Raw genomic sequence first — 41,111 nt, forward strand, 5'->3', positions numbered from 1 at the left:
CCAATTTAGGCAAACTCAAATGGCGTTTGAAATACGCCAAGATCACGAGAGCGAAAGGTATCGCTACCAAAAAGTATAAAAAAGTAGGGATCGGCAAGGGATCGCCTGCGGCATAGCTGTGCAAGCCAGAAAGGTAGTAATTTACGCCAAAATAAGTCATTAAAACCGAATAAAACCCTAAAACGCTGCTACTCGCTAAAATAAAGGGCCAATTTTGAGAGCCTAAAAAACGCAAATGCAAGATCAAGGCATAGACGCAAATAGAAATCAATGCCCAAGTTTCTTTAGGGTCCCACCCCCAATAGCGCCCCCAAGATTCATTCGCCCACACCCCACCTAAGAAATTCCCAGCCGTGAGCATGAACAGGCCTAAAATCATGCTCATTTCATTGATAGCGCTAATGGAGAGAATGGTTTTATCCAAATTGAAACGCCCTTGTTTGCGCAAAATAAATAAAACCAAGCTTAAAATCCCTAGCACAAAACACAAGCCCAAAAAGCCATAACTAGCGGTGATGACAGAGACATGGATATTGAGCCAATAGGATTTTAACACCGGCACTAAATGGCCGATTTGAGGGTCCATAAAGCCTAAATGAGCCACAAAGAGCGCGATACCGGCTAAAAAGCTAGAAGCCGATAGCGCGAGTTTGGAGCGTAAAACAAACCCTGCGATAACAGAAGCCCATGCGATATAAAGCATGGACTCATAAGCGTTGCTCCAAGGCGAATGCCCACTCACATACCAGCGCAAGATTAGCCCCATAGAATGAGCGATCGCGCAAAGCAAGATAGCGGTATAAAGGATTCTAGTGAGCCAAATATTAGGGGGGGTGTTTTTAACCAGAGAGCTGATCACAACGATAAAAAGCAATAACCCTAGAAGGATATAAGGCAAGGTCAGGCGGTTAAAAAAATTGGTGTGGTTTAAAAAAATTTCAGAATCCACTTTTGAAGAAGATAGATAGAGGTTTTTGGCATGCTCTTGTTGGTAAATGCTTAAATCTTTTAGGGTTTTTTCCACTTTATCCCATTGATTGGTTTTTAAAGCGTCATCAAACCCGCTAAAAATATTTTTTAAAAACGCCGTTGCCACGCTTGAAATTTCTTTATTGGGGCTATTGATCGCTTCAATGGGCGAGAGCCAAGCGGTGGTTTTATCGCTAGGGAAAATGCGTAAAAATTGAGCGCTAAAAAGCGTATAGACTAAGTTGATTCGTTCATCTACTTTTAAGACATCTTTATCCAACTCGTTGCGCGCGTTAGGGGATTTTTGATTAACTTCTTCAACAAGATTTTTTAATTTATACCCACGGCTATCAAACGCATCTCTAAAAGCGATACGGCTTTCGTCTAAAGGCGTGCCGATAAGCTTTCTTAAGGCTTTACTAGAAGTGTAAATCATCTTAATACTGCGCCAATCATTGGGGAAAAACATGATCCCTAAAAGCGTTTGCATGGCGTTTAACCCTTGAAAATCATCTTTTTTTAAAATCTTATGGATATATTCAATGCTGATGGTATCAAGGGGTTTGATACGCCCATCAAAATCCTGGACTTGAAGCCTTTGAAAGGCTTTTAAGTGGTCTTTGGAATACTCTCTTAAATGCTTCAAACGCTCCAAAATCGCGCTTTTAGAATCCTCTTTATTAGCGGAATTTTCTACGCTTTGTCGCTCAATTTTAGCGCTTTTGCCCCCATGCATGTCAATTTGGCCTTCATTGGCGAACGAGGAAGTAAAGGGGCTGATTAGAATTAAAGCGAGTAAGAAACTAGCAACTTGTTGGGATTTTAAAAAGCGTGAAAGCTTTAAAAAACGCCCGTTTTTATCCAAAAGCAACCACAAAGCCCCCAAAATAAGCATCGCATACCCTAAATAAGTGGGGATTTTACCTGGGTCTTTATTGACAGAAAGGATCGTGCCTTTTTCATCCGTATCATAGGAAGATTGGAAAAAGCGATAGCCTTCATAATCTAAAACATGGTTCATAAAAATCCTATAAGGTTTGATTAAAGTGTTATCCAATTTCAAAACTTCCACTTCTGAAGCGTAAGATGAAGGGCTCATAGAACCAGCGTAGCGTTCTAATTCAAAACGCTTCAGTTTGATTTGAAAGGGCAATCCAATGTAAGCCGATCCAAAACTTAAAGAGAGCTTGTCGTCTTTAAACATTTCGCTTTCTTCTATGCCTTCATTCCTGTTGTTTTTAATGAGGTTGAATTTGTGGCTCACGCCGTTATAGGTCGCTTTTAACACTAAAATGGTAGCGTCATCTTTTTTAATGGCGTTTTGCTTGTAGATCTCTAAGGGTTCTAAAATTAAAGGCTTGTGATCTAAAGTGGCATGAATGGGTTTTAATCGTTTGGAATGATAAAAGGTTAAAGGCGTTTTTAAAGAAAGTTTTTTTTCGTCGTTTAGGGTGATATTAAGGTAAGTGTCCGCGCTTTCAAAAGAGCTTTGCACGCTATTTTCTCGCACATGCATAAGCCCTTCTACGCCAAAAAAGCGCGTGATGGCTGCCCCCAAAATGATTAAAATCAAGGAGCTGTGGAAAAAAAGGCTCGCATACCTTTTGCGCTCCAAAGCTTTAGATTTAATGAATGTGCCTATTAAAACCACCAACAAATACGCATGCAAGAAATTAAACCAAGGGGTGTTATACACAATAGCCTTACTCGCGCTCGTGCCGTAATCGTTTTCTATAAAAGTGGCTATCGCGCACGCACAAGCATAGAGCGCGATTAAAGGGATAGCGACCCAAAAAGAAGCAAACAAAAAAGAGAGCAAGCTCTTAAGGTTTTTCATTCTCATTCCCTAGTTGGACTTGCTCTTAGAAAGGTTGGTTTTATACTTGATGTAAGCCTTTAATTTTTTAGTGAGATCCTCATCGTTTTTCGTGTCTTGATACTTCCCATCGCCGATAAATTCTAACACGGCTAAAAATTGCGTAGAAGGCATATAGCCGGGCAATTCATAGATGGTTTTGCCGGTTTTATCGGATAAAACAATCGTAGGGGTGGATTGGACGGCATAAATTTGTTCTAATTCTTCTGTAGACATTTTGATTTCTTTTTCATTATTTTTATCGCCGACTTTAAAATTATGCTCTTTGGAGTAGCTGATATTGACATAGTAAGCACTAAAATGCTCTTTAATGTAGTCGCGCAATTCTTTGACATTTTTGAGATCTTTTTTAAACCTTTCGCAATAGGAGCAACCATTACGACCAAAAACTAAAAGCATGTATTTATCATTAGGGCTAATGGACTTATTGTCTAAAAAAACATCTTCTAAACCGGCGTAACTCTTTTTGTCTATGTTGTCTCGCTCATCGTTCAATTCTTTGGAGCTTTGAGAGCCGGAACTTAAAAGATTTTCATCTAATTTGTCCTTATTGTTGGACTTGCAAGCGCTTAAAAATAGCGAAATCAATAATAAAACGCTTAAAAATTTCTTGGAAACATAAGAGAGTGAAAACATGTAATAACCTTTATCTTTTAATGGGTTTGAAAACTAGGTATCTTACTACAATAATCGCTTTTTGATGCATATTTTATCCGTCTTTGAGGTTTTTAACCCGTTCAATGATAAATTTTGCGAACTCTATGGAATCGTTTAAGCATGGGCAAACTAAATATTCCTTAATTGCCAAGCGCTCTGCCATCAAGCGGTATTGCATGTCTAATTCATAGATCGTTTCAGAATTGTCAATCGTGAAAGCCAAAGGATAGATGATAATATGAGACTTGCGGTGCTTTTCTATTAATTCTTCAGTGCTTGGCTCTAGCCATTTCATAGGCCCTAGCTTGGATTGGTAGGAGAGTAAAACTTCTTTAAAAGGGATATTTTTTTGTTGCATCAACTCTTTTAACAAACTCACATGGTGTTCGCATTCTTGCTGGTAAGTATCGCCGGCATCAATAACGCTTTTAGGTAAGCCATGTACGGAAAAGATTAGGACAAAATCCTGGCTTTTGCGGTTGTTTAGGGCGCTTAAAATCGTGTTCAAAATGATTTCATTAAGCTTTTTGTCAGCATAAAAGCGTTCTATCACTCGCACCTTAGGGCGGAAAGTTTCTAGGGATTTTAGGGCGTTAAAAGCGTCATTGAAACTAGAAAGGGTGGTGGTGCTAGAATATTGCGGATACATGGAAAAAAACACCAAGCTTTCTACCTCTTTTAAGGCTAAATCTTGCAAGACCATAGACGCATAAGGGGGGGTATAACGCATCGCATAAGTGTAAAAGCGAGAAGGATCCAATTCATTCAAACGCTCCGTAAGGGCGAATGTGATAGGCGTTAAAGGGGATTTGCCTCCTAATTTTTCATAGATTTTTTTGGATTTTTCTATGCGGTTATTGACAATCATTTTACCCACCATTTTACGCATAAAATTATTTTTAATGGTAAGGATAAAGGGGTCATCAAACATGTTTTTTAAAAACACCCCCACTTCATAAAGGCTGTTAGGCCCTCCCATATTCAAAAGAACAACCGCTTCTTTGGGGGATTTTGTGGCGTTATTTTCTAAATTATTAAGCTTTTCATTGATTAAATTCATTAGCACATGCTAAAATAAAACGATTAATAAAAAATAAATCGTTAGAAAGAAGTTAATGTTAGAGATGAGTTTGCAAGCATTAAATACACAAGATTCTTCTGTGATGGCTCAATCCTTGCTTGTCCATGCCTTTTTTGCCGCTTTGCTCGCCCTAGCCTTTATGATCAATCTTTACACCCTTTTTAAAGAAAAGAATTTTATCCAATTGAACAAAAAAATCTATCTTGTCATGCCAGCGATTTACATTCTTTTAAGCATCGCTCTTTTGAGCGGGATTTTTATTTGGGCGATGCAACAATTTGAATTTTCTTTTAGCGTTGTTGTCATGCTTTTAGGGCTGTTGTTGATGTTTATAGCAGAAATCAAACGCCATAAAAGCGTGAAATTCGCTATCACTAAAAAAGAAAGGATGGAAGCGTATATTAAAAAGGCTAAAATCCTGTATTTTTTAGAAACGATTCTTATTGTTGTGTTAATGGGCCTTTGAATGCGTTTTGTCTATCACCCTTTAGCCAAAGAGCCTGTTTTAAAAATAGAAGGCGAGAGTTACACGCATTTATACCGATCAAGGCGTATCAAAAGCGCGAGTCGTTTGGATTTAAGGAATTTAAAAGACGGCTTTTTATACACCTATGAGCATGCAGAAATCACTAAAAAACACGCCCTTTTAAGGCTAGTGGGCGCACAACCATTAGAGGTTATAGCTAGTAAAAAAACGCATTTGATTTTAAGCGTGATTGAAATCAAAAGTATTGAAAAAATCCTACCCTTTTTAAATCAATTAGGCGTGAGCAAGTTGAGTTTGTTCTATGCGGATTTTAGCCAGCGTAATGAAAAAATAGACAGCGCCAAATTAGAGCGCTTTCAAAAAATTTTGATTCATTCTTGCGAGCAGTGCGGTAGGAGCGCTTTAATGGAGTTGGAAGCGTTTCCAAACACTAAAGAGGTATTAAAAGCCTACCCAAAAGCGAGCGTTTTGGATTTTAACGGCAAAACATTACAAACCAATTTTAATGCTGAAAAGGGCGTTATCATAGGGCCTGAAGGGGGCTTTAGCGAACCAGAAAGAGAGTGTTTTAAAGAGCGTGAAATTTATCGCATCCCATTAGATATGGTGCTAAAGTCTGAGAGTGCATGCGTGTTTGTAGCGAGTATCGCACAAGTTTAGGGGATTATTGGGGATTTTAGATCCTAGAAAATCCACCCGTAATTAAAAAACACTTTAAAATGACTGCCCCCCTCATTCAAAACAACAGAGTTCGCATAGATGCCATTATTAGAAGCGATTTTAATACCGCTTTGGATTAAAGGAACGCTAATGCCTATGGAATATTTAGAATGCTTGTAGCGGTAATTAAACCCGGTAACTATATCTAAATTACCGCTTCCTTTGACTTGATTGAAAACATAGTAGCTATTGTATAAGCCCCTTAACCCCCCAAACACCCCAAAAGAGGAAGCAAAAACTTTTTTAGTTGGATTGCCTTGCTTTTTATTAGCGTAAGTGGTGATGAAATCAAACAACACATCCATTCCCCCACCATAGCTTAATTGCTGGATTTTTTCATCGTTAGCTTGAGCGTAGTTGTATTTAATGATGCCGTAATAGGCTAACCCTATGTAGTCATTGAAATAATGTTGGTAGCCTATTTTAACATTGGCCCCTAAAATAGGGCTTCTAAAAGATTGTTGGGCGCTAGAAGTTAAAAAACTTTGATTGAATGCGTTAAACACAGAGCTAGCGAAAGCTCTTGCGTTCAAACTGGCGTCTAAATAGTTGGCTTGGCTGCTCAAATTAGCGAAATTAATGGGCAGAGCGTTTTGATTGATGAGCTGTTGCCAGACAGCGGTAGTAACCCCTATAAGCCCAGCGGGGACTTGAGCGCAATTCGTATAAATAGAATTGGGGTAATTGCTAGGGAAAGCGGGCTGATTTTTGCCGCCAAAACGAGAGCAAACATCATAGTCGTAACCATCATGGTCTCGCACTTCATGCCCATTGCTAAATTCTAGCTCTTCTTTCCCGTTTTTCTCCACTTCATGCCCGCCTTCACACCGCACTTCTGGCCCGTTTGCTTCTTGGCACAAACGCACCCTTTGATAAGTCATGTTCCCATCATGCGTATAGCCTTTAGTGTGGCTAAATTCATGGATAATGTCTCTTAATTCCACAATATCAACTTTGTTCAAAGTTTTACCAAACAATTTTTCAGGATTTAAGGCAGAAGCTTCTATCCCCAGATTACCATCATTATCATCAAGTTCATACCCTAGCCCTACAAACCCTGATTTTAGGATATTCACTTCAAGATTGATCGTTCTTCTAAACGCATCTATAACGGATTGTGGGGTTAGCACGTATTTTTCATAGATGGGAGCGACACGCCCGTTATTGAAAGGATTCACGCACTTAGGAAAGTCAGAGCCGCACTCTGATGGGCTGTTAGAAAATTGGAAAGGAGCGTTTAAAACGGCTTCTTCCCACGATTTAGAGTCAAACACCGCAATCATATCCAACATTAAATTGGTCAATTCTTCTGCGGTTTGTGGGGTGAAATCTGACACACAATCATGGCAATTACCTTTAAAATTGTTAGTATCGGCGTTTTCATAACTCATCGTTACATTGGTCGTGATTTGGCTGAGCTTTTTAAACAAACTTTGCGTGTTAGCATCAGAAAATTGTGTGGCAGTGGCTTGAAGTTGTTGGTAATTAAAGCTATCAGCTTGTTCAAATTCTGAATCATTAAACAAGCTTGCAGGCAGAATGATTTGAGAATCTTTAGGGATAGTCTCTATCACGCCTAAATTGATTACCTTGCCTTGAGCGTCTTTAAAACTCAGTTCAACATTGTTTAAATTGTAAGGCAGAAAGTTTTGTATGGTTACGCTCCCATTAACCATATTCGCATACACAGGGCTTTGAGAATAAAAAGTTAAGCCATTTTCTATATTGTTCGTGGTGAATAGTTCGGTTGCGTTTTTTAAAATGGTGCTTTGGGGTATGTAGTATTTTCCGTAAGTGCTTTGGGGGGTGGCTGTATCGCTTTTGCTTTGTTCTTTGGGTTGCTCTTTAGTTTGGGGGTGGGTTAGGGGGTTTTCATAGATTTTTTGGGTGTTTTGGGTGTTTTGGGTTATTGTTTGTTCTTTAGTTTGTGTGCCTTCTAATAACCCGGTTTCAAACCCGGCTTCTACAAAAAAGCCGTCTTTTTGGTGTTTTTGAAAGGCTTCTAAAGGGTTGAACAAGCCGATTAAAGACAAACAAATCGTTCTGCTAACGAGTTTTAGCATGGTAATTTCCTAAATGGTTTAGCGTTTTGTTCTCAAAGAGTTTGTAACTCAATAAAACTGAATTTTCGTATTATAATACATTTTTGAGAAATTGCGGTATTGTTTGTATTAAAAAACGAATAATATTTGATAAAGAAAGGCTTTAATTGTTATGGGAATGGATAAAAAGATTAAAAAGCTTGATGGAGTTAGATTATTCCAGCTTTAATTTTTTGTCATTTCAAAATTTTAGGCAAAGTGATACCCACTTGCCCTTGATACTTACCGCCTCTGTCTTTATAGCTTTGCTCGCACATTTCATCGCCTTGCAAAAACACCACTTGCGCGATCCCCTCATTGGCATAGACTTTAGCCGGTAAATTAGTGGTGTTAGAAATTTCAATCGTGATATAGCCTTCAAATTCCGGCTCAAAAGGCGTAACATTCACAATGATCCCACACCTAGCGTAAGTGCTTTTGCCTAAACAAATCGCTAAAGTGTCTTTAGGCATTTTAAAATACTCTATCGTATGGGCTAGGGCGAACGCGTTAGCGGGTAAGATAAAAAAACCCTCTTTACTCGCATCAATTTTAGTCGCGTTGTTAGGGTCAAAGTTTTTAGGGTCAATTAAAGCGTTTTTGTTATCAAAGAGCATGAACTCACTCCCCACTCTAATATCATACCCATAACTGCTCAAACCATAACTGATCACATTCTTACCGACTTGCTTTTCGCAAAAAGGGCTAATCATGCCATGCTCTAAACTCATTTTTTTAATCCAAGAATCCGCTTTTAATCCCATACGCACAAAGCCTTTAAAGTTTGTTAATAATTATGTTATTATAACAATAATTTTTTGCTAAAAACGCTTATAGCTAGTGAGATTATGTGTTTGTGGCATATTTTAAAATAATATAAGGAATAGATCGTTATGAACCTTTCTGAAATTGAAGAGTTGATCAAAGAATTTAAAGCTTCTGATTTAGGGCATTTGAAATTAAAGCATGAGCATTTTGAGTTGGTTTTGGATAAAGAATCCGCTTATGCGAAAAAAAATGCGTTAAGTCCCGCTCATTCTCAAGCCCCCATCCAAGCCCCCATTATGGTAGAAGCGAGCATACCAAGTGTCCAAACCCCTGTGCCGATGGTATGCACCCCTATTGTGGATAAAAAAGAAGATTTCGTGCTTTCGCCCATGGTAGGCACTTTTTATCATGCGCCCTCCCCTGGGGCTGAGCCTTATGTCAAAGTGGGCGATACGCTTAAAAAAGGGCAAATCGTGGGCATTGTGGAAGCGATGAAAATCATGAATGAAATTGAAGTGGAATACCCTTGCAAGGTGGTTTCTGTTGAAGTGGGAGACGCTCAGCCGGTAGAATACGGCACAAAACTCATCAAAGTGGAAAAGCTTTAAAACCCATGAATAAAGAAAACAAAAAGGTGGAAAAAAAAGAGCTTTTGCGCATTTTGATCGCTAATAGAGGCGAGATCGCTTTAAGAGCGATCCAAACCATTCAAGAAATGGGTAAAGAATCCATAGCCATTTATTCTATCGCTGATAAGGACGCCCACTACCTCAATACGGCTAACGCAAAAGTGTGTATAGGGGGGGCAAAATCCAGCGAGAGTTACTTGAATATCCCTGCGATCATCAGCGCGGCGGAATTGTTTGAAGCCGATGCGATTTTCCCTGGGTATGGGTTTTTGAGTGAAAATCAAAACTTTGTAGAGATTTGCTCGCACCATTCTTTGGAATTTATTGGCCCGAGCGCGAAAGTCATGGCTTTAATGAGCGATAAATCCAAAGCCAAAAGCGTGATGAAAGAAGCCGGCATGCCTGTGATTGAGGGCAGTGAAGGGTTGCTTAAAAGCTATCAAGAAGCTGAAGAAATCGCTGATAAAATCGGCTATCCTGTCATCATTAAAGCGGCCGCTGGTGGGGGCGGAAGGGGGATGCGCGTCGTAGAAGATAAATCCAGGCTTAAAAACCTTTATTTAGCCGCAGAAACGGAAGCTTTGAGCGCGTTTGGCGATGGGAGCGTGTATTTAGAAAAATTCATCAACAAGCCCAAGCACATTGAAGTCCAAATTCTAGCCGATAAGCATGGCAATGTCATTCATGTGGGCGAAAGGGATTGCTCGGTGCAAAGACGCCAACAAAAGCTCATTGAAGAAACCCCGGCGGTGGTTTTAGAAGAAGGCGTGCGTAAGCGTTTGCTAGAAACAGCGATTAAAGCCGCTAAATACATCGGCTATGTGGGGGCGGGGACTTTTGAATTTTTGCTTGATTCTAACATGAAAGATTTTTATTTCATGGAGATGAACACTCGTTTGCAAGTGGAACACACCATTAGCGAAATGGTGAGCGGGTTAAACCTCATTGAGTGGATGATTAAAATCGCTCAAGGCGAAAAATTGCCCAAGCAAGAAAGCTTTTCTCTCAAAGGGCATGCGATAGAATGCCGAATCACGGCAGAAGATCCTAAAAAATTCTACCCAAGCCCGGGTAAAATCACTGAATGGATCGCCCCTGGCGGGGTGAATGTGCGCCTTGATTCGCATGCACATGCCAATTATGTCGTGCCTACGAACTATGATTCCATGATAGGCAAGCTCATTGTGTGGGGTGAAAACAGAGAAAGAGCGATCGCTAAGATGAAAAGGGCTTTAAAGGAATTTAAAGTAGAGGGCATTAAAACGACCATTCCTTTCCATATTGAAATGCTTGAAAATGCGGATTTCAGGCAAGCAAAAATCCACACGAAGTATTTAGAAGAAAATTTTTAAGTTTTAAGGATTTTCTTAAGCATAGTTTAAGGGTTTTAAGCGGTCAGAAGGAATTGGCATTAAATTTTATAATTTTGTAGTAAAATTTTTTCATGCAAACCTTGTTTAAAGAAATTACCCCTAAACGCTATGTCAATGGCAATGAGATGAAAGAAAATTCTAGCAATGTTCTAGATCAGTATTTCACTAAACCTAGTGTGGCTTTAAAATGCTTTCAAAAAGCTTGTGAAGTTATTAAAAAATACGAAAATCCAGATGACTTTATTTTTTTAGAGCCAAGCGCAGGCGATGGGGTGTTTTATGACTTATTCCCTAAAAATAGACGCATCGGTATAGATATTGAACCTAAAAGAGATGGTTTCATTCAATGCGATTTTTTAAATTATAAATTGCCCACGCATCAAAAAGTGATTTGCTTGGGCAACCCTCCTTTTGGGCATCGTGGGGTTATGGCGTTAGAATTTATCAACCATGCTAGAAATTGTGATTTTGTGTGTTTTATCCTACCCATGTTCTTTGAAAGTCAAGGAAAAGGCTCTATTAAGTATCGCGTGAAAGGTTTAAATCTGCTTTATAGCGAACGCTTAGAAAAAAATGCGTTTATAGATTTTAAAAATAAAGAAGTGGATGTGCATTGCGTGTTTCAAATTTGGAGCAAAAAGTATCAAAATAAAAAAAATGAATTTTCTTGGTATAAGAATCGCCATAAAGAACCCTTTGGCGAATATATCAAGGTTTTCACGGTTTCATTAGCTAAAAACAGAGAATGCGGTAAAGAGTGGATTTTTAATCAAAAAGCGTCTTTTTACATTTCATCAACTTTTTATAAAAGCACACAAATTGTAGAGAACTTTGAGGAAGTTAAGTATCAATCTGGTATTGCTGTGGTATTTACCAGCGCTGACAAGGTTTTAAACGCTAAATTAAAAAAACTATTCAAAGAGATTGATTGGACAAAATACGCAAGTTTAGCGACTAATTCTTGCTATCATTTAGGAAAAAGCCATATTTTTCAAGCCCTACATGATCATTTGGATAGTTTAAAGGATAATTGATGGATTTGGAACAAACTTTTTTAAAAATTATTGAAAAAAAACATAAAGAATTGAATTTAGGGCAAGATTACAACGCTATTTTTTCAAAAATTAGAGATTTTGAAGCCAACGCTATAGGGCAGATTGGTGAAGAGTTTTTAAAAAGTGTGCTTAACGCTATAGATGGAGTGATCAATGATGGCATTATTCATGATGAATACGATATTATGACAAAAAGCGGTGTGTCTTTTGAAGTCAAAACAGCGCGAAAAGGCAGAACCAACAACACTTTTCAGTTCAATGGTATAAACCCACGATACAACTATGATTTTTTGATTTGCTTAGGAGTGTGCGAAGACCAATTACTTTATAGAATTTTTAAAAAAGATGAAATCCATTACATTCATAAAGAAAGAAAATACTTTATGAAACAAAATGAATTTAAAAAGCAATTGGTGCCAATGAATCCTGATAATCAAGTCAATTATAAGCTCACTCTCAATATTAAAGAATTGGAAGAAATTACAAACCTCATCAAAGAGTTAGAAAGGGTTTTAGGGTTAGATTAATATTTTTAGATAGAATTGGGTGGATTAAAATGTTTTTAGGAATAGAGTTTGCTTATCTTGTCTTTAAGAAAATCCAATGAAATGGAGAATAAGATGTCTAAGATTTCAAATCATTATAACCCGTCTTTGATGGTAAGGGATTACCACAGGGTTGGTTCGCGCACAAGAAAAGAAGAAAATAAGGAAATTCAAAATCTTTCAGAGAATGATGAAAAAATCAAATTAGCCAAACAAGCTAAGCAGGATAACCTAGCCATAGGGGATTTAGAAAGCCGTCTCAAAAGCTTAAAAGGCATGGATAAAGACGCTAAGGAATTGGTAGGGATTTCTAAAGCTTACGCTCATAATAATGAAAAAGATCGAAGCGATTTTGAGCATTTCAAAAGCCGTTTAGATAAAGCGATTGATTCTTTCAATCAAAAATCAGGCAACGATAGTTTGAAACTCCCTGGTAATATTGACATTGACGACACGAAGGCTTTGGAAAAATTTTCAAAATCATTAGAAAGTGAGAAAGAAAACATTCAAAATTCTTTGCACCAGTGGAAAAAACAGCTCACTGAAACGAATCATTTAAACAAGGAATACAACACCTTAGATAAAACAAGACTGAACGCTCAAAAATTCCAAGATGTCCATGATACAAGCAAAATCACCCCATCTCGCTTACAAGACTTGCTCGCTTGAAAGAGTTTGCTTATAGCGAGCCTTGTTTAGACGAAGAAGATAAAAAGGCTGTTTTAGAGGTTTTAAATTCCAAACAGCTCACGCAAGGCAAACGCTCTCTTTTGTTTGAAGAAGCTTTGTGCGAGTTTTTGGGCGTTAAGCATGCGTTAGTGTTTAACAGCGCGACTTCAGCCCTTTTAACGCTTTATAGGAATTTTAGCGGATTTAACGCTGATTGTAATGAAATAATCACCACCCCCATAAGCTTTGTAGCGACGGCTAACATGCTCTTAGAGAGTGGTTATAGACCCGTGTTTGCTGAAGTCAAAAACGATGGCAATATAGATGAATTGGCCCTAGAAAAGCTCATTACTAAAAAAACCAAAGCCATAGTGAGCGTGGATTATGCCGGTAAAAGCGTGGAAATAGAAAGCATTCAAAAGCTTTGCAAAAAGCATTCTTTGAGTTTTCTTTCTGACAGCTCGCATGCTTTAGGGAGCGAGTATCAAAACAAAAAAGTAGGAGACTTTGCGTTAGCGAGCGTGTTTAGTTTCCATGCCATTAAGCCTATCACTACGGCTGAGGGGGGAGCGGTCGTTACTAACGATAGCGAATTGTATGAAAAAATGAAATTGTTTCGCTCTCATGGCATGCTCAAAAAAGATTTTTTTGAAGGCGAAGTCAAAAGCGTAGGGCATAACTTCCGTTTGAATGAAATCCAAAGCGCTTTGGGTTTGAGCCAACTTAAAAAAGCCTCCCTTTTCATGCAAAAAAGAGAAGAAGTCGCTCTAGTTTATGATAGGATTTTTAAAGATAACCCTTATTTCACCCCTTTACACCCCTTGTTAAAAAATAAAAGCTCTAACCACCTTTATCCTATTTTAATGCACCAAAAATTTTTTACATGCAAAAAACTCATTTTAGAAAATTTGCACAAGCTTGGCATTTTAGCCCAAGTGCATTACAAACCTATTTATCAATACCAATTGTACCAACAGCTCTTTAACACAGCCCCATTAAAAAGCGCAGAAGATTTTTATAACGCTGAAATTTCCTTGCCTTGTCATGCGAATTTAAATTTAGAAAGCGTTCAAAACATCGCTCATGGCGTTTTAAAAACTTTTGAAGGTTTTAATAGAATAAGTTCCATTTAGGGCTTCAAGTCTTAATCATTAAGAATGGTGCGGAAGAAAGGAATCGAACCTTCATGCCTTGCGGCGCTAGATCCTAAGTCTAGTGCGTCTACCAATTTCGCCACTTCCGCGCACCGCACGCCATCGCATGCTATATTAAGAAGTAGAAAATAAAGAAGCAGTATTTTAGCTGTTTAATCCTTTAAAAATACTGAAAAATTGAAGTTTTTTATAAATTTGGAGTTTTTTCTGGCTTTTAGGGGGTTTTAAATTCTTTTAAGGTATTCTAACGAGACTATATCATTGAGATAGTTTTAAGGAAATTAAGGAACAAAATGGAAGTTTCACGCAAGAAAATTTACAACCCCAATTCTACAGAAAGTGTGAATGAAAGAAAGATTTTTGGGGGCAATCCTACAAGCATGTTTGATTTGAATAAGATCAAGTATCAATGGGCGGATCATTTGTGGAAAACGATGCTCGCTAACACCTGGTTTGCTGAAGAAGTGAGCATGAATGATGACAAAAGGGATTATTTGAAATTGAGTGCAGAAGAAAAGATCGGTTATGACAGAGCTTTAGCGCAACTCATTTTTATGGATAGCTTGCAAGCGAATAATTTAATTGACAATATCAATCCCTTTATTACCAGTCCCGAAATCAATTTGTGTTTGGTGCGTCAAGCTTATGAAGAAGCCTTACACAGCCATGCGTATGCGGTGATGGTAGAAAGCATTAGCGCGAATACTGAAGAAATTTATGACATGTGGCGTAACGACATGCAATTAAAAAGCAAGAACGACTATATCGCGCAAGTGTATATGGAATTAGCCAAAAACCCTACAGAAGAAAACATCCTCAAAGCGCTTTTTGCGAACCAGATTTTAGAGGGGATTTATTTTTATAGCGGGTTTAGCTATTTTTACACTTTGGCTAGGAGCGGTAAGATGCTAGGATCAGCGCAAATGATTCGTTTTATCCAAAGAGATGAGGTAACGCATTTGATTTTATTCCAAAACATGATCAACGCTTTAAGGAATGAAAGAGCGGATCTATTCACGCCAAAATTGATTAATGAAGTCATAGAAATGTTTAAAAAAGCGGTAGAAATTGAAGCCTCATGGGGGGATTATATCACGCAAGGCAAGATTTTAGGGCTCACTTCAAGCTTGATTGAGCAATACATCCAGTTTTTAGCAGATAGCCGTTTGAGTAAGGTGGGTATCGCTAAAGTTTATGGCGTCCAACACCCCATTAAATGGGTAGAAAGCTTTTCAAGTTTCAATGAGCAACGCTCCAATTTCTTTGAAGCTAGGGTGAGCAATTACGCTAAAGGGAGCGTGAGTTTTGATGATTTTTAAGGGGTTTGTTTGAATAGTATCAAAAACCATTTGATGTGTGAAGAAATCCACAAGCGTTTCAATTTGCACCCCAAAGTGAGGAAGGCTATGGAGAACATTGAAAGGGAAGTTTTTGTGCCAGCCCCTTTTAAACATTTTGCCTACACTTTAAACGCGCTTTCTATGCAAGCGCAGCAATACATTTCTTCGCCCCTAACCGTGGCCAAAATGACGCAATATTTAGAAATCGATCATGTGGATAGCGTGCTAGAAATTGGCTGCGGGAGCGGCTATCAAGCGGCGGTGCTGTCTCAAATTTTCAGGCGCGTTTTTAGCGTTGAAAGGATTGAAAGCCTGTATTTAGAAGCGCGTTTGCGCCTTAAAACTCTCGGTTTAGACAACGTTCATGTTAAATTCGCTGATGGGAACAAGGGCTGGGATCAATACGCCCCCTATGATAGGATTTTGTTCTCTGCTTGCGCTAAAAATATCCCCCAAGCGCTTATTGATCAGCTTGAAGAAGGCGGGATTTTAGTTGCACCCATTCAAGAAAACAACGAGCAAGTCATCAAACGCTTTGTGAAGCAAAATAACGCTTTGCGTGTCCAAAAAGTGTTAGAAAAATGCTCGTTTGTGCCTGTTGTAGATGGGGTGCAATAAAGATTAAGGCATGATTAAACACTATCTTTTTATGGCGGTTTCGCAAGTCTTTTTCTCTTTCTTTTTAGTGCTGTTTTTTATCTCTTCTATCGTGCTATTAATCAGTATCGCAAGCGTAACGCTCGTGATTAAAGTGAGCTTTTTGGATCTAGTGCAACTCTTTTTGTATTCCTTGCCAGGAACCATCTTTTTTATTTTACCAATCACTTTTTTTGCGGCTTGCGCTTTAGGGCTTTCAAGGCTTAGCTATGACCATGAATTGTTAGTGTTTTTCTCTTTAGGGGTTTCGCCTAAAACAATGACTAAAGCGTTTGTGCCTTTAAGTCTGTTAGTGAGCGCGATTTTATTAGTGTTTTCGCTCATTTTAATCCCCACTTCTAAGAGCGCTTATTACGGGTTTTTGCGTCAAAAAAAAGACAAGATTGATATTAACATCAGAGCGGGCGAATTCGGGCAAAAATTAGGCGATTGGCTCGTGTATGTGGATAAGGCTGAGAACAATTCCTATGATAATTTAGTGCTTTTTTCTAATAAAAGCCTTTCTCAAGAAAGCTTCATTCTAGCCCAAAAAGGCAATATCAACAATCAAAACGGCGTGTTTGAATTGAATTTATACAAAGGGCATGCGTATTTCACTCAAGGCGATAAAATGCGTAAAGTTGATTTTGAAGAATTGCATTTGCGCAACAAGCTCAAGTCTTTCAATTCTAATGATGCGGCTTATTTGCAAGGCACGGATTATTTAGGCTATTGGAAAAAAGCCTTTGGTAAAAACGCTAATAAAAATCAAAAACGCCGTTTTTCTCAAGCGATCTTAGTTTCCTTATTCCCTTTAGCGAGCGTGTTTTTGATCCCTTTATTTGGCATCGCCAACCCACGATTCAAAACGAATTGGAGTTATTTCTATGTCCTTGGAGCGGTTGGGATTTATTTCTTAATGGTGCATGTGATTTCTACGGATTTGTTTTTGATGACCTTTTTCTTCCCCTTTATTTGGGCGTTTGTCTCTTATTTGTTGTTTAGAAAATTCATTTTAAAGCGTTATTAAAATGCGTTGTTTTAAAGCCATTGTGGCTTATGATGGGGCGTATTTTTTAGGCTATGCCAAACAGCCCAACAAACTCGGCGTTCAGGATAAAATAGAGGGCGCTTTAAATGCGCTAGGGATTAAAAGCGTTGTGGTTGCGGCTGGGCGCACGGATAAAGGCGTGCATGCGAACAACCAAGCGCTGTCTTTTCACGCTCCAAAACACTGGAACGCTGATAAATTATTTTATTATCTAGCCCCCAAACTCGCCCCGCATATTGTCTTAAAAAAGCTAGAAGAAAAAAACTTCCATGCGCGTTTTGACGCTCAAAAAAGAGCGTATCGTTACCTTTTGACGAAGAATTTAAAAACGCCTTTTTTAGCGCCTTATATCGCTTGCGGGGATTATGGCTCACTAGACGCGTTAAACACCGCTTTAAAGCAATTCACAGGTAAGCATGATTTTTCCATGTTTAAAAAAGAAGGCGGGGCTACAACCAATCCTAATCGCATCATTTTTAACGCTTTTGCTTATACAGCCTTTATCATGGGGCATGAGTGCGTGGTGTTTAGAATCATTGGCGATGCGTTTTTACGCTCCAGCGTGCGTTTGATCATTCAAGCATGCGTTCAATACTCCTTAGAAAAAATCACGCTCGCTGAAATTCAAGCACAAATCCACAACCTCAAAGCCACTATAAGAACGCCCATAATGGCTAATGGCTTGTATTTGCATAGGGTGTATTATTGAAATCTTAAAAGGTGTTCTTCCCAATCTAGAGCGCTTTTGATAATGGTGTCTAGGTTGTCATAAAGGGGTTTGAAAGGGGTGTTTTGTAAGATTTTAGCGTTATTGGCAATAAGGCTTGCTGGATCGCCCTGTCGTTTGTTTAAGATTTCCACTAAAAAATCGTTGTTTGAGATTTCTTTAACCTTTTCTATCACTTCTTTCACGCTATGGCCTTGATTGTAGCCGACATTATAGATCTCGCTCTTATTTTTTTCTAAAAGGGTTTGATAGCTCGCTAAATGCGCGTTAGCCAAATCATCTACATGGATATAATCCCTAATGCAAGTGCCATCTCTAGTGGGGTAGTTAGTGCCAAAAATCCCCATTTTTTTCCTTTTCCCCACCGCGCATTCGCATGCAATTTTGATCAAATGCGTGGCGTTAAGCGTGCGCTGCCCTAGCGTGTAAGGCGTGGTATAATCATTATGCATGCATGCCCCAGCCACATTGAAATAGCGCAAAATAACGCATTTAAAATCCGCTATTTTAGAAGCGTCTAACAAAATCCTTTCGCTCATCATTTTAGACGCTCCATAAGGATTAATGGGGTTTAAGGGGCTTTCTTCACTCAAGCTGGAATCAGACTCGCCATAAACCACGGCCGTGGAAGAAAAAATAAAACGCTTGATTGCATGTTTTAAACAAAGTTTGACAAGCTCTAAAGTGTTGAGCGTGTTATTGGTGTAGTATTCTAAAGGCAAACGCGTGGATTCTTCTACTGAGATTTTAGCCCCAAAATGCAAGATGGCTTCAATGGGATCTTTTAGCTGTTGCTTATTCAAAAAGGCGTCTAATTTGTGCGTTTCATTCAAATTCGCTTGAATAAACACAACCCTATTAGGGTAGTAACGCTCTAACGCTTTGAGGTGCTCTAAAAAACCGGTGCTTAAGTCATCCACAATAATGATATTTTCTTTGGTTTTTTCTAAAAACGCCCTTGAGGTATGCGAGCCTATATACCCGCACGCCCCTGTGAATAATAATGCCATAAAAACCCCTTTTGAAATGAAAAAATAACGAGTATTATAACATCTTAATCCCCATTTATCATTTAAGGATTTCTTAAGAAAATTTAATCTATAATTTCATCTTTATTGACTTTAAGGGCTTATAGCTCAGGTGGTTAGAGCGCACCCCTGATAAGGGTGAGGTCGGAGGTTCAACTCCTCCTAAGCCCACCATTTTTTTACCATCTTTGGGGAATTAGCTCAGCTGGGAGAGCGCCTGCTTTGCACGCAGGAGGTCAGCGGTTCGATCCCGCTATTCTCCACCATTGTTTTCTCCTTGAATTTTTTTCTTTTTATCAGTCGTGTCTTGGTTGAGAAATCCTAAACGATTGGATCGTCCTTGTTTAACGTCGCAAATCTTTTAACTCAAAGCTCCTTGATAAAAGATTAAATTAAATTGAGATTTTTGGTTATAAAAATTCTTATTACCGCTCGTTAAGGCTTTATAAAAAATGTTAGAAACCCTTACAAAACAAGCTAATATATTCTATTCAATTTGCTTCAAGGACAAACAAACATGAAAAAACTTCTTTATACCCTACTTGCGCTTCTTTTAATCGGCCTTTTAACAACCTATCTCATCCTTTTTACAGAATGGGGGAATAAAATCATCGCTTCGTATATAGAAAAAAAAATCAACCCGAACGAGCGCTACTTGAGCGTTAAAACCTTTAAATTGAGATTCAACTCTTTAGACTTTAAAGCTCAAGCTAACGATGATTCCACGCTCATTCTTAAGGGGGATTTCTCGCTTTTAAAGCAAAGCGTAAATTTGAATTACCACATAGATATTAAAAATTTACGCTCTTTCAAAGAATGGATACCCTGCCCTTTAAGGGGGGCTATTGTTACTTCTGGGAATATCAAAGGGCATAGAAAAGCCCTTGTGATTCAAGGCGTCTCTAATGTGGCTCAATCCCACACTGCCTACAACGCCCTTTTAGACGATTTCAAGCTTTCTCACTTAAGTTTGAACGCAAAAGACGCCAATTTAGAAGATTTGCTTTATTTAATCAATCGCCCCGCTTATGCGAACGCAAAAGTGTCCTTACAAGCGGATTTTAACTCTCTAAAGCCTTTAGAGGGCCATTTGATTCTAACAGCTAATAACGCTTTAATTAATAACGCCCTAATCAATCAAATGTTTCATTTAAACCTTAAAGACACGCTTGTTTTCAGTCTCTCGCACTCAAGCGATTTTAAAGGAAACAAAGCCATCAGCGATACCACCCTAACTAGCCCTTTAGTTAATTTTACAGCCCTAAAAAGCGAATATCTTTTCTCTGTTTTAAAACTCAACGCCCCCTACACTTTAGAAATACCCAACCTAGCCAAACTCCATAACATTACCAACCACCCCCTAAAAGGGAGCTTGACTTTAAAAGGCACTATAGAGCAAAGCCCCAAACTCTTAAAAGTCAGCGGCCATTCAAATTTGCTAGACGGTGCACTGGATTTCACGCTTTTAAATAAAGATTTGAAAGTCCGTTTTTCCAATATTTCCACTTTAAAAGCCCTAGACTTATTCCATTACCCTAAGTTTTTCCAATCCATTGCAGACGCTAATTTGGATTATGACCTTAGCGCTAAGCAAGGCGTATTGAAAGCCCGCCTAAAAAACGCAAGATTCCTCAAAAATGCATTCAGCGATTTCTTCTACTCCATTTCTAAATTTGATATTACTAAAGAAATCTATAACGATGCCAATCTAGTAAGCCAAATCAACCAACAACGCCTGCTCTCTGATTTGAGTTTAAAAAGCCCCAAAACCCAATTGAAAATCCATAACGGCTTGTTGGATTTAAACACCAAGCAAATGGACATGCTCATGGATGCAGAAATTTTAAAATTCATTTTTAAAATGAAACTTCAAGGCAACATGCACCAGCCAAAATTTTCCCTCATTTTAAACGAAAAAGCCATCCAACAAAACCTGCAACAAGGCTTGAAAGAAATCCTAAAAAACGACACCCTTAAAAAAGGTTTAGATCATTTGCTTAAAGATGATAAGCTCAAAGAAAAGCTTGAAAAAGGGCTTAAGGGGCTTTTTTAAAATTTTAAAGGATAGAAATGGCGCACATTTTAGTTAGCGGGGCGACTTCAGGGTTTGGGTTAGAAATCGCTAAAGCGTTTTTACAAAAAAGCCATGTGGTTTTTGGCACAGGGAGGCGAAAAGAGAATTTGCAAGAATTGCAACTCGCTTATCCCAAGCATTTCATTCCCCTGTGTTTTGATCTTCAAAAAAAGCTTGAAACTAAGCGAGCGCTAGAAACTATTTTCTCCATGACGGATCGCATTGACGCTCTGATCAATAACGCCGGCTTAGCGCTAGGCTTGAACAAGGCTTATGAATGCGAGCTAGACGATTGGGAAATCATGATAGACACGAATATCAAGGGGTTGTTGTATCTCACTCGTTTGATCTTGCCCTCTATGATAGAACATAACCACGGGACTATCATCAATCTTGGCTCTATCGCTGGCACTTACCCCTATCCTGGTGGGAATGTCTATGGAGCGAGCAAGGCGTTTGTGAAGCAATTTTCTTTAAATTTGCGAGCGGATTTGGCTGGCACTAACATTAGAGTGAGTAATGTTGAACCTGGTTTGTGCGGCGAAACCGAATTCAGCATGGTGCGTTTTAAGGGCAATAAAATCAAAGCCCAATCCGTCTATGAAAACACCCTTTATCTCAAACCACAAGATATTGCTAACATCGTGCTATGGATTTATGAACAACCCTTGCATGTCAATATCAACCGCATAGAAATCATGCCCACAAGCCAAACTTTCGCTCCCCTACCCACCCATAAAACCCTTAAGAGGTTTTAAATAAAGGCTTTGTTTTAGTTAAATATTGATCTTAAGATCTAAAAAATACTAAAAAGCGTTTTTTAAGCAAACCATAAAAAGCATAAAAACCAATCAAACGAAAGCCACTGATCAAGCCTTATTCAAACTAAACTTTGATTTTGAGCTGCTTGAGAATATCGCATGCTCCTTTAGCGCCCAATTTACAGCCTTTTTTAAAGTTTTCTATGGCTTGTTTTTCATTCCTTGTTACGCCTTCGCCATTGTATTGCATGGCCCCCAAATTGAAACACCCTCCGCCATTTTGCATCTCGCATGCTTTAGAATAACGAGCGAGAGCCTCTTTAAAATTCTTTACCACGCCATCGCCATGATGATACATATTCCCTGCGTTAAAGCACCCCGGGCTGTCTTTTAAGTCGCAAGCTTTATCATACGAAGCGAGTGCTTTTTTCAAATCTTTAGGCGTGCCTCTGCCTGCATCATACAAGCTCCCTAATATCGTGCAACCATCGCCATCGTTTAAATCGCACGCTTTAGTGAAATATTCCACCGCTTTTTTAAAATCCCTAGTTACCACTTTACCATCATGATAGATCCCCCCTAAGCTTGCGCACCCTTCAGCGTATTTCAAATCGCACGCTTTAGAATAGTATTGTAAGGCTTTATTGGTGTTTTGGGACACGCCTTGCCCACTATAATATAAATTCCCCAATAGATGACACCCATTGCTGTAATTTAAATCGCAAGCTTTAGCGTAAAATTGAGCGGCTTTTTTCAAGTTTTTTTCCACCCCCTGCCCTTGATAATAAAGCACCCCCAAATTAAAACACCCGCTATTTTCTTTCAGATCGCAAGCTTTTTCAAAATATTTCTTCGCTTGAGTGAAATCTTTCTCTTTGTAGCTCTTTGCGCCCAAACCCACAAGTTCTTTAGGGTCTTGCTCTGCCATTAGCCCCCCTAAACACAACGCACCCAAGCACAAAACCCTAAAAAAGGACTTTTTGACATTTTCTAACATGATGTATCTCCTTATTAAAAATTTTATTATAGTGTTATTAAGCAAATACAAAATGCCATGATCTCTTTGTTATCTTAAGCTAACGCTCTCTTACAAATTTCTGTGATCTTATCCCACTCCTTGTTTTGAATTAAATCTTTAGGGGTAAGCCAACTCCCCCCCACGCACAAAACATTTTCTAAATTTAAATAAGAACGCATGTTATCTGCACTAATCCCCCCAGTGGGGCAAAATTTCACCCCTTTAAAAGGGCCATTAAAAGCGTTTAAAAGTTTAACGCCCCCGCAATACTCTGCCGGGAAAAATTTCAAAGCGTTATAGCCCAATTCTAAGGCTTGCATGACTTCACTACTGCTAGAAACCCCAGGTATTAGGGGCATGTCTTTTTTCTTTGCGTGTTCTAAAAGCTCTATCGTAAGGCCCGGGCTAATCAAAAACTCTGCCCCCCTATTTTGCGCTTGCTCTAATTGAGTAAGATTTAAGATCGTGCCAGCGCCCACGCGCATTTTTGGCACATTCTTAGCGATAAGCTCTATGGCCTCTAAAGCACAACTGGAGCGCAAAGTTACTTCTATGATTGGAATACCCCCCTCTATCAGGCTTTGCGCTAAAGGCACAGCGTCTTTTATATTTTCAATCACCACCACAGGGACAATGGGGCTGATTTGTAAAACCTCTATTATTTTATCTTGCATTTTATCTCCTTTATATTTTTATACCTTTATACCAAAACTCATGCCGCCCTCTTCAGCGGTATTAACATTCAATCTCAAACTCGTAAACAATTCCCTACCCAGCCCAAAAGTAGGCTTTTCTAAATTTTCTAAGGTTTCTAAAAACAAAGGGTTGATCCCTCTATTTTCAAAATCCTTTTCAAGCACATTCAAGGCGTTATTAAGAGCGTCTAATTCTATCCAATCGCCATCTTTAATCTTAACAATCGCCCCATTTAACGCTCCCTCAGGGCTTAAATGGATCGCGCTAGGCACTTTCCCGCTCGCCCCACTCATGCGCCCATCCGTAACGAGTGCAACCTTATAGCCCATATCCTGCAAAGCCCCTAAATTCGTGGTGAGTTTGTGCAATTCTGGCATGCCGTTAGATTTGGGCCCCTGGAAAGGCAAGACCGCCACAAAGTCCTTTTCTAATTCTTTATTTTTAAAGCGTTCTAAAAATTCGCTTTGGGTTTTAAAAACAATCGCTCTGGCCTTAACTTTCCTATGCTCATCTTTAATGGCTGAGATTTTAATCACGGCCCGCCCCAAATTACCCTTCAAAATTTTAAGCCCCCCATTAGCGGCGAAAGGCTCGCTCACAGGGCGTAAAATATCCGTATTCAGGCTATGATTAATGGCGTCTTTATACACCAAGTGGTCGTTTTCTAAAAAGGGGGTTTTGGTGTAATTTTGCATGCCTTTTTGCGTTTCTGTATCCATAATCGTATGAGTGTCTTCAAATAAAAGCCCCTCTTTTAACAATTCCTTGATCACAAACGCTAAGCCCCCACAGGCTTCAAAAGCGTTCACATCCGCTGATCCGTTAGGATAGACTTTAGCTAAAAGGGGTATGAGATTAGAAACTGCATCAAAATCGTCCCAATTGAGGATCACCCCACAAGATCTAGCGATAGCGATCAAATGCAAAGTGTGGTTAGTAGAACCTCCGGTTGCCATCAAACCTATAAGAGCGTTAAGAATGCTTTTTTCATCAATGAGTTTGGCTAAAGGCAGAACTTTCCCGCTCGCTAATCTTTTCGCGCTCTCTTCTACTAAAACCTTTCGTAAGGGGTTGTTAGGGTTGATAAAGCTAGAATTAGCCACATGCAACCCCATAAACTCCATCATCATTTGATTAGAATTAGCCGTGCCATAAAAAGTGCAAGTGCCCACATCATGATAGCTTTGCATTTCCACTTTTAAAAGCTCTTCTCTGTTGATTTTTCCCATTGCAAAATCTTGGCGCGCTTTGGCTTTTTTATAATTTTCTATCCCGCTCACCATAGGCCCGCTTGGCACAAACACGCTCGCTAAATTCCCAAAACTTAACGCTCCTATAAGCAAGCCTGGCACGATTTTATCGCACACGCCTAAAAAAAACGCCCCGTCAAAAACATTATGGCTTAACCCTACGGCGGTGCTTAAGGCAATCACATCTCTACTGAATAAGCTCAATTCCATTCCCTCATAACCCTGCGTGATACCATCACACATCGCTGGCACGCCACTAGCGACGCTCGCATAAGCGTTATGCTCTTGCAACTCTTTTTTAATCAAATCAGGGTAATTTTTAAAAGGTTGGTGGGCTGAAAGCATGTCATTATAAGCGGTGATAATCGCAAAATGCTTTCTTTTATGCGAACCTAAAGGCATTTTTAAATGCTCTGGCATGCTCGCTGTAACATGCGCAATATTCGCACAACCCAAACTCTCAATCTTGGGCTGGTTTTTAGGGTTAAAGATATTTTCTAAATAAAGCTCTCTGGTTTTTTTGCTACGCTCTGTAATTTTTTCTTTGATTTGTTCTAAAGAATGCTTAGGCATGAATACCCCTTCAATTAAGATTTAATATATAATAATAACTTAAAAACACTCTAAAAGGGTTATTGATGTTGGATTTTGATTTGGTTCTTTTTGGCGCGACTGGGGATTTGGCCATGCGAAAGCTCTTTGTTTCGCTCTATGAAATTTATACCCATTATGGTTTTAAAAAAGATTCTAGAATTATCGCATCAGGGCGTAAGGAGCTATCCAATGAAGAGTTTTTAGCGCTCCTTTGTGAAAAGACACAACTGCATTCAAGAGAAAAGGGTAGGGAATTTTTAGCCCATATCAGTTATTTGTGCGTTCGTTTGGATAACCCTAAAGACTTTGAAGAATTGAGTAAAATCGCTACAAAAAATAAACTCTTGATTTTCTACTTTTCTATCTCGCCTAGTTTTTTTGCAACGACCGCTCAAAATTTGGCCCAAAACGCGCTCAATCACGCCAACACGCGCTTGATTTTAGAAAAGCCTTTAGGGCATGATTTAAAGACTTGTAAAGAAATTTTCCAAAGCATTAGCGCTTTTTTTAAAGAAGAGCAAATTTTTAGAATTGATCATTATTTAGGGAAAAAGGGCGTTCAAAATATCCTTGAATTGCGCTTGAATAACCCTATCTTAAACATTTTATGGGATCAAATCAGCACGGTTGAAATCTGCGTGTATGAGACTTTAGGGGTGGAAGAAAGAGGCGAATTTTACGATAAAATCGGGGCTTTAAGGGATATGGTTCAAAACCATCTCTTGCAAGTTTTATCCCTTATCGCTACAGATTTACCCAACGATTTAAAAGATTTGAGGCAAGAAAAAATCAAAGTTTTAAAAACCTTACAACCCCCTAAAGATTTTAAAAAACAGGTTATTCGGGCCCAGTATCAAGGCTATAGAGATGAAAATAAGGTCCATAAAGAAAGTCAGACAGAAACTTTTGTCGCTATTAAAGCCTTTTTGGATACGCCTAAATTTAAAGGCGTGCCTTTCTACCTTAAGCACGCTAAAAAAATGCCCCGCAACCAAGCGAGCGTGAAAATCCATTTTAACGCAGTCAATACGCTAGAATTTTTCCTCTCTCAAGATAAAATCACTCTCACCCTAAAAGATCATCAAAACCCCCTTATTTTAGAAACCCATAACAAACAAGAATTTTTACAGCCCTACGCTAAATTGCTCTATGATGCGATACAAAACAACCACAATAATTTCGCCCACCAGTTGGAATTAGAAGCGTCATGGGTTTTTATTGACACGCTCATAGAGGGTTTTATGAATAACGCCACGCCCTTATATTCCTATGAAAGCCATAATCTAAACGAATCCGAATTTTTAAAACCACTCTATCAGTAAAAGGGATTTCATGGGTTATCAATTGTTTGAATTTGAAAATTTGAAAGATTGCCACAAGGCTTTAATAGAGCGTTTTAAAGAATTTTTTAACACCGCCTTAAAAAAGCACCATCAAGTTTCTATCGCTTTTTCTGGGGGCCGTTCGCCCATTGGTTTGTTGCAAAAATTAAGCGTCTTGGATCTCAGATGGCATGAGTGTTTAATCAGTCTAGTAGATGAGCGCATTATAGACACAAATCATGATGACAGCAACACCAAATTATTGCATGACTACTTGTTGCAAAATAACGCTTTAAAAGCTTCTTTCATTCCGCTTTTGCCTGAAAAGATTTCTAGCGATACAAACACGCTTTTTCATTTTGCTAACCAGCATTTCAAACAGCCCCATTTAGCCATTTTGGGCATGGGGACTGACGGGCATACGGCTAGCCTTTTTCCTGAAACGAGCGCTTTTTTAAACGAAGAAAAAGAAAATATCGTTTTGACTAAGCCAATTAACGCTCCTTATGAACGCTTAAGCATGTCTGTTAACGCCTTAGAAAATTGCGAAAAACTTTTCTTAAGCATTAGTGGGGTAGAAAAAAGGGAGGTTTTAGAAAAAGCTTTAAAAGAAAACTCTCCCTATTCTCTGCCGATTGCTCGGATTTTACATTCTCAAAAAGTTACCACGGAGGTGTTTTATGCCAAAAACTGAAACTTACCCAAGACTATTAGCCGATATTGGCGGCACGAACGCGCGCTTTGGTTTGGAAGTCGCCCCACGACAGATTGAATGCATTGAAGTCTTGCGGTGCGAAGATTTTGAAAGCTTGAGCGATGCGGTGCGGTTTTATCTTTCTAAATGCAAAGAAAGCCTTAAACTGCACCCTATTTATGGCTCTTTTGCTGTGGCTACGCCCATTATGGGGGATTTTGTCCAAATGACTAACAACCATTGGACTTTTTCTATTGAAACGACACGGCAATGTTTGGATTTAAAAAAATTGCTTGTCATCAATGATTTTGTCGCACAAGCCTATGCCATTAGCGCGATGCAAGAAAACGATCTGGCTCAAATAGGCGGGATTAAGTGCGAAATCAACGCTCCTAAAGCGATTTTAGGGCCAGGAACCGGGCTTGGGGTAAGCACTCTTATCCAAAACAGCGATGGCTCTTTGAAAGTCTTGCCCGGTGAAGGAGGGCATGTGAGCTTCGCCCCTTTTGATGATCTAGAAATTTTAGTGTGGCAATACGCCCGCTCTAAATTCAACCATGTGAGTGCGGAAAGGTTTTTGAGCGGGAGTGGTCTGGTGCTGATTTATGAAGCCCTGTCTAAACGCAAAGGCTTAGAAAAAGTGGCGAAGTTAAGCAAGGCTGAATTAACCCCACAAATCATTAGCGAACGCGCTTTGAATGGGGATTACCCTATATGCCGATTGACCTTGGACACTTTTTGCTCCATGCTAGGCACGCTCGCTGCTGATGTGGCTCTCACTTTGGGGGCTAGGGGGGGCGTGTATTTGTGTGGAGGGATTATCCCACGATTCATTGATTATTTTAAAACTTCGCCCTTTAGAGTGCGTTTTGAAACGAAAGGGCGCATGGGAGCGTTTCTCGCTTCTATCCCTGTGCATGTCGTGCTGAAAAAAACTCCGGGACTTGATGGGGCAGGCATTGCGTTAGAGAATTATTTACTGCATGATAAAATTTAGCAAATAGTAGCCGCTTAAGATAAAAGCGATTAGTGTAAGGGGTGCGTTTAAACGCGCCAAACAACGCTACCATATAACCAACAGCTATAAAATTAGTTAAACCTATAGAAACATAAGCAAACCATAAAAACGATACAATAGCGGTATTTTAATCAAACAAGGAGTTTTAATGAGAGTTCAATCTAAAGGTTTTGCTATTTTTTCTAAAGACGGGCATTTCAAACCCCATGATTTTAGCCGCCATGCTGTAGGCCCTAAAGATGTGCTGATTGACATTCTTTATGCAGGGATTTGCCATAGCGATATTCATAGTGCTTATAGCGAATGGAAAGAAGGCATTTACCCTATGATTCCTGGGCATGAAATTGCTGGGGTCATCAAAGAAGTGGGTAAGGAAGTTAAGAAATTTAAGGTTGGCGATGTGGTGGGCGTGGGCTGTTTTGTCAATTCATGCAAAGCGTGTAAGCCCTGTAAAGAACACCAAGAGCAATTTTGTGCCAAAGTGGTATTCACTTATGATTGTTTGGATTATTTCCATGATAATGAACCCCACATGGGCGGATACTCTAATAATATTGTCGTGGATGAAAACTATGTGATTAGCGTGGATAAAAACGCTCCTTTAGAAAAAGTAGCCCCCTTGCTTTGCGCGGGCATCACCACTTATTCGCCCTTAAAATTTTCTAAGGTTACTAAAGACACAAAAGTTGGCGTCGCTGGGTTTGGCGGGCTAGGAGGCATGGCGGTTAAATACGCTGTGGCTATGGGGGCTGAAGTGAGCGTTTTTGCAAGAAACGAACACAAAAAGCAAGACGCTTTGAGCATGGGGGTTAAACATTTCTACACTGACCCCAAACAATGCAAAGAAGAATTGGACTTTATCATTTCAACCATTCCTACCCATTACGATTTAAAAGACTACCTCAAGCTCTTAACTTATAGTGGCGAATTAGCCCTTGTGGGACTCCCCCCTGTAGAAGTCGCTCCAGTGCTTAGCGTTTTTGATTTTATCCATTTAGGCAATCGCAAGGTTTATGGCTCATTGATTGGGGGCATTAAAGAAACCCAAGAAATGATGGATTTTTCTATCAAACACAATATTTACCCTGAAATAGATTTGATCTTAGGCAAGGATATTGACACCGCTTATCACAACCTAACCCATGGGAAAGCGAAATTCCGCTATGTGATTGATATGAAAAAATCGTTTGATTAAAGGCTTTGGCTCTAGCTCTTTTTTAAGAGCTTGAGTTGGATTAGGATTTTTTTCACAAGCCCATGAAGTCCTAGGATTTTAAGGGTTTTACTAATAAGACTCTTGAATGGTATGAGAATGCAATGTTTGACAAACACCCTAAGGAGTCTCTTTTGCGCGTTTTTAGGGAGTCTATAAACATGTGAGAAGTAGTGGTTCAAGAACGCTTCAAGGGAGTTTTCTTTGATCTCTGCATGGGCATGTGAGAAGTAGTGGTTCAAGAACGCTTCAAGGGAGTTTTCTTTGATCTCTGCATGGGCATGCGAGAAGTAGTGGTTCAAGAACATTCCGAGATTTTCTTGCTTGATTGTGGCATGGATGCACGAAAAATAATGGTCTAAAAAGGTCTTGAGCGCGTCGTGGGCGATCTGCTCTTCAGTCTTATATAGGGGAAAGTAGTAGTGATAGGCAACAATGCTGTGGTAACGATGCCATTTTTCGCTGCCTATTTCCACCCTAGCGATCGAATCAATCCAATCGCTCATAAATGGGGTTTTAGCCAAAGCGTTCAGCCACAAATCCGCTTTTAAACCAAAAGGATAATCCCAAGGCTTCACCGCCCCCCACCAAACATCATAATGGATGACTATAGGGTTTTTGAGCGCGTTTGAGATGGTTCTCTTATAAATCTCATGCAAAAAATAATCCTCAGGCAAAGATGCAGAAAAATCTTTGACAGTGTAATAATAAGGGAAAACGCAATACTCAATCCCTAAAGCTTGCATGTTAGGCCAACACCATTTCGTAAAATCCAACTCCTCTGTAGCCCTATTTTCTTCCAAAAGTGCACGGGTTTTTGAGACAAAATGGTTCTTGCGCTGGTAATCTAAATTACAAAACAAAAACCCTTCTAGCACATGGCACTCTCCACCTCCTAAAACCCCATAAAAATAATTCTCATCATTTTCTTTAATGTTTAAGAAATCAGCGCTAAATTCATTGCAAAAGATAACATCCACATCGCTCCACACCATTTTAGAATATTTGGGGAATAAATCCGCTAGAAAATATTTCACTAACACCATTTTAGAAAAACGCTTGGTGAAATCCTCATCAAAAGGGTTAGGGATAGTGTCTAAAAAAGGTTCAATATCTTTTACTTCTAAAACAGCAAATTCTTTAAAAGGTTCTGTGATTTGGTGGAGTTTTGCTTTATCTTCTTCATTCAAGCCTACCACTAAAGCGTGTAGGGTGTAGCGGATTTTTTTATTGGCTTTAGCGATGCTTTCTAGCAAGGAATAAAGACACGCACCCGCAGGAATGAGGTAATTCTTATCAAAAGCAAAAGCGATAGGAATATGAAAATCTTGTTCTTTGAAAGAATGATTTGAAGCTGAAGTCATAAAAAATTAAACACCCTTTTTTAAAGCTATTTTATCTAAAAAAAAACCGAACTTGAAAGGGTTCTGTTTTTGGTTTTTATGTTGTTTTTAAAGCAAATTAATTTAAAATCGTATCTTGTCTTTAAGTGCCGCTATTTTAAATGCTGCAATTTTAAAAGATGGTGAAAGGGGCTGTGTTTTAGTTTGATTTTCTTAAAAAAATCTCTTTATGCGTTGTTGTTTTCAGGTTTTTTAATACCACCCTTAATAAAAGCGGCTAGTTTTGTCTATGACTTGAAGTTCATGAGCTTTAACTTCAATTTAGTGGCCCCAAATAACAACCCCTATTGGAATAGCCTAACCAAAATGCAAGGTCGTCTCATGCCTCAAATTGGCGTCCAATTGGACAAAAGACAGGCCTTGATGTTTGGAGCGTGGTTTATCCAAAATTTGCACACGCATTATAGCTACTTCCCTTATTCGTGGGGCGTTACGATGTATTACCAATACATAGGGAAAAATTTGAGATTTTTTTTAGGCATTGTGCCGCGAAGCTATCAAATAGGGCATTACCCTTTAAGCGCTTTTAAAAAACTTTTTTGGTTTATAGACCCTACTTTTAGGGGAGGAGCGTTTCAATTCAAACCAGCTTATGATCCTAACCGCTGGTGGAATGGGTGGTTTGAGGGCGTTGTGGATTGGTATGGGGGGCGCAATTGGAACAACCAGCCCAAAAAGAAAAATTACGATTTTGATCAATTCTTGTATTTTGTTTCTTCAGAATTTCAGTTTCTTAAAGAGTATTTAGGTTTAGGGGGACAGCTTGTCATTTTTCATAACGCTAGCTCTCATAGCATGGGAGATAACTACCCTTATGGCGGAAATTCCTACTTAAAACCAGGCGATGCAACCCCGCAATGGCCTAATGGCTACCCCTATTTCAGTCAAAAAAATAACCCACAAGGCGGAGAAATAGGGAAATACTCTAACCCCACTATTTTAGACAGGGTTTATTACCATGCTTATTTAAAAGCGGATTTTAAAAATCTCATGCCTTATATGGATAATATTTTTATGACCTTTGGCACGCAGTCGTCTCAAACCCATTATTGCGTGCGTTATGCTAGCGAGTGCAAAAACGCCCGATTTTATAACAGCTTTGGGGGGGAATTTTACGCCCAAGCGCAATACAAAGGCTTTGGGATTTTTAACAGATACTATTTTTCCAACAAACCCCAAATGCACTTTTATGCTACTTATGGCCAATCCCTTTATACCGGATTGCCATGGTATAGAGCCCCTAATTTTGACATGATAGGGCTTTATTATGTTTATAAAAATAAATGGATAAGCGTGCGAGCGGATGCGTTTTTTAACTTTTTAGGTGGGGGCGATGGGTATCATTTGTATGGGAAAGGGGGCAAGTGGATCACCACTTATCAGCAATTCTTAACCCTAACCATAGACACAAAAGAGTTGATTGATTTTGTCAAATCTAAAACCTCCAAATAACCATATCTAAAAATTATAGATATAATTGAAATAAGCTACCGGTAAGCGGTGCCATAAAGTAGTCGCGCTCAAGCCATCAATAATTTCAGTTCTTTTGTTAGGAATGAAAGGGAATTTCAATCCGAAAGTGATTTCATTGTGGAAAAAGCCAAAACGAAAACCCACTTTCACAAGCAATTGGAAAAGCGAATTTTCTTTGCCTAAATTTTGAGCGATAACCCCATGCATAGCCCCTCCTGGCATGTAAGTCGCCCCAGCGATGCCTACACCAAACTCTAACCCTAAAAACATCTTTGGCGAATTGAAAGCGTCCCACAAACCGCTAAATTCTAAACCATAGGTAGAAATATAGGATTTGTGAGAAGAAAAAGTTTGATCATAAAACAACCCGTAACGAAAACCCACATGCTCTACAGCTTGCGTTTTAGCCACAAATTTCCCCCCTAACACCACACCAAAGCCATTGCCGGTCATGAAATACGATTTATCTACAGACTCGGTGCTAAAAGATGTGTTGATCGCGCTAAGTTGATACCCAACCCCTAAATAAAAGGTATTCCTGTCCGCAAATTTAGGTTTTTTTGATTTTTCATCAAGCTCTGCCTCTGCGGCTTGAAGCGATGATAATAACGCCATGCCCATCAATATTTTAACCATTGTTTTATCCATAACCCAATTCCTTATGTTATCCTGCCCCACACTTGCCCTAATAGACTAAGATCAAATCACGCCCTAATAATAACAAAGTTTAAAATAAATATTAGTGATTTTGATTAAGAACGCCTATCTTTTTAGAATAAATAGCCATAATTCTTGTAGGTATGCCCCCATTTTCCTATAAAAATTCCTAAAAAGATATTGTTATAAGACACATTAATAGTTTTTCTTGTATAATTCTAGGCTAAATTCAATTTATTTTATACGATATTAAGGAGACATATTACCATGTTTCAAATTAGATGGCATGCGCGAGCTGGTCAAGGTGCTATCACCGGCGCTAAGGGGCTAGCCGATGTGATTTCAAAAACAGGCAAAGAAGTGCAAGCGTTCGCTTCTTATGGTTCAGCTAAAAGGGGGGCTGCTATGATGGCTTATAACCGCGTTGATGATGAGCCTATTTTAAACCATGAGCGCTTCATGCAGCCTGATTATGTGCTGGTGATTGATCCCGGTTTGGTTTTCATTGAAAACATTTTCGCTAATGAAAAAGAAGACACGACTTATATCATCACTAGCTATCTTAACAAAGAAGAATTGTTTGAAAAAAAACCTGAATTAAAAACCCGTAAGGTGTTTTTAGTGGATTGTTTAAAAATCTCTATGGAAACCTTAAAACGCCCTATCCCCAACACGCCCATGTTAGGGGCTTTAATGAAAGTGTCTGGCATGCTTGAAATTGAGGCTTTTAAAGAAGCTTTTAAGAAAGTTTTAGGCAAAAAACTCACGCAAGAAGTCATTGACGCTAACATGCTCGCTATCCAAAGAGCTTATGAAGAAGTTCAATAACATTAAGGATTAAAAATGAAAGATTGGAATGAATTTGAAATGGGAGCGGTGCTCTTCCCTTTTGAAAAAAACGCGCAAAGCGAAATGGAAAAACACAACGATGAGCGCCATTACACCGAGCAAAGCTACTTCACCACTTCAGTGGCTCATTGGCGCGTGGCTAAGCCTGTGCATAACAATAATATTTGCATCAATTGCTTTAATTGTTGGGTTTATTGCCCAGACGCTGCCATTCTTTCAAGAGAGGGCAAATTAAAAGGCGTGGATTATTCTCATTGTAAAGGCTGTGGCGTGTGCGTGGATGTCTGCCCCACCAACCCTAAATCGCTATGGATGTTTGAAGAACAAATTGATCCCGCTACCGCCCTCACTCAATGGCCGCAAAAACAAGAAAAGAAAAAATCATAAGGAAAAAATATGGCAAGAAGTATTGAATTGCAAGAGATAGAAGTGTGGGATGGCAATACCGCTAGTTCTAACGCTTTAAGACAGGCTCAAATTGATGTCATCGCAGCCTATCCTATCACCCCATCAACGCCCATTGTGCAAAATTATGGCTCGTTTAAAGATAATGGCTATATTGATGGCGAATTCGTTTTAGTGGAATCTGAGCATGCCGCCATGAGTGCATGCGTGGGAGCGGCCGCTGCTGGAGGGAGAGTCAGCACTGCGACCAGCTCTCAAGGTTTGGCGTTAATGGTAGAGGTTTTATACCAGGCTTCTGGCATGCGTTTACCTATCGTTTTGAATTTAGTCAATCGTGCTTTAGCAGCCCCTTTGAATATCCATGGCGATCATTCTGATATGTATTTAAGCAGGGATTCTGGCTGGATCAGTTTATGCACATGCAACCCTCAAGAAGCTTACGATTTCACTTTAATGGCGTTTAAAATCGCAGAGCACCAAAAGGTGCGCGTGCCTACTATTGTCAATCAAGACGGGTTTTTATGCTCGCACACCGTGCAGAATGTTCGCCCTTTGAGCGATGCAGTGGCTTATCAATTCGTAGGCGAATACCAAACCAAGCATTCCCTTTTGGATTTTGATAAACCGGTAAGCTATGGTGCGCAAGCTGAAGAAGAATGGCATTATGAGCATAAAGCCCAACTCCACCATGCGATCATGAGCGCATCTTCTGTGATTGAAGAAGTGTTTAATGATTTCGCTAAACTCACCGGCAGACAATACCATTTGACTAAAACTTTCCAGCTAGAAGACGCTGAAATCGCTATCTTTGCGTTAGGCACTACTTATGAATCAGCGATCGTAGCGGCTAAAGAAATGCGTAAAAAAGGCATTAAGGCCGGCGTGGCTACCATCCATTCCTTACGCCCCTTCCCTTATGAAAGATTAGGGCAGGATTTGAAAAATCTTAAAGCTTTGGCGATTTTAGACAAGAGCTCTCCAGCAGGTGCTATGGGGGCGATGTTTAATGAAGTAACGAGCGCGGTGTATCAAACGCAAGGGACTAAACACCCTGTGGTGTCTAACTACATTTATGGTTTAGGCGAAAGGGATATGACAATCGCGCATTTATGCGAAATTTTTGAAGAAATCAATGAAGACGCTCTTAAAGGCACGCTCACGCACCCTACCCAACAATTCGTAGGCTTGCACGGTCCTAAAATGAGCTTTTTTTAAAAAGGAAAAATCATGGTAAAAGAAGTCAAAACACTCAAAGGTTTTAGCCAAAGCGCTGAGAAATTTCAAGGCTCGCACTTGCTTTGTCCGGGTTGCGGGCATGGCATTATTGTGCGCGAAGTTTTAAACGCTGTAGATGGGCCTATTGTTTTAGGCAATTCTACCGGTTGTTTAGAGGTATGCTCGGCGGTATATCCGCACACTTCATGGGATGTGCCTTGGATCCATATTGGTTTTGAAAATGGCTCTACGGCGATTTCAGGGGTGGAAGCGATGTATAAAGCGCTAGTGAATAAGGGCCGCTATCAAGGTCAAAAACCAAAATTTGTGGCGTTTGGAGGCGATGGGGCTAGTTATGATATTGGCCTTCAATTCATCAGCGGTTGCATGGAAAGAGGGCATGACATGACTTACATTTGCTTAGATAATGAAAACTACGCCAATACCGGCGGTCAAAGAAGCGGCTCTACGCCATTAGGGGCTAGCACTTCTACCACGCCAGCAGGATCGGTGAGCTTTGGTAAAAAAGAAAAGAAAAAAGACATCGTCAATATCATGGCAAGCCATGGGGTCCCTTATGTGGCACAGCTCTCGCCTAACAAATGGAAAGACATGAACAAAAAGATTAAAACCGCGCTAGACACTGAAGGGCCTTGCTTCATCAACGCTCTTAGCCCATGCACGACTGAATGGAAATTTGAATCCAATAAAACCATTGAATTAGCGGATATGGCTGTGGATAGCTTGATGTTCCCCCTATTTGAAATCTTTAATGGCAGGGAATTGAAAATCACTTACCGCCCAAGAAATATCATTCCTGTAAGGGATTATTTAGGGGCACAAAAACGCTTCAAACACCTTTTCAAAAAAGAAAACGAACACATTATTGAAGAATTGCAAAAAGATGTGAATGAGCGTTGGGAATACTTGCAACGCAGAGAAGAAGCTAAAGTATAACCCTCCTCTCAAATCAAGGCGCTTTGTTGCGTCTTGTGTGGTTTTCCCCCTTGACTTTTTAAACCCCTTTAAAGTAACATAAATCCCATTTTAATTTTAAGGATTGTCGGTGTTAGAACGCTATGCGAATGAAGAAATGAAAGCCCTATGGAATGAGCAAACCAAGTTTGAAACCTATTTAGAAGTGGAAAAAGCTGTCGTTAGGGCGTGGAACAAGCTTGGGCAAATCCAAGATAGCGATTGTGAAAAAATCTGCTCAAAGGCGGCATTCAATCTTGAACGCATCAAAGAAATTGAAAAAACCACTAAGCATGATTTAATCGCTTTCACTACTTGCGTGGCTGAAAGCCTGGGCGAAGAATCGCGCTTTTTTCATTATGGGATCACTTCTAGCGATTGCATTGATACGGCTATGGCGTTATTGATGACCAAAAGCTTAAACCTCATTCAAAAAGGCGTTAAAAACCTCTATGAAACCCTTAAAAGCAAGGCTTTAGAGCATAAAGACACGCTAATGGTGGGCAGAAGCCATGGGGTGTTTGGCGAACCCATTACTTTTGGCTTAGTGTTAGCCCTTTTTGCTGATGAGATCAAACGGCATTTAAAAGCCTTAGATTTAACGATGGAATTTATCAGCGTGGGAGCGATCAGTGGGGCTATGGGGAATTTCGCGCACGCCCCCTTAGAATTAGAAGAATTAGCGTGCGAATTTTTAGGCTTAAAAACCGCCAATATCAATAATCAAGTCATTCAAAGGGACCGCTACGCTAGGCTTGCATGCGATCTGGCTCTTTTAGCGAGCAGTTGTGAAAAAATCGCTGTCAATATCCGCCATTTGCAACGCAGTGAAGTCTATGAAGTGGAAGAAGCTTTTTCAACAGGGCAAAAAGGAAGCTCGGCGATGCCTCACAAAAGAAACCCCATATTGAGCGAGAATATCACTGGGCTTTGCAGGGTGATTCGCTCTTTTACGACCCCTATGCTAGAAAATGTCGCCTTATGGCATGAAAGGGACATGAGCCATAGCTCTGTGGAGCGTTTTGCCTTGCCCGATCTGTTTATCACGAGCGATTTTATGCTCAGCCGCCTGAATAGCGTGATTGAAAATTTGGTGGTTTATCCTAAAAACATGCTTAAAAATTTAGCTTTGAGTGGGGGGCTAGTCTTTTCGCAACGGGTGTTATTGGAATTGCCTAAAAAAGGTTTGAGCCGAGAAGAGAGCTATTCTATCGTGCAAGAAAATGCGATGAAAATATGGGAGGTTTTGCAACAAGGCGCTTTTAAAAACGCTGATGAAAATTTGTTTTTAAACGCCCTACTCAACGATGAACGCTTGAAAAAATATTTGAGCGAGGACGAAATCAAAGCATGTTTTGAATACAGCTATTACACTAAAAATGTGGGGGCGATTTTTAAAAGGGTGTTTGGATAAGGCGCGTTTTTACAAAAACAAAACTATAAAATAAGCGGTAAAAATTGAAGTTTTAAGGGGTTTTTTGAAACGAGCGTTATACTTAATTTTAGGGCTTTCTTATGCCTTGCATGCGGATAGTTTTAAAGCTGTTTTGACTAAAGGGGATTACACTTTTTTTAATAAAAAGGTGGTTTCGCCCATCAAACGCTATGCGGATAGATCGGCATTTTATTTGGGGCTTGGGTATCAGTTGGGGAGCATCCAGCACAACTACAGCAACTTGAATTTATCCCAGCAATTCAATAAGAGCCAGATTATTTTTAGCGATGGCTTAAGCCCTGTTTTTAAAAATTCGTATGTGTCTAATGGTTTTGGCGTTCAGGTAGGCTATAAATGGGTGGGTAAGCATGAAGAAACGAAGTGGTTTGGCTTTAGGTGGGGGTTATTTTATGATTTGAGCGCTTCTCTTTATGGCCAAAAAGAATCGCAGTCTATTATCATTTCCACTTACGGCACTTATATGGATTTATTGCTTAACGCTTATAATGGGGATAAGTTTTTTGCCGGGTTCAATCTGGGGATTGCTTTTGCTGGAGTGTATGGCAAATTGAGCGATGAATTGTTGTATCAAGCTCTTCTTTTAGACACTTTTGGCGGGAAAGTGGATCCAAATGGCTTCCAGTTTTTGGTGGATTTAGGGGTTCGTTTAGGGAATGAACACAACCAATTTGGCTTTGGGATTAAAATCCCCACTTATTATTTTAACCATTATTATTCCATGAATAACATTAGCAATAATAGTGAAGATGTCCTCAAAGTTTTACGATTTTTAGAATACGGGATCAACAGCTTGTTATACCAAGTTGATTTCAGGCGCAATTACTCGGTTTATTTCAACTACACTTATAGTTTTTAAAGCGTTCTTAATTGAGCGATTTCGTCTCTCAAGCGCATCGCTTCTTCAAAATCCAAATTTTTCGCGCATTCTCGCATTTTTTTATCCAATTCTTTAATGATTTTTTCCCTTTCGCTTTTAGGCATTTTGTCCTTTTTTAAGGCTTTAGCGATTCTAATCTCATCGTCTCTTAATTTCAATTCCTCTTCTAAAGCGCGAGTAACGGTTTTGGGGGTGATGTTATGGATTTTATTGAATTCTTCTTGTTTGGCGCGCCTGTAACTCGTGATCTCAAAGGCTTTTTGCATGCTTTGAGTGGTTTTTTTAGCATATAATAAAACCTTGCCATTAGCGTTTCTAGCGGCTCGCCCCATGGTTTGAATGAGGCTTGTTTCACTCCTTAAAAACCCTTCTTTATCCGCATCCATGATCGCTACTAAAGAGACTTCAGGCAAATCCAACCCTTCTCTTAAAAGATTAATCCCTATTAAAATGTCAAATTCTTTAAGCCTTAAAGAGCGGATAATGTGATTTCGTTCAATCGCATCAATTTCACTATGCATGTAACGCACTTTCAAGCCCCATTCAGCATAATATTTGCACAATTCTTCTGCCATTTTTTTAGTGAGCGTGGTGATGAGCACCCTTTCATCTCTAGCCACCACTAACTTGATTTCATCAAACAAATCTTGGACTTGCTTATCGCTGTCTCGCACTTCAAATTTAGGGTCTAAAAGCCCTGTAGGGCGAATGATTTGCTCAGCGACATTCTTTTTGGAAAGCTCTAATTCTAGCTTATTGGGCGTAGCGGACACAAAAAGGAACTGGCAATTTTTATGGATGAATTCATCAAATTTTAAAGGGCGGTTGTCTAAAGCGCTAGGCAATCTAAAACCATATTCCACTAAAACGCTTTTCCTGCTCATATCCCCTGCATACATCCCCCCAAACTGAGGCAAACTCACATGGCTTTCATCCACAATGACTAAAAACTCCCGCTCAAATATCCCTAAATAATCAAACAAACAAAAAGGCGTTTCATTAGGGGCTTTACCGGTGAAATGGCGCGCGTAATTTTCAATGCCCTTACACACACCGGTCGCGCTAATCATTTCTAAATCATGCTCAGTGCGTTGTTTGAGACGGTTGTATTCAAGCATTTTATCCTGCTCTTTAAAAAATTTCAATCTTAAAGCGAGTTCATCTTCAATGCTTTTAATGGCTAAGTTCAATCTTTCACTCCCTACGGCAAACTGACTGGCCGCATAAAGCATGACAGAATCCAAGCGCTTGATTTCATTTTTTTCTACAGCGTCAAAGACCGCAATCCTTTCTATCTCATCGCCAAAAAATTCAATCCTAATAAATTCAGCGTCATTATAAGCGGGGAAAATATCCACGCATTCCCCAGTCGCTCTAAAGCTCCCCCTATCAAACACCACTTCATTACGGCTATAACCCATTTCCACTAGCTTTAATAAAAAGCTCTTGTAAGCGCGCTTCTCACCCACTTTGATTTTTTCCATGACTTTTAGATATTCTTCAGGGTTACCCAAACCATAATTAGCCGAAACGCTCGCTATCACGATCACATCATCATAACCTAAAAGCGAGGTGGTTGCGCTCAATCTCAAACGCTCCAAATCATCGTTAATAGAGCTGTCTTTTTCAATGAATAAATCCCTCCTAGGGATATAGCTCTCAGGCTGGTAGTAATCAAAGTGGGAGATAAAATACTCCACCCTATTATGCGGGAAAAACGCCTTAAACTCGCTATAAAGCTGTGCGCATAAGGTCTTATTATGGCTCATGATCAAAGTGGGTTTATTGGTTTGAGCGATGATATTGGCCATCGTATAAGTCTTACCGCTCCCTGTAACCCCCACTAGAGTTTGATAATGGTTGTTATTTTTCAAGCTTTTTGTTAAAGCTTCTATGGCTTGGGGCTGATCGCCTGCTGGTGGATAGGGGCTTTTTAAATCAAATAAAGGCATCTTTAAAACTCGCATTTTTTAGGGGTATTATAGTGGTTTTTTAACACGCCTTATTCAATCTCAAAAAAATCAATGTTTTGATAATGATCGGTTTTTGGCTTCCGTGATCTCGCTTGTGGCTTGTTGCTTTTCTTGCGTGATGTTGTTTAAAACTTCTTGCTTATTGGTGTTAATTTGATTTGTAGCGCTAACTTTGGCTTCGTTAATGTTAGTTAACGCTTGCGTTTTATTTTCGCTTATTTCGTTGTTGGCGTTCGTTTTCGCTTCGTTAATGTTAGTTATCGCTTGCGTTTTATTTTCGCTTATTTCATTATTAGCACTCGTTTTCGCTTGTGTTATCGCTTCAAGGCTTTGGGTTTCTTT

37 protein-coding genes, 3 tRNA genes and 1 pseudogene are annotated in these 41,111 nt (G+C 39.5%); 27 read left to right on the forward strand and 14 right to left on the reverse strand.

The window, feature by feature from the left end; all coding sequences use genetic code 11:
• The 3 genes from QU01_RS06455 to hemH form a co-directional block, all read right to left on the reverse strand.
• The coding region (locus QU01_RS06455; RefSeq protein ID WP_033762976.1) for a cytochrome c biogenesis protein at positions 1–2,806 on the reverse strand (2,806 nt) is incomplete at its 3' end.
• A gap of 9 nt (positions 2,807–2,815) precedes the next feature.
• Complete coding sequence (locus QU01_RS06460) at positions 2,816–3,481, reverse strand: SoxW family protein (protein ID WP_001941413.1); 666 nt, start codon at positions 3,479–3,481, stop codon at positions 2,816–2,818.
• A gap of 73 nt (positions 3,482–3,554) precedes the next feature.
• A complete protein-coding gene (hemH, locus tag QU01_RS06465; protein WP_033762978.1) occupies positions 3,555–4,562 on the reverse strand; it encodes a ferrochelatase in 1,008 nt (335 codons plus the stop codon).
• 55 nt (positions 4,563–4,617) lie between these two features.
• Between hemH and QU01_RS06470 the strand changes: the two genes are divergently transcribed.
• Positions 4,618–5,049: a hypothetical protein gene (locus QU01_RS06470; RefSeq protein ID WP_033762980.1), complete on the forward strand. Its 432-nt coding sequence runs from the start codon at positions 4,618–4,620 to the stop codon at positions 5,047–5,049.
• Positions 5,050–5,730, forward strand: coding sequence for a 16S rRNA (uracil(1498)-N(3))-methyltransferase (locus QU01_RS06475; protein ID WP_033762981.1), 681 nt, complete (start codon positions 5,050–5,052; stop codon positions 5,728–5,730).
• A 23-nt stretch (positions 5,731–5,753) separates the two neighbouring features.
• On the opposite strand, the gene QU01_RS06480 is transcribed toward QU01_RS06475, so the two are convergent.
• Both QU01_RS06480 and dcd read right to left on the reverse strand, forming a co-directional pair.
• Positions 5,754–7,853 (reverse strand): porin family protein, encoded by a 2,100-nt coding sequence (locus QU01_RS06480; RefSeq protein WP_033762983.1) that lies wholly within the window; start codon positions 7,851–7,853, stop codon positions 5,754–5,756.
• 215 nt (positions 7,854–8,068) lie between these two features.
• Positions 8,069–8,635: a dCTP deaminase gene (gene dcd / locus QU01_RS06485; RefSeq protein ID WP_000523102.1), complete on the reverse strand. Its 567-nt coding sequence runs from the start codon at positions 8,633–8,635 to the stop codon at positions 8,069–8,071.
• A 129-nt stretch (positions 8,636–8,764) separates the two neighbouring features.
• Between dcd and accB the strand changes: the two genes are divergently transcribed.
• From accB to pseC, 6 genes are all read left to right on the forward strand, one after another.
• Positions 8,765–9,247 carry an acetyl-CoA carboxylase biotin carboxyl carrier protein gene (accB, locus tag QU01_RS06490; protein ID WP_033762985.1) on the forward strand — a complete coding sequence of 161 codons (483 nt, stop codon included), beginning with the start codon at positions 8,765–8,767 and terminating at the stop codon, positions 9,245–9,247.
• A gap of 5 nt (positions 9,248–9,252) precedes the next feature.
• Positions 9,253–10,620, forward strand: coding sequence for an acetyl-CoA carboxylase biotin carboxylase subunit (locus QU01_RS06495; RefSeq protein WP_033762988.1), 1,368 nt, complete (start codon positions 9,253–9,255; stop codon positions 10,618–10,620).
• A 92-nt stretch (positions 10,621–10,712) separates the two neighbouring features.
• Positions 10,713–11,675, forward strand: a complete 963-nt coding sequence (locus QU01_RS06500) for a restriction endonuclease (RefSeq protein ID WP_033762990.1) — start codon at positions 10,713–10,715, stop codon at positions 11,673–11,675.
• Positions 11,675–12,223 (forward strand): hypothetical protein, encoded by a 549-nt coding sequence (locus QU01_RS06505; RefSeq protein WP_033762991.1) that lies wholly within the window; start codon positions 11,675–11,677, stop codon positions 12,221–12,223. The genes QU01_RS06500 and QU01_RS06505 overlap by 1 nt, the downstream gene beginning before the upstream one ends.
• Before the next feature lie 93 nt (positions 12,224–12,316).
• On the forward strand, positions 12,317–12,910 hold the full coding sequence (locus QU01_RS06510; protein WP_033762992.1) for a hypothetical protein: 594 nt from the start codon (positions 12,317–12,319) through the stop codon (positions 12,908–12,910).
• Positions 12,907–14,043: a UDP-4-amino-4,6-dideoxy-N-acetyl-beta-L-altrosamine transaminase gene (gene pseC / locus QU01_RS06515; RefSeq protein ID WP_033762994.1), complete on the forward strand. Its 1,137-nt coding sequence runs from the start codon at positions 12,907–12,909 to the stop codon at positions 14,041–14,043. Before QU01_RS06510 ends, pseC begins: the two co-directional genes overlap by 4 nt.
• A gap of 25 nt (positions 14,044–14,068) precedes the next feature.
• On the opposite strand, the gene QU01_RS06520 is transcribed toward pseC, so the two are convergent.
• Positions 14,069–14,153: transfer RNA gene (locus QU01_RS06520), tRNA-Leu, on the reverse strand.
• A gap of 204 nt (positions 14,154–14,357) precedes the next feature.
• Here QU01_RS06520 and QU01_RS06525 point away from each other — a divergent pair.
• Genes QU01_RS06525 through truA form a run of 4 tightly spaced genes read left to right on the forward strand, consistent with a single transcriptional unit; the run spans position 14,358 to position 17,800 of the window.
• Positions 14,358–15,383 carry a ribonucleotide-diphosphate reductase subunit beta gene (locus QU01_RS06525; RefSeq protein ID WP_000453994.1) on the forward strand — a complete coding sequence of 342 codons (1,026 nt, stop codon included), beginning with the start codon at positions 14,358–14,360 and terminating at the stop codon, positions 15,381–15,383.
• A 9-nt stretch (positions 15,384–15,392) separates the two neighbouring features.
• Entirely contained in the window at positions 15,393–16,022 is a 630-nt protein-coding gene (gene pcm, locus QU01_RS06530; protein WP_033762995.1) for a protein-L-isoaspartate O-methyltransferase, read from the forward strand.
• A gap of 10 nt (positions 16,023–16,032) precedes the next feature.
• Positions 16,033–17,070 carry an LptF/LptG family permease gene (locus QU01_RS06535; protein ID WP_033762997.1) on the forward strand — a complete coding sequence of 346 codons (1,038 nt, stop codon included), beginning with the start codon at positions 16,033–16,035 and terminating at the stop codon, positions 17,068–17,070.
• A gap of 1 nt (position 17,071) precedes the next feature.
• Positions 17,072–17,800: a tRNA pseudouridine(38-40) synthase TruA gene (gene truA / locus QU01_RS06540; RefSeq protein ID WP_033762999.1), complete on the forward strand. Its 729-nt coding sequence runs from the start codon at positions 17,072–17,074 to the stop codon at positions 17,798–17,800.
• Here truA and galE read toward each other — a convergent pair.
• Entirely contained in the window at positions 17,794–18,828 is a 1,035-nt protein-coding gene (gene galE / locus QU01_RS06545; RefSeq protein WP_033763002.1) for a UDP-glucose 4-epimerase GalE, read from the reverse strand. The two genes, truA and galE, sit on opposite strands and share 7 nt — an antisense overlap.
• 115 nt (positions 18,829–18,943) lie before the next feature.
• On the opposite strand from galE, the gene QU01_RS06550 reads away from it, so the two are divergent.
• From QU01_RS06550 to QU01_RS06565, 4 genes are all read left to right on the forward strand, one after another.
• A tRNA-Ile gene (locus tag QU01_RS06550) sits at positions 18,944–19,020 on the forward strand.
• 16 nt (positions 19,021–19,036) lie between these two features.
• Positions 19,037–19,112: transfer RNA gene (locus QU01_RS06555), tRNA-Ala, on the forward strand.
• Positions 19,113–19,363: 251 nt separating this feature from the next.
• Entirely contained in the window at positions 19,364–20,899 is a 1,536-nt protein-coding gene (locus tag QU01_RS06560; protein WP_033763004.1) for a hypothetical protein, read from the forward strand.
• Positions 20,900–20,916: 17 nt separating this feature from the next.
• The gene (locus QU01_RS06565; RefSeq protein ID WP_033763006.1) at positions 20,917–21,678 is read left to right on the forward strand and encodes an SDR family oxidoreductase; all 762 of its coding nucleotides are present in this window, start codon (positions 20,917–20,919) and stop codon (positions 21,676–21,678) included.
• Between the two features lie 127 nt (positions 21,679–21,805).
• Here QU01_RS06565 and hcpC read toward each other — a convergent pair whose 3' ends face one another.
• The 3 genes from hcpC to edd all read right to left on the reverse strand — a co-directional run bounded on the left by hcpC (position 21,806) and on the right by edd (position 25,218).
• Positions 21,806–22,678 carry a Sel1-like repeat protein HcpC gene (gene hcpC, locus QU01_RS06570; protein ID WP_033763009.1) on the reverse strand — a complete coding sequence of 291 codons (873 nt, stop codon included), beginning with the start codon at positions 22,676–22,678 and terminating at the stop codon, positions 21,806–21,808.
• 74 nt (positions 22,679–22,752) lie between these two features.
• A complete protein-coding gene (locus QU01_RS06575; protein ID WP_033763011.1) occupies positions 22,753–23,373 on the reverse strand; it encodes a bifunctional 4-hydroxy-2-oxoglutarate aldolase/2-dehydro-3-deoxy-phosphogluconate aldolase in 621 nt (206 codons plus the stop codon).
• Between the two features lie 18 nt (positions 23,374–23,391).
• Positions 23,392–25,218, reverse strand: coding sequence for a phosphogluconate dehydratase (gene edd / locus QU01_RS06580; RefSeq protein ID WP_033763012.1), 1,827 nt, complete (start codon positions 25,216–25,218; stop codon positions 23,392–23,394).
• A 65-nt stretch (positions 25,219–25,283) separates the two neighbouring features.
• On the opposite strand from edd, the gene QU01_RS06585 reads away from it, so the two are divergent.
• From QU01_RS06585 to QU01_RS06600, 4 genes are all read left to right on the forward strand, one after another.
• Entirely contained in the window at positions 25,284–26,561 is a 1,278-nt protein-coding gene (locus tag QU01_RS06585; RefSeq protein ID WP_033763014.1) for a glucose-6-phosphate dehydrogenase, read from the forward strand.
• Between the two features lie 10 nt (positions 26,562–26,571).
• On the forward strand, positions 26,572–27,255 hold the full coding sequence (gene pgl, locus QU01_RS06590; protein ID WP_033763017.1) for a 6-phosphogluconolactonase: 684 nt from the start codon (positions 26,572–26,574) through the stop codon (positions 27,253–27,255).
• Positions 27,242–28,252 (forward strand): glucokinase, encoded by a 1,011-nt coding sequence (locus QU01_RS06595; RefSeq protein ID WP_033763018.1) that lies wholly within the window; start codon positions 27,242–27,244, stop codon positions 28,250–28,252. The genes pgl and QU01_RS06595 overlap by 14 nt, the downstream gene beginning before the upstream one ends.
• A gap of 169 nt (positions 28,253–28,421) precedes the next feature.
• Complete coding sequence (locus QU01_RS06600) at positions 28,422–29,468, forward strand: NAD(P)-dependent alcohol dehydrogenase (protein WP_033763020.1); 1,047 nt, start codon at positions 28,422–28,424, stop codon at positions 29,466–29,468.
• Between the two features lie 11 nt (positions 29,469–29,479).
• Here the strand turns inward: QU01_RS06600 and QU01_RS06605 are convergent, their stop codons facing one another.
• Positions 29,480–30,850, reverse strand: coding sequence for a glycosyltransferase (locus QU01_RS06605; RefSeq protein WP_033763022.1), 1,371 nt, complete (start codon positions 30,848–30,850; stop codon positions 29,480–29,482).
• A gap of 183 nt (positions 30,851–31,033) precedes the next feature.
• Here QU01_RS06605 and QU01_RS06610 point away from each other — a divergent pair, with 183 nt between their 5' ends.
• Entirely contained in the window at positions 31,034–32,341 is a 1,308-nt protein-coding gene (locus QU01_RS06610) for a hypothetical protein (RefSeq protein WP_033763024.1), read from the forward strand.
• A gap of 6 nt (positions 32,342–32,347) precedes the next feature.
• Here QU01_RS06610 and QU01_RS06615 read toward each other — a convergent pair whose 3' ends face one another.
• On the reverse strand, positions 32,348–33,010 hold the full coding sequence (locus tag QU01_RS06615) for an outer membrane protein (protein ID WP_033763027.1): 663 nt from the start codon (positions 33,008–33,010) through the stop codon (positions 32,348–32,350).
• Between the two features lie 276 nt (positions 33,011–33,286).
• Between QU01_RS06615 and QU01_RS06620 the strand changes: the two genes are divergently transcribed.
• The 6 genes from QU01_RS06620 (at position 33,287) to QU01_RS06645 (ending at position 38,775) form a co-directional block, all read left to right on the forward strand.
• Positions 33,287–33,847, forward strand: coding sequence for a pyruvate flavodoxin oxidoreductase subunit gamma (locus QU01_RS06620; RefSeq protein WP_000486466.1), 561 nt, complete (start codon positions 33,287–33,289; stop codon positions 33,845–33,847).
• 15 nt (positions 33,848–33,862) lie between these two features.
• Complete coding sequence (locus QU01_RS06625) at positions 33,863–34,255, forward strand: 4Fe-4S dicluster-binding protein (protein WP_000656169.1); 393 nt, start codon at positions 33,863–33,865, stop codon at positions 34,253–34,255.
• Positions 34,256–34,264: 9 nt separating this feature from the next.
• Positions 34,265–35,488 (forward strand): 2-oxoacid:ferredoxin oxidoreductase subunit alpha, encoded by a 1,224-nt coding sequence (locus QU01_RS06630; RefSeq protein ID WP_000124325.1) that lies wholly within the window; start codon positions 34,265–34,267, stop codon positions 35,486–35,488.
• A gap of 12 nt (positions 35,489–35,500) precedes the next feature.
• Entirely contained in the window at positions 35,501–36,445 is a 945-nt protein-coding gene (locus QU01_RS06635) for a thiamine pyrophosphate-dependent enzyme (protein WP_000238160.1), read from the forward strand.
• 109 nt (positions 36,446–36,554) lie between these two features.
• Positions 36,555–37,877, forward strand: coding sequence for an adenylosuccinate lyase (purB, locus tag QU01_RS06640; protein ID WP_033763031.1), 1,323 nt, complete (start codon positions 36,555–36,557; stop codon positions 37,875–37,877).
• A 64-nt stretch (positions 37,878–37,941) separates the two neighbouring features.
• Complete coding sequence (locus QU01_RS06645) at positions 37,942–38,775, forward strand: outer membrane protein (protein WP_033763033.1); 834 nt, start codon at positions 37,942–37,944, stop codon at positions 38,773–38,775.
• Here the strand turns inward: QU01_RS06645 and uvrB are convergent.
• Complete coding sequence (gene uvrB, locus QU01_RS06650; RefSeq protein ID WP_033763036.1) at positions 38,772–40,748, reverse strand: excinuclease ABC subunit UvrB; 1,977 nt, start codon at positions 40,746–40,748, stop codon at positions 38,772–38,774. The genes QU01_RS06645 and uvrB overlap by 4 nt on opposite strands.
• Before the next feature lie 69 nt (positions 40,749–40,817).
• Positions 40,818–41,111, reverse strand: a pseudogene (locus tag QU01_RS06655) (hypothetical protein); the annotation flags it as partial.

Source organism: Helicobacter pylori SA221C (genome assembly GCF_000476855.1).
Lineage (GTDB): Bacteria > Campylobacterota > Campylobacteria > Campylobacterales > Helicobacteraceae > Helicobacter > Helicobacter pylori_DK.

Coding starts and splice junctions, on each gene's coding strand:
- QU01_RS06460 (WP_001941413.1), bottom strand. CDS start 3,481: ATGTTTTCACTCTCTTATGTTTCCAAGAAATTTTTAAGCGTTTTATTA.
- hemH (WP_033762978.1), bottom strand. CDS start 4,562: ATGAATTTAATCAATGAAAAGCTTAATAATTTAGAAAATAACGCCACA.
- QU01_RS06470 (WP_033762980.1), top strand. CDS start 4,618: ATGTTAGAGATGAGTTTGCAAGCATTAAATACACAAGATTCTTCTGTG.
- QU01_RS06475 (WP_033762981.1), top strand. CDS start 5,050: ATGCGTTTTGTCTATCACCCTTTAGCCAAAGAGCCTGTTTTAAAAATA.
- QU01_RS06480 (WP_033762983.1), bottom strand. CDS start 7,853: ATGCTAAAACTCGTTAGCAGAACGATTTGTTTGTCTTTAATCGGCTTG.
- dcd (WP_000523102.1), bottom strand. CDS start 8,635: ATGGGATTAAAAGCGGATTCTTGGATTAAAAAAATGAGTTTAGAGCAT.
- accB (WP_033762985.1), top strand. CDS start 8,765: ATGAACCTTTCTGAAATTGAAGAGTTGATCAAAGAATTTAAAGCTTCT.
- QU01_RS06495 (WP_033762988.1), top strand. CDS start 9,253: ATGAATAAAGAAAACAAAAAGGTGGAAAAAAAAGAGCTTTTGCGCATT.
- QU01_RS06500 (WP_033762990.1), top strand. CDS start 10,713: ATGCAAACCTTGTTTAAAGAAATTACCCCTAAACGCTATGTCAATGGC.
- QU01_RS06505 (WP_033762991.1), top strand. CDS start 11,675: ATGGATTTGGAACAAACTTTTTTAAAAATTATTGAAAAAAAACATAAA.
- QU01_RS06510 (WP_033762992.1), top strand. CDS start 12,317: ATGTCTAAGATTTCAAATCATTATAACCCGTCTTTGATGGTAAGGGAT.
- QU01_RS06525 (WP_000453994.1), top strand. CDS start 14,358: ATGGAAGTTTCACGCAAGAAAATTTACAACCCCAATTCTACAGAAAGT.
- QU01_RS06535 (WP_033762997.1), top strand. CDS start 16,033: ATGATTAAACACTATCTTTTTATGGCGGTTTCGCAAGTCTTTTTCTCT.
- truA (WP_033762999.1), top strand. CDS start 17,072: ATGCGTTGTTTTAAAGCCATTGTGGCTTATGATGGGGCGTATTTTTTA.
- galE (WP_033763002.1), bottom strand. CDS start 18,828: ATGGCATTATTATTCACAGGGGCGTGCGGGTATATAGGCTCGCATACC.
- QU01_RS06560 (WP_033763004.1), top strand. CDS start 19,364: ATGAAAAAACTTCTTTATACCCTACTTGCGCTTCTTTTAATCGGCCTT.
- QU01_RS06565 (WP_033763006.1), top strand. CDS start 20,917: ATGGCGCACATTTTAGTTAGCGGGGCGACTTCAGGGTTTGGGTTAGAA.
- hcpC (WP_033763009.1), bottom strand. CDS start 22,678: ATGTTAGAAAATGTCAAAAAGTCCTTTTTTAGGGTTTTGTGCTTGGGT.
- QU01_RS06575 (WP_033763011.1), bottom strand. CDS start 23,373: ATGCAAGATAAAATAATAGAGGTTTTACAAATCAGCCCCATTGTCCCT.
- edd (WP_033763012.1), bottom strand. CDS start 25,218: ATGCCTAAGCATTCTTTAGAACAAATCAAAGAAAAAATTACAGAGCGT.
- QU01_RS06585 (WP_033763014.1), top strand. CDS start 25,284: ATGTTGGATTTTGATTTGGTTCTTTTTGGCGCGACTGGGGATTTGGCC.
- pgl (WP_033763017.1), top strand. CDS start 26,572: ATGGGTTATCAATTGTTTGAATTTGAAAATTTGAAAGATTGCCACAAG.
- QU01_RS06595 (WP_033763018.1), top strand. CDS start 27,242: ATGCCAAAAACTGAAACTTACCCAAGACTATTAGCCGATATTGGCGGC.
- QU01_RS06600 (WP_033763020.1), top strand. CDS start 28,422: ATGAGAGTTCAATCTAAAGGTTTTGCTATTTTTTCTAAAGACGGGCAT.
- QU01_RS06605 (WP_033763022.1), bottom strand. CDS start 30,850: ATGACTTCAGCTTCAAATCATTCTTTCAAAGAACAAGATTTTCATATT.
- QU01_RS06615 (WP_033763027.1), bottom strand. CDS start 33,010: ATGGATAAAACAATGGTTAAAATATTGATGGGCATGGCGTTATTATCA.
- QU01_RS06620 (WP_000486466.1), top strand. CDS start 33,287: ATGTTTCAAATTAGATGGCATGCGCGAGCTGGTCAAGGTGCTATCACC.
- QU01_RS06625 (WP_000656169.1), top strand. CDS start 33,863: ATGAAAGATTGGAATGAATTTGAAATGGGAGCGGTGCTCTTCCCTTTT.
- QU01_RS06630 (WP_000124325.1), top strand. CDS start 34,265: ATGGCAAGAAGTATTGAATTGCAAGAGATAGAAGTGTGGGATGGCAAT.
- QU01_RS06635 (WP_000238160.1), top strand. CDS start 35,501: ATGGTAAAAGAAGTCAAAACACTCAAAGGTTTTAGCCAAAGCGCTGAG.
- uvrB (WP_033763036.1), bottom strand. CDS start 40,748: ATGCCTTTATTTGATTTAAAAAGCCCCTATCCACCAGCAGGCGATCAG.